Source organism: uncultured Comamonas sp. (assembly GCF_964277875.1).
In the GTDB taxonomy this organism is placed as follows: domain Bacteria; phylum Pseudomonadota; class Gammaproteobacteria; order Burkholderiales; family Burkholderiaceae_C; genus Comamonas; species Comamonas sediminis.
Window position 1 is genome coordinate 1 of record NZ_CAXYJV010000042.1, and the last position, 40,788, is coordinate 40,788.

At 61.0% G+C, this 40,788-nt stretch carries 35 protein-coding genes and 1 pseudogene; 12 read left to right on the forward strand and 24 right to left on the reverse strand.

What is annotated here, in order from left to right; translation table 11 throughout:
- Window positions 1–256: 256 nt before the first annotated feature.
- A pseudogene (locus tag ACHWUQ_RS16955) lies at window positions 257–469 on the forward strand (type II toxin-antitoxin system RelE/ParE family toxin); the annotation flags it as partial.
- Entirely contained in the window at window positions 466–795 is a 330-nt protein-coding gene (locus ACHWUQ_RS16960) for a helix-turn-helix transcriptional regulator (RefSeq protein WP_312836536.1), read from the forward strand. The pseudogene ACHWUQ_RS16955 and the gene ACHWUQ_RS16960, both read left to right, overlap by 4 nt.
- A gap of 39 nt (window positions 796–834) precedes the next feature.
- Here ACHWUQ_RS16960 and ACHWUQ_RS16965 read toward each other — a convergent pair whose 3' ends face one another.
- The 8 genes from ACHWUQ_RS16965 to ACHWUQ_RS17000 all read right to left on the reverse strand — a co-directional run bounded on the left by ACHWUQ_RS16965 (window position 835) and on the right by ACHWUQ_RS17000 (window position 8,114).
- The gene (locus ACHWUQ_RS16965; RefSeq protein ID WP_394681839.1) at window positions 835–1,383 is read right to left on the reverse strand and encodes a lipocalin family protein; all 549 of its coding nucleotides are present in this window, start codon (window positions 1,381–1,383) and stop codon (window positions 835–837) included.
- A gap of 134 nt (window positions 1,384–1,517) precedes the next feature.
- Window positions 1,518–2,309: an SDR family NAD(P)-dependent oxidoreductase gene (locus tag ACHWUQ_RS16970; RefSeq protein ID WP_394681840.1), complete on the reverse strand. Its 792-nt coding sequence runs from the start codon at window positions 2,307–2,309 to the stop codon at window positions 1,518–1,520.
- On the reverse strand, window positions 2,309–2,884 hold the full coding sequence (locus ACHWUQ_RS16975) for a DUF3833 domain-containing protein (RefSeq protein WP_394681841.1): 576 nt from the start codon (window positions 2,882–2,884) through the stop codon (window positions 2,309–2,311). Before ACHWUQ_RS16975 ends, ACHWUQ_RS16970 begins: the two co-directional genes overlap by 1 nt.
- A 2-nt stretch (window positions 2,885–2,886) precedes the next feature.
- A complete protein-coding gene (locus ACHWUQ_RS16980) occupies window positions 2,887–4,176 on the reverse strand; it encodes an MFS transporter (RefSeq protein ID WP_394681842.1) in 1,290 nt (429 codons plus the stop codon).
- A 12-nt stretch (window positions 4,177–4,188) separates the two neighbouring features.
- On the reverse strand, window positions 4,189–4,758 hold the full coding sequence (locus ACHWUQ_RS16985; protein ID WP_394681843.1) for a chalcone isomerase family protein: 570 nt from the start codon (window positions 4,756–4,758) through the stop codon (window positions 4,189–4,191).
- Window positions 4,751–6,022, reverse strand: a complete 1,272-nt coding sequence (locus ACHWUQ_RS16990; protein WP_394681844.1) for a class I SAM-dependent methyltransferase — start codon at window positions 6,020–6,022, stop codon at window positions 4,751–4,753. Before ACHWUQ_RS16990 ends, ACHWUQ_RS16985 begins: the two co-directional genes overlap by 8 nt.
- Window positions 6,019–6,771: a DUF1365 domain-containing protein gene (locus ACHWUQ_RS16995; RefSeq protein ID WP_312530390.1), complete on the reverse strand. Its 753-nt coding sequence runs from the start codon at window positions 6,769–6,771 to the stop codon at window positions 6,019–6,021. Before ACHWUQ_RS16995 ends, ACHWUQ_RS16990 begins: the two co-directional genes overlap by 4 nt.
- A complete protein-coding gene (locus ACHWUQ_RS17000) occupies window positions 6,768–8,114 on the reverse strand; it encodes an NAD(P)/FAD-dependent oxidoreductase (protein WP_394681845.1) in 1,347 nt (448 codons plus the stop codon). The genes ACHWUQ_RS16995 and ACHWUQ_RS17000 overlap by 4 nt, the downstream gene beginning before the upstream one ends.
- A 144-nt stretch (window positions 8,115–8,258) precedes the next feature.
- Here ACHWUQ_RS17000 and ACHWUQ_RS17005 point away from each other — a divergent pair, with 144 nt between their 5' ends.
- Complete coding sequence (locus tag ACHWUQ_RS17005) at window positions 8,259–8,915, forward strand: TetR/AcrR family transcriptional regulator (protein WP_394681846.1); 657 nt, start codon at window positions 8,259–8,261, stop codon at window positions 8,913–8,915.
- A 61-nt stretch (window positions 8,916–8,976) separates the two neighbouring features.
- On the opposite strand, the gene ACHWUQ_RS17010 is transcribed toward ACHWUQ_RS17005, so the two are convergent.
- Window positions 8,977–9,468 (reverse strand): nuclear transport factor 2 family protein, encoded by a 492-nt coding sequence (locus ACHWUQ_RS17010; protein ID WP_394681847.1) that lies wholly within the window; start codon window positions 9,466–9,468, stop codon window positions 8,977–8,979.
- Window positions 9,469–9,704: 236 nt separating this feature from the next.
- Here ACHWUQ_RS17010 and ACHWUQ_RS17015 point away from each other — a divergent pair, with 236 nt between their 5' ends.
- Genes ACHWUQ_RS17015 through ACHWUQ_RS17025 form a run of 3 tightly spaced genes read left to right on the forward strand, consistent with a single transcriptional unit; the run spans window position 9,705 to window position 12,024 of the window.
- Window positions 9,705–10,340 carry a TetR/AcrR family transcriptional regulator gene (locus ACHWUQ_RS17015; protein ID WP_394681848.1) on the forward strand — a complete coding sequence of 212 codons (636 nt, stop codon included), beginning with the start codon at window positions 9,705–9,707 and terminating at the stop codon, window positions 10,338–10,340.
- Window positions 10,341–10,357: 17 nt separating this feature from the next.
- A complete protein-coding gene (locus ACHWUQ_RS17020; RefSeq protein WP_312463161.1) occupies window positions 10,358–11,035 on the forward strand; it encodes a type 1 glutamine amidotransferase domain-containing protein in 678 nt (225 codons plus the stop codon).
- Between the two features lie 11 nt (window positions 11,036–11,046).
- Window positions 11,047–12,024: a zinc-binding dehydrogenase gene (locus tag ACHWUQ_RS17025; protein WP_394681849.1), complete on the forward strand. Its 978-nt coding sequence runs from the start codon at window positions 11,047–11,049 to the stop codon at window positions 12,022–12,024.
- 79 nt (window positions 12,025–12,103) lie between these two features.
- On the opposite strand, the gene ACHWUQ_RS17030 is transcribed toward ACHWUQ_RS17025, so the two are convergent.
- Window positions 12,104–12,382, reverse strand: a complete 279-nt coding sequence (locus ACHWUQ_RS17030; RefSeq protein WP_239809530.1) for a DUF2164 domain-containing protein — start codon at window positions 12,380–12,382, stop codon at window positions 12,104–12,106.
- Between the two features lie 8 nt (window positions 12,383–12,390).
- The gene (locus ACHWUQ_RS17035; RefSeq protein ID WP_394681850.1) at window positions 12,391–14,235 is read right to left on the reverse strand and encodes an ABC transporter ATP-binding protein; all 1,845 of its coding nucleotides are present in this window, start codon (window positions 14,233–14,235) and stop codon (window positions 12,391–12,393) included.
- A gap of 469 nt (window positions 14,236–14,704) precedes the next feature.
- Between ACHWUQ_RS17035 and ACHWUQ_RS17040 the strand changes: the two genes are divergently transcribed.
- The 3 genes from ACHWUQ_RS17040 to ACHWUQ_RS17050 all read left to right on the forward strand — a co-directional run bounded on the left by ACHWUQ_RS17040 (window position 14,705) and on the right by ACHWUQ_RS17050 (window position 18,427).
- Window positions 14,705–15,769: a type II asparaginase gene (locus ACHWUQ_RS17040; protein ID WP_239812774.1), complete on the forward strand. Its 1,065-nt coding sequence runs from the start codon at window positions 14,705–14,707 to the stop codon at window positions 15,767–15,769.
- Between the two features lie 157 nt (window positions 15,770–15,926).
- Window positions 15,927–16,796, forward strand: coding sequence for a D-hexose-6-phosphate mutarotase (locus ACHWUQ_RS17045; RefSeq protein WP_394681851.1), 870 nt, complete (start codon window positions 15,927–15,929; stop codon window positions 16,794–16,796).
- A gap of 134 nt (window positions 16,797–16,930) precedes the next feature.
- Complete coding sequence (locus ACHWUQ_RS17050; protein ID WP_312530431.1) at window positions 16,931–18,427, forward strand: amino acid permease; 1,497 nt, start codon at window positions 16,931–16,933, stop codon at window positions 18,425–18,427.
- 86 nt (window positions 18,428–18,513) lie between these two features.
- Here the strand turns inward: ACHWUQ_RS17050 and ACHWUQ_RS17055 are convergent, their stop codons facing one another.
- Genes ACHWUQ_RS17055 through ACHWUQ_RS17065 form a run of 3 tightly spaced genes read right to left on the reverse strand, consistent with a single transcriptional unit; the run spans window position 18,514 to window position 22,405 of the window.
- Window positions 18,514–19,854: a UDP-glucose dehydrogenase family protein gene (locus tag ACHWUQ_RS17055; RefSeq protein ID WP_394681852.1), complete on the reverse strand. Its 1,341-nt coding sequence runs from the start codon at window positions 19,852–19,854 to the stop codon at window positions 18,514–18,516.
- Window positions 19,851–20,861, reverse strand: a complete 1,011-nt coding sequence (locus ACHWUQ_RS17060; RefSeq protein ID WP_394681853.1) for an NAD-dependent epimerase — start codon at window positions 20,859–20,861, stop codon at window positions 19,851–19,853. Before ACHWUQ_RS17060 ends, ACHWUQ_RS17055 begins: the two co-directional genes overlap by 4 nt.
- Entirely contained in the window at window positions 20,858–22,405 is a 1,548-nt protein-coding gene (locus tag ACHWUQ_RS17065) for an ArnT family glycosyltransferase (protein WP_394681854.1), read from the reverse strand. Before ACHWUQ_RS17065 ends, ACHWUQ_RS17060 begins: the two co-directional genes overlap by 4 nt.
- A gap of 220 nt (window positions 22,406–22,625) precedes the next feature.
- On the opposite strand from ACHWUQ_RS17065, the gene ACHWUQ_RS17070 reads away from it, so the two are divergent.
- Both ACHWUQ_RS17070 and ACHWUQ_RS17075 read left to right on the forward strand, forming a co-directional pair.
- Window positions 22,626–23,663: a glycosyltransferase family 2 protein gene (locus ACHWUQ_RS17070; protein ID WP_394681855.1), complete on the forward strand. Its 1,038-nt coding sequence runs from the start codon at window positions 22,626–22,628 to the stop codon at window positions 23,661–23,663.
- Between the two features lie 12 nt (window positions 23,664–23,675).
- Window positions 23,676–24,629, forward strand: a complete 954-nt coding sequence (locus ACHWUQ_RS17075; RefSeq protein ID WP_394681856.1) for a lysylphosphatidylglycerol synthase transmembrane domain-containing protein — start codon at window positions 23,676–23,678, stop codon at window positions 24,627–24,629.
- Between the two features lie 97 nt (window positions 24,630–24,726).
- Here the strand turns inward: ACHWUQ_RS17075 and ACHWUQ_RS17080 are convergent, their stop codons facing one another.
- The gene (locus ACHWUQ_RS17080) at window positions 24,727–26,169 is read right to left on the reverse strand and encodes an NAD-dependent succinate-semialdehyde dehydrogenase (RefSeq protein WP_373449849.1); all 1,443 of its coding nucleotides are present in this window, start codon (window positions 26,167–26,169) and stop codon (window positions 24,727–24,729) included.
- 295 nt (window positions 26,170–26,464) lie between these two features.
- Between ACHWUQ_RS17080 and ACHWUQ_RS17085 the strand changes: the two genes are divergently transcribed.
- The gene (locus tag ACHWUQ_RS17085) at window positions 26,465–26,896 is read left to right on the forward strand and encodes an energy transducer TonB (RefSeq protein WP_394681857.1); all 432 of its coding nucleotides are present in this window, start codon (window positions 26,465–26,467) and stop codon (window positions 26,894–26,896) included.
- Between the two features lie 107 nt (window positions 26,897–27,003).
- Here ACHWUQ_RS17085 and ACHWUQ_RS17090 read toward each other — a convergent pair whose 3' ends face one another.
- The 9 genes from ACHWUQ_RS17090 to ACHWUQ_RS17130 form a co-directional block, all read right to left on the reverse strand.
- A complete protein-coding gene (locus ACHWUQ_RS17090) occupies window positions 27,004–27,789 on the reverse strand; it encodes an HAD-IIB family hydrolase (RefSeq protein WP_394681858.1) in 786 nt (261 codons plus the stop codon).
- A 17-nt stretch (window positions 27,790–27,806) separates the two neighbouring features.
- Window positions 27,807–29,708 carry an acyltransferase family protein gene (locus ACHWUQ_RS17095; RefSeq protein ID WP_394681859.1) on the reverse strand — a complete coding sequence of 634 codons (1,902 nt, stop codon included), beginning with the start codon at window positions 29,706–29,708 and terminating at the stop codon, window positions 27,807–27,809.
- A gap of 6 nt (window positions 29,709–29,714) precedes the next feature.
- The gene (locus ACHWUQ_RS17100) at window positions 29,715–30,731 is read right to left on the reverse strand and encodes an acyltransferase family protein (RefSeq protein ID WP_394681860.1); all 1,017 of its coding nucleotides are present in this window, start codon (window positions 30,729–30,731) and stop codon (window positions 29,715–29,717) included.
- 136 nt (window positions 30,732–30,867) lie between these two features.
- A complete protein-coding gene (locus ACHWUQ_RS17105; protein WP_394681861.1) occupies window positions 30,868–32,982 on the reverse strand; it encodes a hypothetical protein in 2,115 nt (704 codons plus the stop codon).
- A gap of 167 nt (window positions 32,983–33,149) precedes the next feature.
- A complete protein-coding gene (locus tag ACHWUQ_RS17110) occupies window positions 33,150–33,551 on the reverse strand; it encodes a GtrA family protein (RefSeq protein WP_313332541.1) in 402 nt (133 codons plus the stop codon).
- Complete coding sequence (locus tag ACHWUQ_RS17115) at window positions 33,551–34,525, reverse strand: glycosyltransferase family 2 protein (RefSeq protein WP_313332542.1); 975 nt, start codon at window positions 34,523–34,525, stop codon at window positions 33,551–33,553. Before ACHWUQ_RS17115 ends, ACHWUQ_RS17110 begins: the two co-directional genes overlap by 1 nt.
- A 21-nt stretch (window positions 34,526–34,546) precedes the next feature.
- Window positions 34,547–36,265, reverse strand: coding sequence for a hypothetical protein (locus tag ACHWUQ_RS17120; RefSeq protein ID WP_394681862.1), 1,719 nt, complete (start codon window positions 36,263–36,265; stop codon window positions 34,547–34,549).
- Window positions 36,266–36,316: 51 nt separating this feature from the next.
- Complete coding sequence (locus ACHWUQ_RS17125) at window positions 36,317–37,507, reverse strand: hypothetical protein (RefSeq protein ID WP_394681863.1); 1,191 nt, start codon at window positions 37,505–37,507, stop codon at window positions 36,317–36,319.
- Window positions 37,508–38,432: 925 nt separating this feature from the next.
- Window positions 38,433–40,265 (reverse strand): GBS Bsp-like repeat-containing protein, encoded by a 1,833-nt coding sequence (locus tag ACHWUQ_RS17130; protein WP_394681864.1) that lies wholly within the window; start codon window positions 40,263–40,265, stop codon window positions 38,433–38,435.
- Between the last annotated feature and the right edge of the window lie 523 nt (window positions 40,266–40,788).

The following is a 40,788-nucleotide window of genomic DNA, read 5'->3' on the forward strand; positions in this document are numbered from 1 at the left end:
CACGATCTCTACGCAGCCGCGTTGGAGTGCAATCGGGATGAGTTCGAAGGGCTGGTCCGCAGCTTGCACCTGGGTGCAAGCAAGGGCCAGCGCGCAGAAATCGCCCGCAAAACCACTGTCCCTACGGGTTGGAGTGAAATCGGGCGATTTCTGCGCGCTGGCCCTTGCTTGCACCCCGGTGCAAGCTGCGCTTCATCCCTTCGAACTCATCCCGATTGCACTCCAACGCGGCTGCGTAGAGACCTTGAACAGGTTCTTCAGCGGTGCGGGTGTGCTGGAAGTGGTGGAGAACGATGTGGGCGGCACCTACCGAGCCGTGTACACCGTCAAGTTTGCCGAGGCAGTGTTTGTCCTTCACTGCTTTCAGAAGAAAAGCAAACGCGGCATTGCTACGCCAAAGGAAGACATGGACATCATTAACGCCAGGTTGAAAATTGCCGAGGCGTATATCAAGGATTTGCGGAAATGAAAACCCAGCTTGTTGACGGCGTTGAAGTGCAACGTAGTTCCGGCAATGTGTTTGCCGACCTTGGCTTAGCCGATGCCGAAAAGCTCAAGATCAAGACTGGCTTAGTGATCGAAATCCGGAAAGCTATGAAAAGCCGGGGATTGACGCAGCAAGAGGCGGCCAAACGGATGGGCATTACCCAGCCCAAAGTCTCAGACATGATGCGCGGCGATTTCAGCAATCTGTCCGAGCGCAAATTGATGGACTGCCTGACGCGGCTGGGTTACGACATTGAAATCAAAATTCGCCCAGCCAACGCGGAAATTGGGCATTTGGTGCTTGCGTAGACTTAGACGCGGCTTCCAATGTGATCCATCTCTGCACAGCTACTGCTCCACCCTTATGACCTGATCCAGATCCACCCCCAAAGCGTGTGCTTTCTCCAGCAGCGCTTGGCGCTGGCTCTCCGGAATCGTCTTGTTGCGAGACAGAATCCACATATAGTCCAGGCTGCAGCCGATCACCAAGGCAGTTTGGTATTGGTCGTCGAGACTGACCACGTTGTAGCCGCCGTAGAAAGGGCCGAAGAACGAGACCTTCAACGCAGCCTCATCGGCCTGGCGCAGGAAGCGTGCCTTGCCTTGGGCCTCCCTCCACTGCTGTGTGGCAGCGTCATAGCCGCGGTTCAGCACGGTCACGCTGCCATCGCTATTCAGGCTGTAGGTGGCAGTCACCTGGGTCAGGCCCTTTTCAAAGCGGTGGTCAATGCGTGCCAGCTCATACCAGGTGCCCATGTATTTGCTGGCGTCAAAGTTGCTGACCGGCTGAACACCTGGGGGAACGGAAACGGCGCAACCGGGCAGCGCGACGGCAGTGCCGGTGATGACCAGCGCCATGGCCGTGGCGCGGATGAGCGCGCATGTGGAGAAAGGCATCGTAGATTTCCTTTTGTGTCTAGGGCAGGGCCAAACGGGAGAAGTGGATGAACAGGTCTGCTGCAAGACTGGCCCACTGCGGGGCTACCGGCAATGGGCGCGCATGCCGTGCTGCTGTCGTCCCAGCCCCCGCATCAAGCCTTGGTAATCCGCCGCACGCTGGCAAAGTACCAGCGGTCGGGCAGGCAGCGCAGCAGGCGCATCCAGCGGGTAAAGCGGCGGGGGAAGTTCATCTCGAACTGTCCGCGCGCCCAGCCTTGCAGGATGTGCTGCGCCGCTTCGGCGGGGCTGATCAGTGCCGGCATCCGGAAGCTGTTCTGGGCGGTCAGCGGGGTCTCGACAAAGCCGGGATTGATGATGGACACGCCCAGCCCTATAGGGTGCAGATCCAGATAGAGGTTTTCTGCCAGGTTGTTGAGCGCCGCCTTGGTGGGGCCATAGGCCAGCGACATCGGCAGCCCCCGGTAGCCGGCAACGCTGCCGACCAGCGCAATATGGCCTTGCCCCGCCTGCAACAGCATCGGAAGCACGGCGTCCAGCACATGGAGCACACCGACATAGTTGACCGCCAGGTGTTTCTGCATCTCTTCGAGGTCGAATGCGGTGGCGCGCAGTGGCCGGTAATAGCCCGCACAGTACAGCACCAGGTCGGGCGCAGCACCCAGGGCGGTATGCACGGCTTGCGCGGCTGCGGCCACTGTGCTTGGCTGGCTCACATCCAGCGCCAGTGCCAGGCAGCCAGGGCGGCTGCTGGCAAAGTCCTGCAGCGCTGCGCCGTCCCGGGCCGATACGACAACGCGCGCACCTCGTGCATGCAGCGCCTCCGCCGTGGCCCGGCCAATGCCGGTGGAGGCACCAATCACCCAAGCGGATCGGCCTTGCCAGTCGGGCATCGGCAGATTGAGCCTGGCTTGCAGCAGCGGCATTATCCCGGCTCCTTGGTGAATGCAATGGTCAGATCGCCCAGGTGGATGCCGAACTTGCTCATCGCGGTGCGGTTGAGCATCGTGCGCTCGTCCATCAGGTACATCCAGTCGTCCATCCGTACGTTCCAGACCCTTCCGTTCACCGGCAAGGCCAGCACGTAGTTCCAGTGCAGCGCGTTGCCGGCAGCCTGGCCCGTGGCCGGGCCGACCACATCCCCTGCCTGGCCGCTATAGCGGCCTTCACCCAGATACTGGATGTGCCAGGTGCGCTCCTGCCTCGTGCCATCGCTGTAGACAAAGTGCTCTTCCAGCACGCCGTCATTGCCCATCCACCTGCCGGTCATGTGCACGGTAAAGCGCTTGACCACCTTGCCCTGGCGGTCGGTGAACATGCCATGTGCCGTGAGCGGGCCGTTGAAGTACTGGCGCAGGTCCAGCGCCGGGCGCTCCTGGGCATATTCTTCGACCGGGGGGCTGGCGCAGGCGCTCAGCACAGCGATCGTGCCGACCAAGGCCAGGCCGATTCCGGCGCGCCGCAGGGTCAGGAACCGGTGGGTGCAGGGTGGGGATGTCATCGTTACCTCCAGGAGGGTTGCAGGCGTTCAGCGCGCCAGAGTGAGGCCAGGGCCAACAACTTGAGCAGGCAGGGCAGACCGCCATAGGCCCAGGCCAGCGCCTGCAGACCGGCGGGGGCGGTGCTGCCGCTGTGGTAGCCCGCAATGGCGAGCAGCGGCAGGCACAACCCGGCGGCGAGAGCCAGGTTGAGCTTGGTGGCGCAGGCCCACCAGCCCAGGTAGCGCCCGTCGCCGGATCCCCCATGGCCAGATTCGTGGATCACACCGGTCAGCAGCGCACCAGGCACCGCCAGGTCTGCGCCCAGCGCCAGGCCGCTGGCGATGCAGATGGCGGCAAAGGCCCAGGCATCCCCCGCGCCCAGCAGGGACGCCGAGAAAAAGGCAATGACGCTGGCCAGCATGCCGGCGCGCCAGCTGGGCGCCTGGCCCCAGCGGGCAACGGCTTTCACCCACAGCGGCAGGCCGAGTGCGGCAGCGGCGAAGTAGCACAGCAAAAACAGCGGCAGCAGCTCGGGCGCCTGGAGCCGGTCCACGACAAAGAAGGGCAAGAGCGTGGCCGGTATGGCCGCCGCAATGCCGTTGAGCATGAAGACCGACAGCAGCCGGCGAAAGGCGGCATCGCGCCACGGCGAGGCCTGGGGCAGGCCACCGCGCGGTGCGGCCCGTGCCACCGCATCTGCATCGCCCGCGCGCGGATCGCGCAGCCGGGACAAGCCCAGCAAACCCAGGCCCAGCGCGGCCAGCAGCACCGCACTGGTGGCATCCATGCCCAGCAGGCTGGGCAAGACGCTGGCCGTGAGTACGCCCACCAACGTGGCGCCCTCGCGCCAGGCAGTCACCTGGGTGCGCCAGGCTGCCTGGCCGCCCCAGCGGGTGCCCCAGGTCTGGTGCAGGATGGCAACCGCGCTGTAGGCCAAGGTGCTCAGCAACAGGCAGGCGGCGAGCCAGCCCAGCATCTGGACCGGGTGGCTGGCGGGCGGGTGCCACAGTGCAAAAAAACCCAGGGCCATGGCCAGACTGCCCAGTGCCGCCGCCAGCCAGGCGGCACCTTGCCCGCGCTGCAGCAGGCGGTCTGCCAGGCGGCCCAGCGCCGGGTCCAGCAGTGCATCGAAGGCCCGGGTGGCGAGCAGCACGGCCCCCAAGCCGGCCAGTGGCGCACCGGCCTCGGCCGCGTAGTAGTGGGGCAGGGTCACATACAACGGCAGCGATACAAAGGCCAGCGGTGCAGCCAGCGCACCATAGGCCAGCCCCGTGCGCCAGGAGAGCGCTTGCTGAACAGGGATGGCATGCATCGCGGACCGTCCTCAGCCCTGGCCCAGCAGCGCAGCGCGCAGTGCCGGTGCGCTGGTTTGCTCCGACAGCCAGATGCCAAAGAACAGGCGCGCGTACAGCGCATCGTCAATGGCGGCGGTCTCGCGCCCGTTGTGCAGGAAGACGACCTTGCCTGTGCCGTCGTTCAGGCCCAGCAGGCGGTCCTGCGCCGCCACATCGGGAAAGGCCTGCTTCATCATGCGCAGCCACTGGCGGGCCTGGTCCTCCGAGAAGGGCGCCACCCGGCGCATCTCGGCAATGGAGCGCTCCGCAATGGCCTCACCCTCGAGCTTGCGGTCGTAGACCAGCTCCAGCGCAAAAGGCTGGCGTGTGTAGTCCTGCGGGTTGAAGCCGGCAGGCGCCCACAGCCGCGCCTCGTAGACCCGCAGTCCAAAAAACCGCAGCACACCGGTGCCGACCAGGCGCGCGCCGGGCAAGGCGGTGCCCAGCTCGGCAGGGATGGCAGGTGTGGCAGCGAGGAGGTCGTGGGTCATGGCAGTGGTGGAAAGAGCAACAAGGCTGGCGCCCCAGCACAGGGTTTGGCGTCGGCGCAGGTCAGGCATTGTCGGGCCTGCGCAACGTGAACTGGACCACATCGGTATTGCCCATGTCGAACGATGCCTCGCAGTAGGCGAGGTAGAAGCGCCAGATACGGATGAAACGCTCGTCAAAGCCCTGGTCCCGGACGGCATCGAGCTGGCGCTCGAAAGCGTCGCGCCAGCGCCTCAGCGTCTCGGCATAGTCGCTGCCAAAATGCAGCTTGTGTTCCACGACCAGTCCGGCCCGCAGCGCCTCCTGCTCAAAGGCTTCGGTGCTGGGCAGCAGCCCCCCGGGAAAGATGTACTGCTGGATGAAGTCGGTCGAGTGCAGGTAACGTGCAAACAGGTCGTTGCGCAAGGTGATCGACTGCACGCAGGCCCGGCCGCCGGGCTTGAGGCACTGGCGCAGCGTCTGGAAGTAGCTGCCCCAGTATTCATGCCCCACGGCTTCAAACATCTCGATGGACACGATGGCATCAAAGGGCTGCGCCTGGTACTCGGCCGCCAGGTCGCGGTAATCCTGGTAGCGCAGATCGACCTGATGCGCCAGTCCCGCATCGGCGATGCGCTGCCGTCCCCACAGCAGCTGTTCGCGCGACAGCGTTACCCCGGTGACCTGCGCACCAAATGCCTCGGCTGCCATCTGCGCCAGGCCGCCCCATCCACACCCGATCTCCAGCAGGCGCTGGCCCGGCTGCAGTCCGGTTTGCCGCAGCGCCTGCCGCATCTTGGCATCCTGGGCCTGGCCCAGGTCGGCCTGGGCCCGTGCCGGGGCGTCGCGCCCGACAAACCAGGCTGCGCTGTAGCTCATGCCCGGATCGAGAAACAGGCGGTAGAAGTCATTGCCCAGGTCATAGTGGGCATGGATGTTTCTGGCACTGCCCGCTCGCGTATTGCGGCGCAGCAGGTGGCGCAGCCGAAAGCCCAGCCGCCCCCACCAGCTGCCGTACACCAGCTGCTCCAGGTGATCACGGTTGGCGATGCACAGGCGCAGCAACGCGCTGAGGTCCGGACTGTCCCATTGGCCGTCGATATAGCCTTCGGCCCATCCGATGTCGCCCGAGCGCTGAACGCGGTCCAGCGCATCCCAGTCGTGGATGACGCAGCGTGCATCGGCCTGGGCTGTGGCCTGCTGGCGGAAGTGCCGCACCCGCCCATCGGGCAGTTGCAGGTCCAGCTGGCCGCAGGGCAGATGTTCCAGCAGCTGCAGCACCTGGCGCGCGCTGCGGGGGGTGGAGCGTCCGGCTGGGGCGGACGGGCTCGGCAGGGGTGCAGTGGTGGAGTTCATCGTGTGACGAGGCTCTTGGGCTCGGAGGGTTTGCGGTGGAAAGGCAGGCGTTTGCACCAAAGGCGCAGCGCCTGCCAGTGGATGCGGAACACGACGCCCCAGGTCATCAAGGGCATGCCCCAGAATGCGCGCCGCACGGTGGCGCGGGTCAACGGCTGCAGCGTGCCTGCGACGCCGGTGCGCAGCAGCGGCCCGGCCTCGTCATGCAGATCGACCTGCACCAGGTTGCGGCTGTCGCTGCGCACAAAGCGGAAGCGGTACTCGCCCTGCACATTGCAAAACGGCGACACATGGAAGCACTTGGCCGCGACCTGTTCTGTTCCCCAGGCCAGATCGGGCCCGGCCAGCAGGTAGGCATGGCGTTCGCCAAAGGTGTTGTTGACCTCGGCCAGCACTGCGGCCAGCGAGCCATCGGCGCGGTGCGCATACCAGAAGCTGACGGGTTTGAACGCATAGCCCAGCACACGCGGGAAGGTGTGCAGCCAGACCTCGCCGACCGCGTCCCCGATGCCTTCCTGCTGCAGCAGCTGGTCAAACCAGGCCAGGCAGTCCGCACTGCCGTCGCCATGGTCGCAGTCATGAAAGCTGATCGCCGCGCGCCGGTTGCGGCGCAGCACCGCATCGGGCTGGTCGCGCAAGCTGCGCAAAGGCAGCAGCAAGAAGTACCCGGGGTAGCGGAAGGCATGCACCACCGGGCGCAAGCGCTGGTGCCAGACGTGGCCAAAGCCGATCAGCGAGCGGTTGCTCATGCGGCCTCCTCCAGCATAGGTGCTTGCACGGCTGGCGCTGCGCCGGCCAGCGACTGGCACAGGCTCTCAGCGGCCGCCAGGCCGGACCGCAGTCCGTCCTCGTGGAAGCCATAGCCGCACCAGGCACCGCAATACCAGGTGCTCAGCTGGCCCTGCAGCTGGGGCAGCTGGCGCTGGGCCAGGATGGCCGCCTGGTCAAACACCGGGTGGCTGTACTGGATGCGGGCATGTACCTGGTCTGCGGCAATCGGGCGCGCCGGGTTGAGCGATACCAGCACCGGCTGCTGCCAAGGCAGGGGCTGGAGCTGGTTGATCAGGTAGTGCAGGCAGACGCCCGCCTGCTCCGCGCTGGAGGCGGCTGCGCGCTCGTAGTTCCATGCGGCCCAGGCTGCCCGGCGCTGGGGCAGCACGCTGCTGTCGGTATGCAGGACCGCCTCGTTGGGCTGGTAGCGGATGCTGCCGAGCACCGCGCGTTCAGCGGTGGTCGCGCCGTCGCCCAGCAGCTGCAAGGCCTGGTCGCTGTGGCAGGCCAGAACCACGGCATCAAACCATTCGGCGCCCTGGGCCATCTGCACCATGACGCCCTGTGGGTGGCGCTGCAGGCCGAGCACCGGCGTGTTCAGCCGCGCCTCGTGGCGGCCATCCTGCGTCAAGCGGGCCAGCAGGCGGCGCACATACTGGCGCGAGCCTGCGCGCACGCTGTACCACTGCGGCCGGTCCCGTACCTGGATCAGGCCGTGGTTGTGGCAGAAGCGGATCATCGTGGCGACGGGGAAGCGCAGCATCTGGTCCGTCGGGCAGGACCAGATGCAGCCCAGCATCGGCAGCAGGTAGTCGCTGCGGAACGCCTCAGAGAAGCGGTGCTGGTCCAGGAATGCAGCGATCGGTGCGGTCATCTCTGCCTCGGCCTGGCGCTCGGCGATCCCGGTGGTCAGGCGGTTGAAGCGGGCGATGTCCTGCAGCATGCCCCAGAAACGCGGGCGCAGCAGGTTGCGTTTTTGGGCAAACACGCTGGCCAGGGACCGGCCGCTCCACTCCAGCGCGGATGCCCCGTTGGCACCGGGCACCTGGACGGAGAACGACATCTCCGAGGCGACCGTATCGACATCCAGGTCTTGGAAGAGCTGGGTCAGCAAGGGGTAGGTGCGGTGGTTGAACACCAGAAAGCCGGTGTCCACGCCGTGCGTGATGCCGTTCAGGCGCAGGTCCACCGTGTTGGCATGGCCGCCGAAATGGCTGCCGCCCTCCAGCAGGCAGACCCGGTGCGATGTCTGCGAGCGGGCCAGGTGGGCGGCGGCGGCCAGCCCAGAGATGCCCGATCCGATGACAGCGATGCGTTGCATGAAAGGCCCCTCATAGATACAACAGCCAAACGTTTGAATCTCAAAGATCAATTGTTGAACTGATGAGTTCACACTATAAACCACAAATATCAAATTTGCACCATTTAGTTTTCTTCCTGACCTTCGACGTCATAAAATGGCGGCATGAATGCTCGGTCTGCCATCAAGGAACAAATACAGCGTGTGCGTGAAGAGGCCATCGTGACGGCGGTCAACCGGCTGCTCGCGACCAAGGGCTACGACGCGATGACCGTCGACGAGGTGGCGGCGGAAGCGGGCATGGCCAAGGCCAGTCTCTACAAGCTGTTCACGTCGAAGGAGGAATTGGCCGGCGCGGCGATGGTCGGGGTGCTGGACCGCGCGTTGGCCTTTGTCGATGGCTTGCGCACTGCGGCCGACGAGGCGGCGGAGTCTGGCCAGCCCATTGGGGCACTGGAGCAGTTGAAAGCGGTGGTGCGCTGGGCCATGCGCACCCAGCTGGAAGGGCAAATGCCCTCGCTGCCGGCGCAAAACTCCAACCTCAGCGCGTCGCTGCAATCCAACGATGCCTACATGGACCGCCTCATTGCGCTGAGCAACCGGCTCAGCATCTGGATCACCGAGGCGCAGACCGGCGGCCAACTGCCAGCGGCCTTGCCTGCCGAGCTGGTGCTCTATACCTTGTTTGCGCGTGCCTGCGATCCGGTGCTGGGCCTGCTCAACGAGTCGGGCCAGTACACCCATGACCAGATCATTGACTGGGTGACCGGGACCACCTTTGACGGCCTGACGGGCGCGGCCGCTGCACCTGGCCTGCGCTGAGGCGGGCGCGTCTGCGGCGCTGCCGTCCGCATCGCACTCGGCACGGCACGCCGCGCACCGGTCACGCGCCGCTCGGCGGATCGCCCGCGTTGGCCGCTGGCGCCGAGCCACTGCGGCGCAGCCAGCGCATCAGCACGCCCAGTGCAGGCAATTTCTCATACACCTCTTCGGCGGTATCCCAGTAATCGCGGTGGTGTGAGACGCGCCCCTGGGCATCCAGGCTCAGCCACGACACACCTCTTATGCACTGCGCCACTTGGGGGCGCCAGCGCTGGAAGCGAAAGTGGAATTCCCATTCCAGCGCTGCGCTGCGGTCCCGCGCCAGTGTGCGTGTGATGACAAAGCGCGGCTCCTGCAAGGCCGCAAACATATGCACAAAGATGGCGGTAATGGCGGGCACGCCGCGCACCGCGTTGAATGGATCCTTGAAGAAGGCATCCGCCGCATAGTAGTCGCCCAGCCGGTCGAGATCGGAAGGCGCGAGCTGCTGATAGAACTGCGCCAGCCGCTGTACGGCTGCCTCGGGGTCGGGCATCGAAGAGAGATCGGTCATCGGGCAGGCTTTCTGTGGGGCTGGCGCGCTAAGGCAAGACTGCAAGCTTAAGACATGCCGCAGCATCTGGGGCGGGCGCTGGCGCGGATCGGCTGGATGCGTAGGGCGGGCCGGGTGCCGGTGGCGCCTTGGTGGGGGGAGCTGTGGCCCGTGTGGCTGCATCTGCTGCCGCCTTTTGGCAGGTCTAGATTCACAAAAAATAGACGACTGGTCTATTTTTGACTACAATGCAGCACATGACCCTGACCAAGAAGGCGGAAGCGACCCGCCAGCACATCCTCGATACCGGTCACCAGCTCGTGCTGCGCAAAGGCTTTGCTGCCCTGGGCTTGCTGGAAATCCTGAAGACCTGCAACGTTCCCAAGGGTTCGTTCTACCACTACTTCCCGTCGAAAGAGGCTTTTGGCTGCGCGCTGCTCCAGCAGTATGTCGATGGCTATGGCCGCAAGGTCGACGGGCTGCAGGCCGCAGATGGCACGGGCTATGAACGCCTGATGCGCTACTGGGATGCCTGGATCGAAGCACCCGGCGATGCCGGCTGCGGCTGGGCCGAGGAATGCCTGGTCGTCAAGCTGGCAGCCGAGGTGGCCGATCTGTCCGAAGACATGCGGCTCGTGCTGGACACCGGGGTGCAGCGCCTGCTGGCCCGGATTGCCGCATGGATTGACGAGGCAAGGGCCGATGGCTCCTTGCCCGCTGGTGCGCCGTCGCTGGGCCTGGCGCATGTGCTGTACCAGATGTGGCTGGGCGCAGCCTTGCTTGCCAAGCTGAGCCAGGACCGATCGTCACTGCAACAGGCGCGGCTTGCGACCGTGCACCTGCTGCGCTGCGAGGCGGCGGCCTCTGCATCCTCCTCCACCCCTGCGCATTAACCTCCAAGGAGTTCTCCATGAAAGTTCTGTTTGTACTGACCTCGCACGACCGTCTTGGCGACACGGGCCGCAAGACGGGCTTCTGGCTCGAAGAATTTGCCGCGCCCTATTACGTCTTCCAGGACGCGGGTGCCCAGATCACGCTGGCATCTCCGCTGGGCGGACAGCCGCCTCTGGACCCCAAGAGTGACGAGCCCGATGCCCAGACGCCTGCCACCGAGCGCTTCCGCAAGGATCCGCAGGCCCAGGCGGCGCTGGCCAAGACCGTGCCACTGGCACAGATCCAGCCCGATGACTTCGATGCCGTCTTCTACCCTGGCGGCCATGGCCCGCTGTGGGATCTGGCCCAGGATGCGCACTCCATCGCGCTGCTGGAATCCTTTGCGCGTGCAGGCAAGCCACTGGGTCTGGTCTGCCATGCCCCGGGTGCACTCATCAAGGTCAAGACCGCCGGTGGACAACCGCTGGTGGCGGGCCGGCGCGTGACCGGCTTTAGCAACAGCGAAGAAGAGGCGGTCGGCTTGACGGCTGTGGTGCCTTTTCTTCTGGAAGATGCGTTCAAAGGCTTGGGCGGCGATTACCGCAAAGGCGCCGATTGGCAGGTGCATGTGGAGGTGGACGGGCCCTTGGTCACCGGCCAGAACCCTGCGAGCAGCGAAGCGGTGGCCGAGGCCTTGCTCACCCAACTGGCTTGAAAGGACACACCATGCGCAGTGCGATGCATACCACCTTTGGCGAGCCTTCCGACGTGCTGAGCCTGGGCAGCCTGCCCAAGCCCGAGCCGGCTGCTGGCGAAGTCCGCATCCAGACCTTGCTGGCGCCTATCCATAACCATGACCTGTGGACCATCCGGGGCCGCTATGGCTACAAGCCCGAGTTGCCGGCGATTGGCGGCAGTGAGGCGGTCGGCATGGTCGAGGCGCTGGGGCCGGACGTCGAGGGCGTCACCGTGGGACAGCGCGTGGCCGTCGCCGGGGTTCACGGCACCTGGGCGGAGTACTTTCTGGCACCCGCACGCCAGCTGGTGCCGGTGCCTGACGCCATCCCCGACGACGTGGCGGCACAGCTCATTGCGATGCCGCTCAGCGCGCTGATGCTGCTGGAGTTCCTGCAGGTCGCGCCGGGGCAGTGGATTGCCCAGAACACGGCCAACGGCGCGGTCGGCAAGACACTGGCGATGCTGGCGAGCGCACGCGGTGTGCATGTGCTCAACCTGGTGCGCCGCGACGCGGGTGTGCAGGAGCTGAGCGATCTGGGGATCGCCCATGTGCTGTCGACCGCACAGGACGGCTGGCAGCAAAGCGCCAGCGCTCTGCTGGGTCCGGGCGGCGCCCATGCGGCCGTTGATTCGATCGGCGGAGCGGCCAGCGCCGCGCTGCTGGCATTGTTGGGCGAGGGCGGCACCCTGGTGTCATTCGGCACCATGGCGGGCGAGCCGATGCAGATCGACTCGGGCGCGATGATATTCAAACAGGCCACCGTCAAAGGCTTTTGGGGCAGCAAGGTGAGCGAGGCCATGTCCGCGCAGGACAAGCGGCGCCTGCTGGGAGAGCTGATGCAGCGCATCCTGGGCGGGGAGCTCAAGCTGCCGACCGAAGCCATCTATGACCTGGCCGATGCGGCCCAGGCCGCAGCGGCCAGCCTGCAGCCCGGCCGCAAAGGCAAGGTGCTGCTCAAACCCTGAGCGCCTTGCCACCGCGCCTGCCCTTCAGCGCAGCGGTAGCGGGCGGCGCTGTCCGCGCAGGCGGGTGCTGGCAGGCCGCTCAGCCCCGCAGTCCCCGTTTGGGCGTTGCGGGGCTTTTCCAATAGCCAAACTCGTCCTCATGCACCTCGTAGTCGAGCTCCTGCAGGCGCTCGTGCATACGGGCCTGGGCATCGGCCACGCCCTGGTTGTAGAGGCTGGGCCCGATTTCCTGCAGGAAGAAGCCGAGCAGGGCCGAGGCCGTCATGTTGCCGATGCGCTCGCCCTGGGTCTGCTCGAAGTAGCGTTCGATGGATTGGACGGCACGGTCGTGCACGTCCTTTTTCAGCTCGATGGTCATGGTGTTGCCTACAAAGGTCCATCGACCGGCTCGGCCAGGAAGCCGCCACTCTGGTGGGCCCAGAGCTTGGCATAGATGCCGCCTTGGGCCAGCAGTTGCTGGTGGCTGCCCTGCTCGATGATCTGGCCCTTGTCCATGACGATCAAGCGGTCCATCGCGGCGATGGTGGACAGGCGGTGCGCGATGGCGATGACGGTCTTGCCATGCATGAGGCTGTCCAGGCTTTCCTGGATGGCGGCTTCGACCTCGCTGTCCAACGCGCTGGTAGCCTCGTCCAGCAGCAGGATGGGCGCGTCCTTCAGCATCACGCGGGCAATGGCCACGCGCTGGCGCTGGCCGCCCGAGAGCTTGACGCCGCGCTCACCCACCTGGGCGTCGTAGCCGGTGCGGCCAAAGCGGTCGCTCAGGGTGCTGATGAAGTCCGAGGCCTCGGCCCGCTCGGTGGCGCGGCGCATGTCTTCTTCGCTGGCATCGGGGCGGCCATACAGGATGTTGTCGCGCATCGAGCGGTGCAGCAGCGAGGTGTCCTGCGTCACCATGCCGATATTGCTGCGCAGGCTGTCCTGCGTGACCTTGGCGATGTCCTGCCCATCGATGCGGATCTGGCCACCGGCCAGATCGTGGAAGCGCAGCAGCAGGTTGACCAAGGTCGACTTGCCGGCGCCCGAGCGGCCAATGAGGCCGATGCGCTCGCCGGGGTTGATGGTCAGGTTCAGCTGGTCGATGACCGGGCGTCCGGCATCCTTGTAGGCAAAGCTGACGTTGTCGAACTCGATGCGGCCTTGCTGCACCACCAGCGGCTTGGCGTCGCTGGCATCGACGATGCTGCGCGGCTTGGTCAGGGTGTTGATGCCGTCCTGGATGGTGCCGACGTTTTCAAACAGCCCCGTCATCTGCCACATCACCCAGTGCGAATAGCCCATCAGGCGCAGTGCCATCGCGATCACGGCGGCCACCACGCCGGCGCTGGCCTGGCCATTGAGCCACAGGTACAGCGCGGTGCCCGAGGCACCCAGCAGCAGCAGGGTGATCATCAGGTGGTTGGTGATCTCGAACAGGCTCACCAGGCGCATCTGCGCATGGCCGGTCTGCTTGAAGGCTTCCATCGCGCTGCGGGCGTACTCGGCCTCGCGCTTGGTATGGGCGAACAGCTTGACGGTGGCGATATTCGTATAGGCGTCGGTCACGCGGCCGGTCATCATCGAGCGCGCATCGGCCTGGGCCTTGCCGATCTTGCCCAGGCGCGGCACAAAGAAGAAGCAGGCGCCGATATACGCCAGCAGCCACAGCAGAAACGGAATCATCAGCCGCCATTCAAAGCTGGCTGCGAGGACCAGGATACCGATCATGTAGACGCTCACGCCGACCAGCACATCGACAATCATGAACACCACTTCGCGCACGGACAGCGCCGTCTGCATGATCTTGGTCGTAATGCGGCCGGCAAACTCGTCGGCGTAGAAGGACATGCTCTGGCCCAGCATCAGCCGGTGGAAGACCCAGCGCAGCCGCATCGGAAAGTTGATGGCCAGCACCTGGTGCATCACCTGCGTGTGCAGCGCCAGCAGCAGCACACTGCCCAGCAGCACGCCGACAATGCCCAGCACGGTGCCGCCCTGCTCGGTCCAGAAGTTGTTGGGCGACATCGTCGCCAGCCAGTCGACCACATGGCCCATCACCGCAAACAGCATCGCTTCATAGACGGCCAGCAGCGCCGATGTGACCGTGAGCAGGCCGATCCAGCCACGCATGCCCTGTGTACAGGCCCACATGAAAACAAAAAACCCCTTGGGCGGAACCTGGGGCTCGGCGCTGGGATAGGGCGGCACCCGCCGCTCGAAAAACGAAAACATGCACTCTTCTCCTGCAATGGGCCTGCGGCCGTGCCTGTGCCGTGCGCAACAGGCAGGCACACCGCGCAGGCCTGCGGCCTGACTGCTGCGGCTTGCGCAACGCCAGAACCTGTTGATATTGACAGTGGTAACAACCCCGATCCGGCAAGTCTAGCGGCGCTGGCAACCCCCTTGGCCGGCGGCCAACATAGCCCTAGATATGTCTGTGTCTTTGTGTCGGCGAATCGTCGCCTGGGCGTCAATCTTGGAGTCTATGGGCTTGCAAAAAACCATAGGTGTGTTCACCAATGCGCGGCCCGCACACAGTTTCTAAGATAGCGGCTTTTGACACGAGGTGCTACTGATGCCATCCCAATCGATGACCCATTCATCCCAGAACGCCCGCTGGAGGCTTCCCGCACTGAGTGCCGTGACCCTGGCGATCAGCTTGAGCCTGGGCGCCTGCGCCAGCAGCCCGCAATCCACCAAGATGGTGGAGTCCGCTCCTGCGACTCCCGTTGCGGCTGCCGCTGCTCCCGCAGCTGCGAGCCAGCCCGCACAGCAAGGCCAGCGCAATGTCGTCGTGCTGGCCACCGGTGGCACGATTGCTGGCGCCGGCGCATCGGCGATGAACAGCGCCACCTACAGTGCCGCCAAGGTACCGGTCGACAAGCTGCTGGCAGGCCTGCCGGAGCTGTCCAAGGTGGCCCAGGTGCGCGGTGAGCAGGTCTTCCAGATTGCATCCGAGAGCTTTACCAATGACAACCTGCTGGTGCTGGCCAAGCGCGTCTCCGCGCTGGTCAAGCAGCCGGATGTCGATGGTGTGGTCATCACCCATGGCACCGACACCCTGGCCGAGACGGCCTACTTCCTGAGCCTGACGGTGCACACCAACAAGCCCATCGTCGTGGTCGGTTCGATGCGCCCAGGCACGGCGCTGTCGGCCGATGGCGCTTTGAACCTGGTCAACGCCGTCAGCGTCGCCGCCTCCAAGGATGCCGAAGGCAAGGGCGTGGTCGTGACGATGAACGACGAGATCCAGACCGCGCGTGATGTGAACAAGGATGTGAACATCAAGACCAGCGCGTTCCAAAGCCAGTGGGGTCCGCTGGGCATGGTGGTCGAGGGCAAGAACTACTGGTTCCGTGCCCCGGTCAAGCGCCACACGATGCAGTCCGAGTTCAACATCGACTCCATCACCAGCCTGCCGGCGGTGGAAGTGGTCTACAGCTACGGCAATGTGCCGCGCACCGCGATCGATGCCTTCGTCGGCACCGGCGCCAAGGCGATCGTGCATGCCGGCACCGGCAATGGCTCGGTGGCAGACCGCATCGTGCCTGCACTGCAAGAAGCGCGCAGCAAGGGCGTGCAGGTGATCCGCTCGGCACGTGTGCCTTATGGCTTTGTGCTGCGCAATGCAGAGCAGCCGGATGACAAGTACGACTGGGTGGTTGCGCATGACCTGCGTCCCGAAAAAGCCCGTCTGCTGGCCGCATTGGCACTGACCAAGACCAACGACCCCAAGGAAATCCAGCGCATTTTCTGGGAATATTGATAGCCAGCGTGCCCGGCTGCGGCGGGGCACTTGCTTCAATACCGCATCTACCAAGGACAGCTACGGCTGTCCTTTTTACTGTCCGCTGTATGGCTTGCCAGCGGCGGCCAGGGCCGCTGCCAATGTCACAATGGCTGCCTTCACAGGAGCAAAACAGATGGCGCATGCGTGGACCCAAATCAGCTACGAAGGCTTTCCCGCCTGGTGTGCCCAGTGGGCCGATGGATCGTCGGCCGTGGTGGCGGAGCAGGGCGCGCAGCTGTTGTCCTGGAAGACGGCTGATGGCCGCGAGCACCTGTACCTGAGCCCCGCCAGCCTGCGCGATGGCCAGGCCGCCATTCGCGGCGGCGTGCCGGTGTGCTTTCCACAGTTCAATGTGCGCGGGCCTTTGCCCAAGCATGGCTTTGCGCGCAACCTGCGCTGGCAGATGCTGCAGGCCGATGGAGACGGTATCGTGATGCAGCTGACGGACAGCGCGGCCACCCGGGCCTTTTGGCCGCATGCCTTTGATGCCCGGTTGCGCATCACGGTGCATGCCCGCCAGCTCACCATTGGCCTGGATGTACAGAACACCGACGAGGTACCTTGGTCGATGACCTGCGCGCTGCACAGCTACCTGCAGGTCGACGATGTGGCGCAAACGGCGCTTTCCGGTCTGCAGGGCCTGGCCTGCTGGGATGCGCTGGCCGATACCCGCTTTGTGCAGCCGCCGGGCGATGTCGGCTTTGCCGCGACCACTGAGCAGGGCTTTGACCGGGTGTTCTCCACGCCTGGCGCAGCGGGCACGGTGCTGCAGCTTGAGCAGCCCGATCTGCCCGGCGGCCGCAGGCTGGAGATTGCCCACAGCAGCACGGCCAGCGAGGTGGTGGTCTGGAACCCGGGCGTACGACTGAGCCACAGCCTGGCCGATATGCCCGATGACGGCTGGCGCCAGATGCTCTGTGTGGAGGCCGCGAGCATCGACACGCCGGTGCTGCTGGCGCCGGGCCAGCCGTGGTCGATCAGCCAGACCCTGACCTTGGCCTGAGACCTGGACCGCGAGAGGGAAACACAGGCCCTGTAGCGGAATTGTGGGCGGCCACTACCGCAGGCCAGGGGAAAACCCGATAATGGCGGCCTTGTCATTGTCGGCATGGCGCTTGCGGCCATGCTTTTTTGTTTATGCCGGGTTCTGGGTCTCCCTCTTCTTGCGCGCCAGTCAATGAACTGCGCCGTGATCTCAAGGCACGCCATTTGTCGATGATTGCCATTGGTGGCTCCATCGGTACGGGGCTGTTTGTGGCATCGGGTGCCACCATTGCGCAGGCGGGGCCCGGCGGGGCGCTGCTGGCCTATGGCGTCATCGGCCTGATGGTCTACTTCCTGATGACCAGCCTGGGCGAGCTGGCGGCCTTCATGCCGGTGTCGGGCTCGTTTGCCACCTATGGCGCGCGCTACGTGGACGAGGGCTTTGGCTTCGCGCTGGGCTGGAACTACTGGTACAACTGGGCGATCACGATTGCGGTGGACCTGGTGGCCTCGCAGCTGGTGATGGCCTACTGGTTCCCCGATGTGCCGGGCTACTGGTGGAGCGCGCTGTTCCTGATGCTGATGGTGGCCCTCAATGCCATCTCGGTGCGAGGTTTTGGCGAGGCCGAGTACTGGTTCGCGGCGATCAAGGTGACGACGGTGCTGGTGTTCATCGCGCTGGGTGTGGCGATGATTTTTGGCATTCTCAAAGGCGGCCCGGCCGACGGCGTCTGGGGCGCCATCGCCAACTGGCAGGTGGCCGATGCGCCGTTTGCCGGTGGCTTTGCGGCCCTGATCGGTGTGGCGATGATCGTAGGCTTTTCCTTCCAGGGCACCGAGCTGATCGGCATTGCTGCGGCCGAGTCCGAGAACCCTGCCAAGAACATTCCGCGCGCAGTGCGCCAGGTGTTCTGGCGCATTCTGCTTTTCTATGTGCTGGCGATTGCGGTGATCGGCTCGCTGGTCGCCTATACCGACCCGCACCTGCTGCGCAACGATGTGGGCGATATCAGCGTGAGCCCCTTCACCCTGGTGTTTGAGAAAGCAGGCCTGCTGTCGGCGGCCGTCATCATGAATGCGGTGGTGCTGACCTCGGTGCTGTCGGCCGGTAACTCGGGCATGTATGCCTCCACCCGCATGCTCTACACCCTCGCCTGCCAGGGCATGGCCCCGCGCATTTTTGGCCGCCTCTCGCGCCACGGTGTGCCGGTGATGGCCTTGCTGGCGACCACGGTGATGGCCGGCCTGTGCTTTTTCAGCTTTCTGTTCAGCCCGCAGACGGTCTACCTGTGGCTGCTCAACCTGTCGGGCATGACCGGCTTCATCGCCTGGCTGGGCATTGCCATCAGCCACTACCGCTTCCGCAAGGGCTTTCTGGCGCAGGGCCATCAGGTGTCGCAGCTGCCCTATGTCTCGCCGTGGTTCCCGTTCGGCCCCATCTTTGCGTTTGTGCTGTGCCTGGTCATCACCTTGGGGCAGAACTACGAGGCCTTCCTGAAGGACCAGATCGACTGGGGCGGCGTGGTCGCCACCTATATCGGCCTGCCGGTGTTCCTGCTGATCTGGTGGGGCTACCGTTTGGCCAAAGGCAGCCGCACCGTGGCCTATGCCGACATGCGCTTTGATGGCCAGGTGGCGGGCGGCAAATAAGTGGGGAGGGTTGCAGTGGCGGCCCCCAAGGCAGCAAAAAAGCGAGTGCTAGGACTCGCTTTTTTTTGGGCTGACCAGCGGGCGCCTTATTCGCTGCGCGGGACCGGCTGGCGGCCGATGGACACATAGCCCAGGCCATAACCGGCTACCAGCGCCGGGTCATAGAGGTTGCGGCCATCAAAAATCATGCGGTCGCGCAGGCGCTGGGCCAGTTGGCCAAAATCGGGCGCGCGGAAGATCTGCCACTCGGTGACGATGGCCAGGCAGTCGGCGCCCTGCAAGGTGGCCTCGGGGTCGGCGGCCAGCACCAGGTCGCTGCGCTCGCCGTAGATGCGCTGGGCTTCCTGCATCGCTACGGGGTCATAAGCTTGCACACGGGCGCCTGCGGCCCACAGCGATTCCAGCAGCGTGCGGCTGGGCGCCTCGCGCATGTCATCGGTGTTGGGCTTGAAGGCCAGGCCCCACAGCGCAATCGTCTTGCCCTGCAGCTGGCCACCATAGAAGGCGCTGATGCGCTCGAACAGCACATGGCGCTGGGCGGCATTGCGGGCCTCCACGGCGTTGAGCAGCAAGGGGTCGAAGCCGATTTCCTCGGCGGTGCGCACCAGGGCCTTCACATCCTTGGGAAAGCAGCTGCCGCCATAGCCCACACCGGGGTAGATGAAGTGGTAGCCAATGCGCGGATCGCTGCCAATGCCGCGGCGCACCGCTTCCACATTGGCGCCGAGGCGCTCGGCCAGGTTGGCGATCTCGTTCATGAAGCTGATCTTGGTGGCCAGCATCGCATTGGCGGCGTACTTGGTCAGCTCGGCGCTGCGCACATCCATCACCACGATCTTGTCGTGGTTGCGGTTGAAGGGCGCATACAGCTCGCGCAGCCGCGCCTCTGACGTGGGGTTGCTGGTGCCGATGATGATGCGGTCGGGCCGCTGGCAGTCGGCCACGGCCGCGCCTTCCTTGAGGAATTCCGGGTTGGAGACCACATCGAAGCCGTAGCTGGCGCCGCGTGCTGCGAGGCCTTCGGCGATCACAGCGCGCACCTTGTCGGCCGTGCCTACCGGTACGGTGGATTTGTTGATGACGATGCGCGGGCCATTCATGTGCTGGGCAATGGTGCGGGCCACGGCCAGCACGTACTGCAGGTCGGCGCTGCCGTCCTCATCGGGGGGCGTGCCCACGGCCAGGAAGATCACCTCGCTGTGGCTGACGCCCAGCGCCGCATCGGTGGTAAAGCGCAGCCGGCCATTGGCATGGTTGCTGGTGACGAGCTTGTCCAGGCCCGGCTCATGGATAGGGATCTGGCCGGCCTGCAGTGCGGCGACCTTGGCCGCATCCACATCGACACAGAGCACCTGGTGGCCGACATCGGCCAGCACGGCACCTTGAACAAGACCGACATAGCCGGTTCCAAAAACAGTGACTTTCATACGCGGTAGAACGAGCGGTACCAGTCGACAAAGCGCTGGATTCCGTCTGTGACAGTGAAAGAAGGGGCGAACTGCACCCAGGCCTGCAAGGCCCGGGTGTCGGCCGAGGTGCTGTGCATGTCGCCCGGCTGGATGGGCAGCATGCGCTTGTTGGCCTGCATGCCCAGCGCGGACTCCAGCGCGGCGATGTAGTCCATCAGCACGGTGGGCTGGCTGTTGCCGATGTTGAAGATGCGGTAGGGCGCGGTGCTGGTGCCCGGGTTGGGCTGCAGAGGATCATAGCTGGCATCGGGCGTGGCGGGCTTGTCCAGCACACGCAGAATGCCTTCGACGATGTCGTCGATGAAGGTGAAATCGCGCACCAGCTGGCCATTGCCATAGACGTCGATGGTCTCGCCCGCCAGGATGGCCTTGGTGAACTTGAACAAGGCCATGTCCGGCCGGCCCCAGGGCCCGTAAACCGTGAAAAAGCGCAGCCCGGTGGTGGGCATCTGGTAGAGGTGCGAGTAGGTGTGCGCCATCAGCTCGTTGGCCTTCTTGGTGGCCGCGTAGTAGCTGATCGGGTGGTCAACGGCATCACTCTCGGCATAAGGCATCTTGGCATTGCCGCCGTAGACGCTGGAGCTGCTGGCATAGACCAGGTGCGCGACCTGGTGCTTGCGGCAGCCCTGCAGCACATGGCCAAAGCCCAGCAGGTTCGAATCCGTGTAGTCGTCGGGCTGGTCGATGGAGTAGCGCACCCCTGCCTGGGCGGCCAGGTGCAGCACGCGCTGGGGCTTGATCTCGTCAAACAGCGCGGCCATGCCGGCGCGGTCGGCCAGATCGAGCTGGATGAAGCGGAAGTGGGGATGGCTTTGCAGCTGCGCGAGCCGGGCCTGCTTGAGCGCGACGTCGTAGTAGCTGTTGAGGTTGTCGATGCCGACAACAGGCAGGCCCCGCTCCAACAGGCGCAAGGCGCAGTGCATGCCGATAAAACCGGCAGCGCCGGTGACGAGAACAGGTTTCATGGTGTGATGGGTGCGGGCAGCCACACAAACTGGTAGTGCATGGGCGGCGTGCTGGCACGCATATGGGAAAACGGAAGGGTCAGATCTTGGATGGTGGCGCCGGGCGCCGTGGCCAGCACCGGCTCCCACCAGGCGGGCGTGGCCTTGTCCATGCGGGCAATGTACAGCAGACCGGCGCCAGTTTGCACGGCCTTGGCACGGGCCTGGGCCAGGCAGTCGGCCATGCGGCCAAACTCGGCCGTGCAGGCCGTCGCATAGGCCTGGGGATTGTGCGAGCGCAGCATCGCAGCGACCATGTTGTCCGAGCCGACGATGACGCCTTGGCCGTCATAGCCCGCAGCCGCCAGCGACGCGCTCAGCTGCGCGACGGGGTGGTTGAGCTCGTCGGGATCCTTGCGCAGGTTGGACTGCCAGGGGCGCACCGTCGCCAGGGTCAGGAAGACCAGCGCGAACACCAGCACCGTGGTGGTGTAGCCCCGGCCCACACGATCGGCCAGCAGGCGCGGGCGCCAGACATACAGCGCCAACGGCGCCACGGCCGTCAGCGGCAGCACCCAGCGCTGCTTGAAGCTGCTGACATCGCCCACCAGCACCATGCCCACCAAAATGGCAAACACCAGCGCCAGGTAGCGCCACAGCAGCGGCCAGGCCCAGATGCGCCATTCCAGCAGGGCTGCATCTGCGGCGGGGGATGGTGCTGCATCGGCTTTCCACAAACGGCTGCGGTAGCTGGCCAGGCTGACCAGCAGCCACAGCCCCAGGGTGGAGAACACGGCATTGGCCAGCGCGCCCAGGCCCTTGAGGTGGGACACCTGGGTGGAGATATCCATCTTGTGGATGGTTTCGGTCGTGGCCTCACGCCAGTGGTGCAGCAGCCAGTAGCCGTGCGGCGCAAAGATCAGCAGGCCAATCAACGGCGCCAGCCACCAGCCCCGGCCCAGCAGCGCCCGGCGCACCTGGGGCACGCTGAAGGCGGCCACGGCAAACACGGCGATCAGCATCGCAAAGCTGTACTTGGCCAGCATGCCCACGCCGCAGAAGATGCCCAGGCCGACAAAGTTGATCAGCGCCGGCGCGCGCACCTGGCGCAAGGCCATCCACCAGGCGCCAAAGGTCATCGCGGTGACGAGGATGGTGTGGGTCTGGTCGCGCACGCTGTCCCAGCCAAACGGCAGCATCAGCAGCAGGCCGCCAGCGACCCAGAAGGCGCCCTTGGCCGGCAGCAGCGCGCGGCCGGTTTGCCAGGCCAGCACATAGGTGAGCACGATCAGGCTGTGCTTGACCAGCGACAGCGACAGCACCGTGGGGCCCAGCAGCTGGCCCACCAGCCATTGCAGCCAGCTGTAGGCGGGCGGCTGGGCGCCGTATCCCAGCAGGAACTGCTGGGACCAGAGGATTTGTTCGGATTCGTCCCATTTCATGCCGTCCGAGATGGCCACGCGCGAGATGACATGCGCACAGGCCAGCACCAGCACCCAGGCCAAGGGGTGGCGGTAGAGCTGGGACTGCCAATCTTTGGCGGGGGAGGGGGACGCAGAGGTCATGGCAGAAACACGAAATGCAGGTGCATACAGGGCCCGCAGCCCCAAGGCGCGGCACCAGCCTGTCGCATCAGCAGCAGAGGAAAAAGCGGATCAGGTAGTATAGGCGACCGCTGTTTTACCAATGCCAGAAGAGTCGCCCACCCCGGTTGGGCTGCGCCGTACACCGTTTCCGGTACCGGCCCAGCCGCCTGTTTGAGCGGCTTTTTGCAATGTGCCCTTTATGTCCCCTGCTGTTTCCATCGTCGTCCCTATCTACAACGAGTTCGACAATCTGATCGCCCTGGTCGACCGGATTGACGCGGCCATGCGCTCGCAGCCGCTGAGCTATGAGCTGATTGCCGTCGACGATGGCTCCAAGGACGACAGCGCCAAGCGCCTGCTGGAGCTGGCTGCCACGCGGCCCTGGCTGCGCCCGGTGATCCTCGCGCGCAACTATGGCCAGTCCAGCGCGCTGCAAGCCGGTTTTGACCGGGTGCAGGGCCGCTATGTGGTGACCCTGGACGCCGACCTGCAAAACGAGCCCGACGACATTCCTCTGCTGCTCAACCGCCTGGAGACCGACCCGAGCGTCGATATGGTCTCCGGCTGGCGCAAGGACCGCCAGGATGCGGCCATCTCGCGCAAGCTGCCGTCCAAGATTGCCAACCGCCTGATCTCCAACGCCACCGGCGTGCAGCTGCACGACTACGGCTGCGCGCTCAAGGCCTACCGGCGCCACATCATCGACCGCGTGCACCTCTACGGGGAGCTGCACCGCTTCATCCCTTCGCTGGCGCGCGATGCCGGTGCCCGCATCACCGAAGTGCCGGTGCGCCACCACGCCCGCACGGCGGGTGTCTCCAAGTACGGCATTGACCGCACCTTCCGCGTGATTCTGGATTTGATCCTGATGGTCTTCCTGATGCGCTACCGCCAGCGCCCGCTGCACGCCTTTGGCGGACTGGGCCTGTGGCTGGCTACGCCGGGCTTTCTGATCCTGGCCTACCTGTTCATCGTCAAGCTGATGGGCGAGAGCATTGGCGGGCGGCCCTTGCTGATCATTGGCGTGATGCTGGTGCTGATGGGCATGACCTTTGTCGCCGCCGGCCTGATCGGTGAGCTGCTGACCCGCATCTACTACGAGTCCGGCGGTGGCCGCCAGTACTATGCGGACGACTATGTGATCGACGAGACCGGCGGCACCCCCCGCATGGTGCGCCTGGATGCCCACGCAGCGCGCGAGCAGACTGTGCAGCCCGCTGCCGCTTCGAGTCTTTAAGCGCCGCCTGGTGTGAACCGTACACAAAAAGCCTGCATCAAGGCCTTGTGTGGCGCCGCTTTGCTGGGCGCCGTGGCCTATTTTGCCGACCCTGCCGCCCTCTGGGCCCGCCTGCGTGCCGCTGACGGGCGCTGGCTGCTGGCGGGGCTGGCGGCAGCCATCGCGTCGAACGTGGTGTCTGCCTGGCGCTGGCGCGCGCTGGCGCAGTGGCTGGGCGCACCGATGCGCTGGCCCGATGCGCTGCGCTGGTATTTCCAGGCGATTGGGCTGAATGCCTTGCTGCCCGGCGCGGTGGTGGGCGGCGATGTCTACCGCGCCGTGGTGCTGCAGCGCAGTGGGCAGGGCAAGGCCGCTGCCTCGCTGTCGGTGCTGCTCGACCGCTTCAGCGGCCTATGGATGCTCTGCGCCATTGGCGCCATCGGTGCGGCGCTGTCCGCCAGCGCCTTGGCGCCTGTGCTGCATATCTCTCCGCTGGCGCTGCAGGTCTTGATGGTCCTCGGCGTCATCGTCTGGATTGCGCTGCCTTGGCTGCTGCTGTGGTGGCTGGGCCAGCGCCAGGCGGCCAGCCTGCCGGGTTGGTTGCAGCCCTTGCTGCAGGCCGCTGCACGGCCAGACTTCAACCGCCAGATGCTCGTGCAGGCGGGCTCTTCTGCGCTGGTGCAGCTGCTGTCTGCCGCTGCTCTGGCGCTGGGCGGGCTGGCGCTGGGCATCCATCTGGACCTGGCCGCCTGGGCCTTTGCGATGGCCCCCATTTTTCTGATGGCGGCCTTGCCCGTCAGCGTGGGCGGCTGGGGCACGCGTGAAGCGGCCAGTGCGGCGGCGTTGGCGCCCTTTGGCGTGCCAGCGGCCTTGGCCGTGGGCGTGGGGCTGATCTACGGCGTGTATGCGCTGGTGCAGGGAGCCTTGGGCGCGATCGCGTTTGGCCTGCCCAGCCGGCGCGAGCGCGAAGCGGATGCGGCATCCTGAATCTGGCCCCACCTGAGGGTTGAGCCCAAGAAAAAAGCAAGTCCGCAGACTTGCTTTTTTTGTGACCAAGGCCTGCGCACAGGCCCTTGGACTGTCTTTAGACGGCCGTGATCGACACCGCCTTGGAGTTCAGGTATGCCTCCATGGCTTCCGGGCCGCCTTCGCTGCCGTAGCCCGAATCCTTCACGCCGCCGAAGGGGAACTCGGCCGTTGGCGTGGCCGCCTGGTTGATCCAGACCATGCCCGCTTCGATCTGGTTCGACAGCAACTGCACGTTCTTGTACGCACGGGTGTAGGCATAGGCCGCCAGGCCGAAAGGCAGGCGGTTGGCTTCGGTGATCGCGTCTTCGAGCTTCGTAAAGCTGCGGATCGCGGCAATCGGGCCAAAGGGCTCGTCGTTGAACACCGAGGCGTTCATCGGCACATCCGCCAGGATGGTGGGGGCGAAGAAGTTGCCTTCGCTGCCCACACGTGCGCCACCGGTGGCGACCTTGGCACCCTTGGCGGCGGCGTCTTCGACGACCTGGGCCATCGCAGTCAGGCGGCGGGCATTGGCCAGGGGGCCCAGGGTGGTGCCGTCGCTCAGGCCATCACCCAGCTTCAGGCTTTCGGCGTGCTTGACGAAGGCGCTGACAAAGGCGTCCTTCACATCGGCGTGCACCAGGAACCGGGTGGGCGAGATGCAGACCTGACCGGCATTGCGGAACTTGGCCGCAGCGGTGGCCTTGACGGCCAGTTCCACATCGGCGTCTTCTGCGACGATCACCGGTGCGTGGCCGCCCAGCTCCATCGTCACGCGCTTCATGTGCGAGCCAGCCAGTGCGGCCAGCTGCTTGCCCACGGCGGTGGAGCCGGTGAAGGTCACCTTGCGGATGATCGGGTGGGGGATCAGGTACTCGGAGATTTCGGCGGGCGAGCCGAACAGCAGGCCCAGCACGCCCTTGGGCAGGCCGGCATCGACAAAGCACTGCAGCAGCGCGGCAGGGGATGCGGGGGTTTCTTCCGGCGCCTTCAGCAGGAAGGAGCAACCGGTGCCCAGCGCGGCGCCGAGCTTGCGCACCACCTGGTTGACAGGGAAGTTCCAGGGTGTGAACGCAGCGATGGGGCCGACCGGCTCCTTGATCACCAGCTGCTGCACATTGGGCACGCGGGCGGGCACGATGCGGCCATAGACGCGCAGGCCTTCATCGGCAAACCATTCGATGATGCCGGCGCCAGCGAGCACTTCGCCCTTGGCTTCGGCAAAAGGCTTGCCTTGCTCCTGGGTCAGCAGGCGGCCAATTTGCTCGGCACGCTCACGCAGCAGCGCGGCAGCACGGCGCATGGTGTTGGCGCGCTCGATGGCAGGGGTTGCACGCCAGACCAGGAAACCCGCCTGAGCGGCTTCCAATGCACGGTCCATGTCTTTCTTGGTGGCATGAGCGACCTTGCCGATGGGCTTGCCGGTAGCAGGGTTCAGCACATCGATGGTCTTGCCATCGGAGGCATCTTGCCATTCGTTGTTGATCAGCAGTCGGGTATCCGGATATGCAGTGGTCATTGCCATTTTTCCTTGCGTGTCTTGGAGGTATCCAGTGGTCGGGCCGTCGCCGGCAGCCCGGAGGATGGCTGCAGGCGATCAACTTCAAATCCTAACCGCTAGTGTCAATGCGCGTAGTCACCCACGGCAATTTCGACATGCGGGAGCGGGCATGTACCGGATTTCTCCACAATGGGGCCGCAGGCCCGTGGTAAAACATGGGGTTTGCTGCGCGGGCAGCGTTGTTGTACCGCGCCCTGTGCACGCCAGGTTGGCCTGGGCCGCACCACCACGAGACTTTTGGAAGCTTCAGACCATGTCATTGATCCGTACCAGTTCTGCCGTTGTCACCGTTCTTGCCGCACTGCTGGCGGGCTGCGCCACCAACCAGTCGGCTCCCACCCCTGATGCTGCCGCTGCTGCGGCCACCGCCCCTGCGGCCAATGCAGCCCCTGTGGTGGCCGGCTGTGCCGACAACGCTTGCGACACCGCGCCCCAGCTGCTGACGGGTGCCTCTCCCCGTTTCCCTTACCCGGCTGGTGCCCAGCCCCAACCGGCCAGCGTGCGCGTGCAGTTCGTCGTCAACACCGATGGCGCCGTCAGCGATGTGAAGACCCTGACTACCACCTCCCGCGATATGGCGACCGAGGTGGAGCGCGCAGTGCGCCAGTGGAAGTACCGCCCTGCGATGAAGAACAACCAGCCGATGAAGGTCATCCTGCAGCAGCAGTTCGACTTCAAGCCCTGATGCAGACATAGCGCTTCCACGCGTTCCGCATGACAAAACGCCCGTTGCACCTCAGGTGCCGCGGGCGTTTTTGCCGTGCAGGGGCGGCTGGTTCGCCGCCCCAGCGCTTACTTCAGCGCGCAGATGCGTTCGGCCAGCTCGATAAAGCCAGCGCCGCGCTCGCCGCGCGTCACATAGCGCGGCAGGTGCTGCAGCTGGGGCACAAAGCGCTCGATATTGGCCACGCCAAAGCTGTTGCCGAAATGCTGGAACATCAGCTGGTCATTGGTGGAGTCGCCGATATAGCACCACTGCCCGATTTCCGCGTCCAGATCGCGACCGAACAAGGTCTTGACGATCCAGCGCGCGCCTTCGAGCTTGTTGTGCCCGCCAAACCAGCCATTGATATGGATGGAGCTGACGGTGGCATTCATGCCGGCCTCCTGCATCAGCGCCACACAGCGGTCGATATCGGCCTGCGGCATCTGCGTGAACTCGCTGTGGTCCACGGCAATATCGCATTCGCGCCCGGCCGAATCGGTGGCGCGCTGCGCACCCGGCACCGTCTGCTCGATCTGCGCGAGCACCGCCTGCATCTTCGCAAAGTTGGCGACGCGCGTGGCCTCGTCCTGCTGGTAGAGCTTGTCCAGCCCGCCGCTGGCATTGCGGCGCAGCGCCACGGCACCGTTCTCGGCCACGATGGCATCCACCGGCCAGGCAGCGGCAAAGGGCTCGCTCCAGCCCACCGGCCGGCCGGTGATGGGGATCACGGCCAGGCCCTTGGCCTTGAGGGCAGCGATGGCCTGCACCACGTTGTCAGGGACGCTGCCCTCTGTGGTCAGGGTGTCGTCGATATCGGTCAGCAGGCCGAGGATGGGCAGAGAGGGCGGATTCCAGGTGTCAAGAGCTAGCATTGCGGAGGCGAGAGAGACTAATCAAAGATGTGGGGGGCTATTTTTTCGGCCAGATACAGCGATCCGGCCTTGGTCAGGTGCCCCCAGTCGACCGCGGTCATGCCCGCAATGGTGCCATCAACGGAGGTCAGGCACCCGGCGGGCGTGCAGAACACGTCCAGCGCGGACAGGTAAGTGGTTTTGGTTTTCTGCAAATGGCGGCTGAAATAGGCGTCCCATTGCGCTTCATTGGCAGACAGTCCCTGCTGCATGTAACGCGGAAAGGCATCCTGGTCGTTGATGAAGTCCATCAAGCTCTTCTGCAGCGAGACCGACCAGTGGGGGACGGGGCCGATGACGACAATGTGGCTGTGAGGACTGACGGCCTGCAAGCGGGCAATGGTTGCTTGCAAAGCGGCCAGCTCCTTGTGTGGCTCATCGCTGCTGTTTTTGCCATTCATCATCCAGTTGATGACGATCTTCTGGGGTTGCAAGGCCGCAATGGCCTGCAGCTTGGCTTCGTTGATATTCCGAAGTGGTGCCCCTCCATCGATCTGCCCCTCCTGAAAAAAAGGTGGAGCATTGCCATCTGTCAATTGGATGATGCCGTAGTCCGTGTATTTGCTGTCGCGCTCGTGCCGCAAGCCTTCATACAGCGTCGCCGCGTAGGAATCGCCGAACAACACCATATTCTTGCTGCGTGTTTTCAGGCAGCCGTTGCGCTCGCGGTCTGCCATCGACACCGAATGGCAGACCTGATGGCGGATGTTCTTCTGAAACTCAAAGTGGTCGTAGAGGTTTTCGATGCGGGCCAACTGCTGCAAGGCCTCATTGGCACGGTGGCTGAGGAACCAGGTTTGCGGAACCAGCGCGGTGGCGAGCACTATCACTGCTGCAGCGCCGTACCAGGCAAAGCGCTGGTGAGAGGTCCGCTTAGCGCTTCTGGCGGGGTTTTCGATGAATCGCCAGGACAGGTAAGCCAATACCAAGGTCGCCACGATCAGGGCGAAGGCATAGTGCTCAAAGGAGGGCTTGCCAAAGCGGTAGATCCAGAAAGCAAACAGGGGCTGGTGCCACAAATAGGCGCTGTAGCTGATCTGACCGAGCCAGACCATCGGCGGCAACTGCAGCAAGCGGGTAGCCACGCCGCCAGGGCTTTGTGCGACCAGCACCAAGGCCGTGCCCAGCGTCGGGATCAAGGTATAGGCGCCGGGATGGGGCAAGTGTGCACTCAGCCCCAACAGCGCAACCAGGATCAATGCCAGACCCAGCACCGACATGGCGACCCGCGTTTTGGCCGCCAGCGTGTACTGCGCAACCCAGAGTGCCCCCAGTGCTCCGATCAACAGTTCCCAGGCCCGTGCAGGCAGCAAATAGAACGCGGCATTGGGGTAGGCAGATACGGTGGCGACCGCCCAGATGAAGCTCGCTGAAGCACACAGTGCGATCGCTGCCCAACGCCAGCGTGAGTTGCGCAGCGCAAACGCCAGCAGAGGAAAGAGGATGTAGTACTGCTCTTCCACCCCCAGGCTCCAGGTGTGGAGCAGGGGCTTGAGCTCGCTGGCGGGTTCGAAATAGCTGCTGTGCAGCCAGAAATAGATGTTGGACGCAAAGCCCAAGGTGGCAAACAAGCTGTTGCGGAAATCGGCAAACGCGAGCGGCGTCAGCAGCAGGCGTGCGAAGCCGTAGCTCAGCAGCAAGACAAAAAACAGTGCTGGAAGAATGCGCCGCGCCCGTCTCTCGTAGAAACGCAACAGGCTGTAGCGGCCTTCGGCAATTTCGCTGAACAGAATGCGGCCAATCAAAAAGCCGCTGATGACAAAAAAGATGTCGACACCGAAAAATCCTCCTGGCAGTTGCCGGGATAAACCAGCATGGAAGAGGATGACGGAGCCTACGGCGATGGCGCGTAAGCCATCAATATCTTTTCTGTACTGCATGCCAACTTATTGCCAACGGGTTTTGAGCCGCAGTGCTGGCTGTTCCACCAAACGCCAGGACAGCCAGCCGGCCACCAAAGTCAGCATTACCACGATGGCCAGGCTGCTGGTGAAACCCAGATCGGGCGCCAGCAAGCGTACCGTCTGCTGGATAGGAAACGCATACAGATAAGTACCATAGGAGACATCGCCAAACCTGCCTGCCTGAGACAACACAGGCCAGGAGGCGGTACCCACAGCCAGCAGTACTGCTGGCAGAAACAGCAAGATCGCAGAGTAGGAAAATCCGCACGCATAGGCAGTCAGCGCACAAACACAGGCAATAGCCGCAAACAGCGCACGGCGCTGCAAAAACTGCTGGTGGAAGCAGGCAATCAACGAGCCAAACGCAAAGTACGCCGGAAACTCCCACCAGTGGGTCATCACTCCCGTCAAATCCACAGTCTTATGGGTAAGAAACCACAGCAGATATGCAGCGCAGATGGCTGCCCACAGCCAACGAAAGCGCAGCAGCCCGCATGCTCCCGCTGCTGCCAGTACGGCATAGCAGCTCACCTCGATGGGGATGGTCCATAAAGAGCCATTGACCGTATCCGGGAAGGTATTGCCTGCAAATACCCCCGGCAGACCGAAGCGCGTCTGCAGCAACAAATTGTGCAGATAGTCCCAGGTCATAGGGTGTCGGAAGTAATCGGGAAGCGGCAAGGTTGTAACGCTGGAGCCCAATACCAAGGTGGCCAGCAATACCACCGTCAGCAACGCAGGCCAGATGCGCAGCGCACGTTTCGCACAAAAGGCCCATAGGCGTGGTTGGTAGAACCAGCTGAGAGTGACCAGATATCCGCTGATTACAAAGAAAGCCATCACAGCCACACCACCGACCATTGCCACATTCATCCAGGCTGGGGGCGTTGTGCCGGTGATCGGGTACTGGTGGCTGTACAGCACGGCCAAAGCGGCGGCCAAGCGCAAGGCGTCGAAATTATTGACGGGGTGCAGGCGCGACGGCGCGATGCTGTTCATAAACTAACTTGTGATGATCCACACACAGAAACTACGTCGAAAATTGCTGTTGACTGAGATGTGGTGGGAGTGCTGGCCATGGAATTCTTCTTCACACGATGAGAGGCCACCTCCGCAGGAAGTAGCGTTTTCAATTTTAACGGTCCATTGACTCACACTGGGGCACAGAGGGCGGATTCACTATCAAATTTCGCTCTCCCGTCTTTTTATCAACGGCGATCATCGATAAGCAATCAGGCATCTTCCCACGATTTCCAGAAAGAGTCAGGCGAAAGCCATTTAGCGCTGATATTTCATTGTCTGTGTTGAGCGGTAAATCAGTACGAACCATGGTGATCCACTCGATTGGCTGAGGTAACGGTGGTTGGATCTTGATTTCTAAGGCGCGCTCGGCCATTTCACCTTGCCATCCGCCCCAACCATTTAAAACAATGGCGTCCTCATAGCTTTTCTCGAGACTAAAAAATCCCTGCCTTTGTAAGTCAGGAGAATAGCTGCTAACCACCAAGGCTTGTTTCATTTTCAGAAAATGGTTGATCGGAACCTCTAACGAGTCTGCTTGCCGTAGAGAGGGATGCAGTGCTGGGTAGGGGTTGATGTGGGAGTACCGATTAAAAATGTAATTAAACTCGCCTTCAGGGAGTTCTGGGAAGTGTTTTTTCCAGAAATCAAGATGTGGTACGGGGGTGACGTGGCTCAAAGATCGAAAACCCAAGCCATTGGCCGTTGATCCTGGTAAATCCATGGCGATCAATAGATTGTTGTTGGATTTTTCCTGTTTGCGTAGATAATCAACGACTAAATTATCTTGAAGATTGAATATCGGCCACGCTGACTGCAAGGGGTTGAATCTACCGAAGAACAATGCTCCGAATATAAGTGATGCCATCAAAATCGATGTGTGTGCCAGATGTGGCTTTTTTCTCGCTACCAGATAAGCGATTGCAATCATGGGTAAGAAAGTCAGGTCTTCCCAGCGCTTTGGCGCAATCGGATACTTCAATAAAAGCCAGCCCGCAGCGGCTGTGATAAGTATTGCTAAAAGACGCTGCCAAGAGAAAACCACACCTGTAACATTAGCTGTATAAAACGCCAAAATTGTGAGTGTAACACCGCTTGCAAATTGCATTCTCACCGATTGGACGTTGTTCCATAGCAAAATCATTCCGATATTTGCGGGGATGGGGAGTAGCATCCATGCGCATTGCATAGCGAATGCAATAGACAGGCCGATAAATACTTTGCGGTGTATTGGGTCATTCCAGAGAATATTGAAATTCCTGTAGTTTAGAACCAGTAGAATGGAAATGTAGTAATACATTCCCACTGATCCGATTTCGGACATGTTGATGCCTATCAGATCCTTGTAACTCCAAGAGAAGTTGATGGCCGGAAAAAACCACGAGAGCCAAAACCTCGAAGGAACGCCTCCTCCGTCTAGATGCCGCCCTCCTGGATACAGTGTTGCACTCGTTGCTTTCAGGTAGTCATAATGGTATAGCGCAGCAGTCGCAGCCGCGAGCATTGCGAATATCAGTAAAAAGGCTAGATTGGGGAGTTTAAATAGCTTGGGCAGCCGCAGGACTAAAATAGCGAAGCCAACAAATGCCAAAGATATTTGGACCGGTGGATAAAGATTTGTTAACAGCCAGGCAACTGCGGCATAATAGAAAAGGAGTAGCTGCCAGATTGGTTTTATTCGTAAGAAGAATGGAATGATAACCCAAGGAAACATTGCCACTAGTGGGCCTTTTTCATTCCACCAAAATTGGCTGAAGCCTGTGAAGTACAGGCTAAATGACAGTAGGATCGCTATATTGTTACTGGCGCCGAATTTTTTGAAGAGAAAGGCATATCCAGCTATAAAGAGTGAAAATATGGCAAACCAATGGAAAGAATAGGCGTAGGCCGGGTTTGCCCATCCATAGAGCCACATGGTTGGCTTGAAGATGAAACCCCAATCGGCTATAGGTAAGCCATAATTGATCCGTAAGTCTTCTTCATATAACGAAGTTTTGTTAAATCTTTTGAAGTCGTTATTGACGGTAGCCTGGGTCATTGGAGTGACGACCGCCCATTCATCACTGCGGACTGGTCTTGCTTCTCCAAAATCAGGCTTGATATCTACGTATCCAAGATGATACTTTAGAAAATATGCATAGGATGATGGTGACCAAGTATTGCTTATATACACCGTGCCTGCGATCAGAAATATAAGTATAAACAAATTTCTAAGCCGGGTAGATTTCATTAAAACTTCCAATATTTTGTTTGAGATTCATTGGGGTGTAATCTCAAGGAGTAATTCCCTCTTCTAAACTATGAAGTGGTCTACACCTTGGGTATAGGCAATGTCCGCGGTATATTTTTACTGCAGCGGGAATGGTAAAACCGCCAACCGCCTAACGCTGTCTAGTTTCAGTGAGACTGGCGGTATAGCAGCCGGGTCATGCTGAGGTAGTTCACCGTCATCGCGACGAGGGTACCGGCTGCTACATACAGCATCAGCCACAGCGGGCCTTGGGGAAAGATCCAGGCCAGCAACGAGTAAACCGCCAAGTTGACTGCGCCTCCGCCCAGCATCAGACCCAGATAGCGCAGGTACTCGGTCAGTAGGCCCCCGGAGGCGCTGCGACCTGCAAAGGAAATATTGCGATTGATCAGCCAAGTGGTGGTAGCGGCCAGCCAGAATGATACGGCTCTTGCGGCATACACCCCCAGCGTATTCCGCAGCAAGGTCAGCACCGCGACATCAACAACAAAAGCGAGCGAACCGGCGATCAGAAACCAGAGCACCGAGCGCTTGATCTTGAAACCCATCACTTGCTCGGTGTATTGGCCACGGATGCCAGATAAGCAAACTGCTTGATCTCGCGCCGTGTCAAGGTAATGGCTTGCAGGATCAGGCCAGTAACAAAAAACACGCCTCCGCAGACCATCATGGCGGTCACCAAACCCAAGGTTGGAAAGCGTCGCACCATGCCGGTATGGCTGTACTCCATCACGATGGGTACGGCCAGTGCAATGGCGATCAGTGCCAGTGCCGCGCCCAGCCAGCCGAAGAACTGCAGGGGCTTCTCGCTGACTACCAGGCGGCCAATGGTCTTGAGGATGCGCCAGCCGTCGCGGTAGGTGGACAACTTGCTGGCGGAGCCCTCAGGCCGGGCGCCGTAAGGCGTATCGACCTCGGTACAAGGCATGCGCAGCTCCAGCGCATGCACATTCAGCTCGGTCTCGATCTCGAAGCCCTGCGAGTGTGCAGGGAAGGATTTGACATAGCGCCGCGAGAACACCCGGTAGCCCGAGAGCATGTCACGGAAACTGCCGCCAAAAATCTGCTGTACTGTACCCGTCAACAGCTTGTTGCCCCAGCGGTGGCCGGGGCGGTAGGTGATACCTGTGTCGCCGGGTGCGGCTTCAGCCTCTACGCGCGCGCCCACCACCATGTCTAGCTGCTGGTCAATCAACATATCGATGAGCTTGCGTGCCGAAGGCGCGTGGTAGGTCGCGTCGCCATCGGCCATCACATAGATATCGGCATCCACATCGGCAAACATGCGGCGCACCACATTGCCTTTGCCCTTCAGATTGACATTGCGCAGATGCGCGCCTACTTCAACGGCGATCTCGGCGGTGCGGTCCGTCGAGAGGTTGTTGAAGATATAGATCTCTGCCTCGGGCAATGCCTGCCGAAAGCCTTCCACCACTGGGCGCACGGTCAGTTCTTCGTTGTGGCAGGGGAGGATGACGGCGATGCGCTGGTTGCGGTAGAGGTTGGATGGATTCACGGTCATGTCAGAGTTATTCTTCATCATTCAAGCGGCTGCCGCATTGTGCCTGACGCTCGGAGATAGCCAATGCAGCACTCCCCAGCATGTGACAGGGATCATAGCCAGCGACAGTGGGACCAACGGAGAGAGGTAGAGCATGTTATTGCTGGGTATTGACGTTGCCTCCAAGAATCCTAGTAACAAAACCCGCGTGATAATTCCTCCGGCAATCGCCGAGGTTACCCACCACTCTGGTGGAGGAAGCGTTCGTCTGCGCAGGGACTGAATCACGGTAAGCATGGATCCGGTGAGCCAGACTAAGAACGCCAATGGCAGGGCAGTCGTAGCCAACTTGGATATAGCGCTGGTTAGCCACTGCGCTAGACGCATACGAAGCGCATCACGTGGCGATTTCAGTGTGTGTTCGCCCCAAGGACCTAGTGTGTCTGCTCTCAAGGCCAGTGGGCCGTTGGTGACAGAGTCAAACAACGCTAAATATTTGATATCGCCTTCGCTTGGGCGCTGATACGCAGCACTTTTGCCAAGGGAAGAAAGCGTTTGAAACACTGCCCAGGATGCATGCAAGGTATCAACCGCATAGCCTTCATGCCATGGTGGAAGAAGGGTCTTGCGCATTGGCAGGCAGTCGCTAGGGCGCAGTCTGCAGCCCTCTTCAATTTCGGCCGAAAGTCGCCTGAAAAATGCTTTTGCATCGCGCGGGCTGTTGTAATGGCCGGCCTGAGCCACTGCGTCACGAAATGCCCACATGAACCAGCCGGAAAGAATCTCAGGACAGGGCGAGGTCTGGGTTTGGTTGCAACCGGCCTGTCGCCAGCCTTCCCCGCCAGCGCCTTCAAAATAGGGTTTGAGTTCACGCGCTGCAGCACTCATTTCATAAGCACGTTCACGTGCGTCTTTAGGAAAAAGCACGTATCGCTCCCAGTTGTCATGACGAATGCGTGTCAATGCACCATAGCCTGCTTGGTAATCACTGGAACGGAAATCGTTGTTGCGAAAGGTTCCATAAACCGCATAATTCACAGAATTGATCGTGAACACAACGCAGGATGCCACGAGCAAGGGAAGTGCCAAAAATGCCAGAGTCGCACGCCACTGTGCACGCCAAGGGGTCTGGCGCATCAGCCAATACAACATCAATAGCAGCATGGAGGGAACGAGCCACACTCCTTCTTCTCGGGTGATCCAGAACCAGCCTGCTGTCAGGCCTAGAGCCACCAGGGTCAGCCATTGCATTCGCAATTGACCAGCGACCGGTACGCGCAGGGGAAGCACCCAGCAGCGGATCCCCAATGTCAGCAGTAGCAACGCCTGCGATATGTACAGCCCTTCGCGTACCACACGGCCTCCGACATCCGCAAACCAAGCAGTAGGTATGAAGGCTAACAGTAAAAAACAGGCTAGCGCAGCTGTGTGAGAGCGATAAAGCTGGGAAATTGTGAGGGAGAAGTAAGCGGCGACCGCGAGATAAAGCGCATGCTCACTGAATTTAAGAGGCAAGCCAGTTGCATGATTGACAAGCATGAACAACGAGTAGCCAATTCCTTTTGATAGCGTCAGGTTGTTATAAGCACCCAGCCAGTTTCCAAGGCCAATTTCTGCGGCTTGCCTAACAAAAAGAAGATCATCAAATGAGGCACCTGCTAGTGCGTGAATGGGGAAAGCCATCCGAATCCACAAAGACAGCAAGCTGATAACTGCCATGCACAACCAAACACGGTGATTATTATTGATCCGATTTTTCATAAAGACACGATTTAACCTTGAGGATCTTTAGATGTGCTGTTTTTTACGTTTTCACAAACTCGATGAGTCAATTCTTGCCAAATTGAGAGCACGCTTATGATTGACGTTAGGCAACATGGACAAGGACAAGAATTCCGGTCTCAAACGATACAGCCTAACCTCACCATCAACCAGCACTAATTCAAAATATTGCAAAAATTCAGGCTGTTGTGCCACAGTCGGCGCCCGGCCAGTGTGGATCACCAGAGCGGTAAAGCCTTTGGTTCCCAGTTTGTAGTGCAGCCGCTGCGCAGCCAGGTTTTGGTAGTCGCGGTAGCGCCATGGGCCGAAGATATCTCCCCATGTGGCACGCGGCGCATAGTACAGGCTGTCTTCCAGGCCCATCTGGTACAGCTTGGTCTCTGGGTGTTCTTGCAGGTATCGCCAAATTTGGTGACCAGCAACTTGCTGCTGCAGCACGGCATCGCGTGCGGTATCCGTGGGTGCGATCAGCGGCCAGGATTTGGCGATACTGCGTGCACCGATGAACCCCAGTGCCAGCACCAGTAAAGCCACCAACACGGCTGCCAGGCGTTGGCCTGGCTTGGCAGGCAGTTGATGCAAGAGTTGCACGCAAACAGCTGCCGACAGCCAGCTAATGAGTGGATAGGCCGGCAGCAGGTAGCGCGGATAGCGGGAACTCAGCAGCCAGACCAAGGCCATATAGGCGGCCACCAGCCAGGCCGCGCGCAGCGCTGGAATGCGTCGCAGAGACGGCAGCAGGGGGGCGGCCAACGCGGGCCACAGTGCCCAATGCGGCCAGCCGGCATGGTTGCGCAGGTCCTGCAGCTGCCAGAGGTAGTCGTCCAGATTCCAGTCCGTGAAGCCCAGCAGGCGCCCGCCCAGCGGGTTGACGGGATCTCCCGTGAGCAGGGCATTGCGGGCGTACCAGTAAATGCATGGCAGCGCAAAGGCCAGGGCGGCACCGATCCAAGTGGGCCATTCGCTGCGGATGCGCCAGCCCGGGCCTTGCAAGCGGTGGCGCCACAGCAGCGCAGCACCCAACAGCGGCAGCAGCCCCAGCACCTGGTACTTGCTGCCAGCGGCTACGCCCAGCAGAAATGCCGCCAGCCACACTGCTCGTCGGCCTGCGGGCCGGGTGCTGACCAGCATGGCGGTGAAAGCGGCGGTCAGAAACAGGGCCACGGCCATGTCTACATAAGCGGCGCTGTAGTGGCTGCGGCTGGTGACCAGCCAGATCACGGTGGCCAGAGCAGCTGCAGTGCCAGCAGGCGCAGGCAGGTATTGCATGGCCAGCCGGTAGAGCAACCAGGCTGTTACCCAGCCGGTGCTCGCATGGATCAGTTGCGGCAGCACATCGTTGCCTAGCACCAGGGCCGCCGCAAAAAGCAGGTCAAAGTTGTAGGGGAACCAGGGGTAGCGCAGCCATTCGTGCACGCCCAGATGTCCGGTCAACGCCCACTCCCGCGCATGGGGCAGGTGGTACATCAGCGCATCCCAGGCGAGGGGCGGGCGCAGCGGGGCGAACAAGGTCGGCAACGTGGCCAGCAGCAAGAGCAGCAGCGGCCATCCCAGCGCAAACCGGGGCCAGGTCAGCTGACGGATTTGCAGCCCAGCAGCCACCAGCCCGCAGCCGATGACAAGCAGCACCGATGTGCTGTTGAGCAAGCCGGCAATGGCGATCACTTGCAATGCGCAAATAACCAAGCCCATGCCCAGCGCGATGCGCAAAGGCTGCCGTGTGGGCAGATCGGAACAGGGCCAGAGCGTAGTGCCCAGGCCCCAGCAGGCTATGGTGAATAGCACCAGCTGTGTATATTGAAAGAGTACAAAGCTGAGCATGTTCATCGCGTAATTTGAGAAAGCCTCATGCTATCGATGTCGTTATGCACCCTTTTCAGGTGTTGGAAAATTGAAGTGTGGTCTCGCAGAAAGCCGGCTAATTAAGGAGAGCTGTTATTCACCTGTAGTCAAAAAAGTCTCCCTCCCTCTAGAGAGACATGTTTTTTAGCAGATGGATCTTAATCTAGGGCTGATTCAGTCGTTGCAAATAAGACGCATGGTGAAATCCATTTTATGGGCAAAGTGAACATGTAAGATTGAATTTAATTCTCAGCGGTATGTAGATTGAATAAATCGTTTTGTGAGCCGGCTTTCTGGATGGGAGTTAGTTGCTGAATAAATCTTTAAATTTAGGAATCATATTTTCCGGTGGGTCTCCAAAAGGCTGACGCATTGTATCCGACCAGTTGTAAACAATAATTCCCGCTGGTGGTGGAGTTCCTTCTCCGCCATTGATGGAGGCAAGAGCGGTTATAGGGTCCGCTTCGGTAACAGTCCATGGCTTTTGCTTTCTTTCGAAATCTATTCGCACGAAATCGAAAGGCAATACTCCAGCGCAAAAGCACGAGGCACCAAAATTTGTATTTGAGATTGAAGCTGCATTGTATGGTCTTCTAATTAATGAGTTTATTGCATCCTGATCTGGGTATGGGATGAGATTTGCCGCAACATGGGTGAATAACATGGATTTTGGGAAATTTCTATTTTCATATTCGTTGGCCACAAATGATATGAAGTCTCTTGATATATCACCTAGGATACTATGGAAATTTTCTTGCAATGGCGGATTGCTTGGGCTGTACTTTAAACCATTTAATGGATTTATGCGATTCGATAAAGCTGCATAACCAATATATGTTGGGCTGATGGGTAAAAAAGATGGTCCTACTTCAGTTTCCCATCCAAAATCAATACCCATAAACAAGCTCTTGGCTAACGGATCGTTAAATATATTGGATTGTATAAAATCAGTAATAAAGCTGATGTCTGACTTTATTTTGTTTCGAACGACAGTACTTTCAAAATTGGGTTTTAATCCCACTGGTAAGTAGCCATTGTTTTCGGTGCGCCCCCAGCCATTGCTGTAAACAGTCAGTGGGGTTCCCCAGTCGGTATATTCGGCCCAGTCAAGCACATCAGCCTGAAATGGATTACCATCTATGGGAAGTACCCATTCGTGGTTTGCATGAATATAGAAATAAAAATTATTAACTTTTGCGCTTTTTACTAAGGCTTTAAGCTCCAGCAACGCTTGCGCTTCTCTCGCAGTAGGATTGTTTTGCATCAGATCTAATGTATATTGCAGGCCAATTCTATATTTTCCGTTTGGACATTCTGGATCGCAAAATGAATTTTTAATGTCTTCGGCCATAGCCAATTGTCCATTGGGCAGGATATTGGCATCTCTCCAGCCGTCAATGGGATTTCCTGCTGCGAATGCGATAATTTGTGGGCGATGCCATTGCGTGCCGCAGTGGGTAACTTCGCCTGAGGAAGAGTGGGCATAAACATGCGTATTAAAAGTTCCATATTCAGGGTTTCCTGGTTTGTGACTTGCCAAGTCAATGTCGGCGTACCAAGTTCCCGAGCCGGCATCAATTCCCTCGTACCAAGTTAAGTCATCCTGCCCGTTCATCTCTCCCCATGTGGGGAATTGAACCCTTTGAGCATTTACAACGTCTCGCGCATATATCCTCAATACGCCTTCATGCGCGACGGTTGTTCGTGCACTGGGCTCGATCGCCCCACAGCTTGGCTGGTTGGAAACCCTCGTCCATGTTGCTCCTCCGCAAACACTTTCCCCCTCAGAGGCATTTTTAACATAAACATGGGTATCGAATCTGCCGTATTCTGGATTGTTGGGTTTGTGGCGTGACATGTCAATGTCTGCATACCAAGTGCCGTTGCCTTGGTTTATGCCCTCATACCAAACCAGGTCATCTTGTCCGTCAACTTCTCCCCATGTGGGGAATCTGGTGCTCGATGTTTCGGCTGAAATACCATGTGCATAGATTCTAAATGTACCTGACGTTTTAGATGTTTGTGAATCCTCCGGAACGACATTGCAGGTTTGAGATAAAGCGGATAGAGGAACTAAAAGAAATAAATAAATGATAACATTTTTGAAATATTTTGACATTTTGTTGAATTCTTTCAAGGTTGGTTGATTTGAAGGGATGGAGAGTATGCCGCATGCTCGTGATTAATGAATTTCTGAAAGTGATTTGATTGAGGTGATTTAATAAAATATATTGAGTTTGCATATGGAGAATGATGGGATTTCTATTGTCAACTTTGATTTTTGAATTTGGATGCGGGAAAGTGCTTGATTGACTAAGCCGCTTTTGAATGCATATTTAATTTATGACATTGTCATGAGTAAATTTTATAATTGCAGGGTATTTCTATATGAGAGATCATGAATTTGAATATAGATTTTATGTCATTGCATAAAATGGCTCCAGTAAATGAGCGTTGATGGGTTTCTGCGAAAATCTGTTTTATTTTTAATGTGGTCGAGGGTGTTCGTGTTTTATTGAAAGGAAAAGGAGTGAGGACATGCCAAGTGAGAATGGCATCAATAAAAGCGGTCATCTAGGGATCCTCTGCAAAACCCTCGCCATGCGGGATGGACGCGGATCGGGATGAGCCGCAAGGCGTCTTTTGCAGTCAATAGCCGT

What these genes read in the sequence shown, in the direction of transcription:
- ACHWUQ_RS17070 (WP_394681855.1), top strand. Translation starts at nt 22,626, where the DNA reads ATGTCCCCTGCTGTTTCCATCGTCGTCCCTATCTACAACGAGTTCGAC.
- ACHWUQ_RS17060 (WP_394681853.1), bottom strand. Translation starts at nt 20,861, where the DNA reads ATGAAACCTGTTCTCGTCACCGGCGCTGCCGGTTTTATCGGCATGCAC.
- ACHWUQ_RS17010 (WP_394681847.1), bottom strand. Translation starts at nt 9,468, where the DNA reads ATGACCGATCTCTCTTCGATGCCCGACCCCGAGGCAGCCGTACAGCGG.
- ACHWUQ_RS17100 (WP_394681860.1), bottom strand. Translation starts at nt 30,731, where the DNA reads ATGAACAGCATCGCGCCGTCGCGCCTGCACCCCGTCAATAATTTCGAC.
- ACHWUQ_RS17105 (WP_394681861.1), bottom strand. Translation starts at nt 32,982, where the DNA reads ATGAAATCTACCCGGCTTAGAAATTTGTTTATACTTATATTTCTGATC.
- ACHWUQ_RS17115 (WP_313332542.1), bottom strand. Translation starts at nt 34,525, where the DNA reads ATGACCGTGAATCCATCCAACCTCTACCGCAACCAGCGCATCGCCGTC.
- ACHWUQ_RS17005 (WP_394681846.1), top strand. Translation starts at nt 8,259, where the DNA reads ATGAATGCTCGGTCTGCCATCAAGGAACAAATACAGCGTGTGCGTGAA.
- ACHWUQ_RS17095 (WP_394681859.1), bottom strand. Translation starts at nt 29,708, where the DNA reads ATGCAGTACAGAAAAGATATTGATGGCTTACGCGCCATCGCCGTAGGC.
- ACHWUQ_RS17045 (WP_394681851.1), top strand. Translation starts at nt 15,927, where the DNA reads ATGGCGCATGCGTGGACCCAAATCAGCTACGAAGGCTTTCCCGCCTGG.
- ACHWUQ_RS16965 (WP_394681839.1), bottom strand. Translation starts at nt 1,383, where the DNA reads ATGCCTTTCTCCACATGCGCGCTCATCCGCGCCACGGCCATGGCGCTG.
- ACHWUQ_RS17030 (WP_239809530.1), bottom strand. Translation starts at nt 12,382, where the DNA reads ATGACCATCGAGCTGAAAAAGGACGTGCACGACCGTGCCGTCCAATCC.
- ACHWUQ_RS17065 (WP_394681854.1), bottom strand. Translation starts at nt 22,405, where the DNA reads ATGACCTCTGCGTCCCCCTCCCCCGCCAAAGATTGGCAGTCCCAGCTC.
- ACHWUQ_RS17090 (WP_394681858.1), bottom strand. Translation starts at nt 27,789, where the DNA reads ATGCTAGCTCTTGACACCTGGAATCCGCCCTCTCTGCCCATCCTCGGC.
- ACHWUQ_RS17055 (WP_394681852.1), bottom strand. Translation starts at nt 19,854, where the DNA reads ATGAAAGTCACTGTTTTTGGAACCGGCTATGTCGGTCTTGTTCAAGGT.
- ACHWUQ_RS16990 (WP_394681844.1), bottom strand. Translation starts at nt 6,022, where the DNA reads ATGAACTCCACCACTGCACCCCTGCCGAGCCCGTCCGCCCCAGCCGGA.
- ACHWUQ_RS16970 (WP_394681840.1), bottom strand. Translation starts at nt 2,309, where the DNA reads ATGCCGCTGCTGCAAGCCAGGCTCAATCTGCCGATGCCCGACTGGCAA.
- ACHWUQ_RS16980 (WP_394681842.1), bottom strand. Translation starts at nt 4,176, where the DNA reads ATGCATGCCATCCCTGTTCAGCAAGCGCTCTCCTGGCGCACGGGGCTG.
- ACHWUQ_RS16995 (WP_312530390.1), bottom strand. Translation starts at nt 6,771, where the DNA reads ATGAGCAACCGCTCGCTGATCGGCTTTGGCCACGTCTGGCACCAGCGC.
- ACHWUQ_RS17080 (WP_373449849.1), bottom strand. Translation starts at nt 26,169, where the DNA reads ATGACCACTGCATATCCGGATACCCGACTGCTGATCAACAACGAATGG.
- ACHWUQ_RS17015 (WP_394681848.1), top strand. Translation starts at nt 9,705, where the DNA reads ATGACCCTGACCAAGAAGGCGGAAGCGACCCGCCAGCACATCCTCGAT.
- ACHWUQ_RS17050 (WP_312530431.1), top strand. Translation starts at nt 16,931, where the DNA reads ATGCCGGGTTCTGGGTCTCCCTCTTCTTGCGCGCCAGTCAATGAACTG.
- ACHWUQ_RS17040 (WP_239812774.1), top strand. Translation starts at nt 14,705, where the DNA reads ATGGTGGAGTCCGCTCCTGCGACTCCCGTTGCGGCTGCCGCTGCTCCC.
- ACHWUQ_RS16975 (WP_394681841.1), bottom strand. Translation starts at nt 2,884, where the DNA reads ATGACATCCCCACCCTGCACCCACCGGTTCCTGACCCTGCGGCGCGCC.
- ACHWUQ_RS17085 (WP_394681857.1), top strand. Translation starts at nt 26,465, where the DNA reads ATGTCATTGATCCGTACCAGTTCTGCCGTTGTCACCGTTCTTGCCGCA.
- ACHWUQ_RS17025 (WP_394681849.1), top strand. Translation starts at nt 11,047, where the DNA reads ATGCGCAGTGCGATGCATACCACCTTTGGCGAGCCTTCCGACGTGCTG.
- ACHWUQ_RS16960 (WP_312836536.1), top strand. Translation starts at nt 466, where the DNA reads ATGAAAACCCAGCTTGTTGACGGCGTTGAAGTGCAACGTAGTTCCGGC.
- ACHWUQ_RS17120 (WP_394681862.1), bottom strand. Translation starts at nt 36,265, where the DNA reads ATGAAAAATCGGATCAATAATAATCACCGTGTTTGGTTGTGCATGGCA.
- ACHWUQ_RS17020 (WP_312463161.1), top strand. Translation starts at nt 10,358, where the DNA reads ATGAAAGTTCTGTTTGTACTGACCTCGCACGACCGTCTTGGCGACACG.
- ACHWUQ_RS16985 (WP_394681843.1), bottom strand. Translation starts at nt 4,758, where the DNA reads ATGCCTGACCTGCGCCGACGCCAAACCCTGTGCTGGGGCGCCAGCCTT.
- ACHWUQ_RS17035 (WP_394681850.1), bottom strand. Translation starts at nt 14,235, where the DNA reads ATGTTTTCGTTTTTCGAGCGGCGGGTGCCGCCCTATCCCAGCGCCGAG.
- ACHWUQ_RS17110 (WP_313332541.1), bottom strand. Translation starts at nt 33,551, where the DNA reads ATGGGTTTCAAGATCAAGCGCTCGGTGCTCTGGTTTCTGATCGCCGGT.
- ACHWUQ_RS17000 (WP_394681845.1), bottom strand. Translation starts at nt 8,114, where the DNA reads ATGCAACGCATCGCTGTCATCGGATCGGGCATCTCTGGGCTGGCCGCC.